Source organism: Paenibacillus sp. Y568 (assembly GCF_059445545.1).
Genome location: NZ_JCAIUM010000020.1, coordinates 1 through 57,671 on the forward strand (window position 1 = coordinate 1; position 57,671 = coordinate 57,671).

The following is a 57,671-nucleotide window of genomic DNA, read 5'->3' on the forward strand; positions in this document are numbered from 1 at the left end:
CGTAAACGTATCCACAGTAAACTTGGTTATTTATCGCCGGTTCGCTTTGCTGCGCTCTTTCAAAAGAAGAAGAATGCATAATAAATTTCTTAACGGAGTGTCTACTTTCTTGACGGTGGTCCAATCTTCCCTTTAAAATGAAATCAGCCCCGATAAAGACCTCCCGGTAACTGAAATTGTGGAAATCTAAACAAAAAGAACTGCAAAGAGCAGTTCTTTTTACATAAGAAATAAACATGGCTTTACGTCCGCCCCCCTACAATGAAAGTTGGGTTTATCCAAAAAAGACTTTCACAGGAAAGGATAAGTTTCACTCCATGGATGCACTACGCCTGATCTACGCCATCCGGACCATCCACGATGTCCAATACGCCAACAGCCAACGTACCCACCGCAGCCACTTTAATTAACCCTTTGGCACCTTCTTTGACTTTCTCATAATCCTCTTCGGATAAACCTTGTACAACTTCTTTACCATTGACATAGGTATATTTCACAGCACCGACTACACCTTTAGCTGTTGTAGAAAGGGCACCACCGATATCTTTCATTCCATTACTTGATTGTTGGTCATTGTTAGTGATGAGCCCTGCCGTTGTGTCATAAACACCACTAGCTAGGTCACCTGCCGTCGTACCTGCAATAATCGAAGCCTTCTCCACACTATCACCGATTTCCTTAACGAAAGGGCTACCGGTAAGCTCGCCAACGACGCGGACACTTCCACCGATCACTTTGCCTGTAACTTCACCTGCGACTTGACCAAGTCCTTTTAAGAAACTCATAAACACAACCCCTTTGTAGGATCTGAATAATTTGATTGTACGCTGAACGGGGTGACCATGACAAGGGATGAATGAATCGAAGTAACACTGGATAATCATCATAGATATTCTCAAGCGTTATTGAATCATGATAGAGTCGCATGTAAGCTAAACGTTGTTCTTGGTAGACACTCAAAGCTAAGTTGATTTCTTAAATAATTGACAATAGACTTGTCATTCTCTATACTGATTTTAATCTAATACACGGTATACGTTGAAGGAATTAGTAGCAGGCTGTCACTGTTCATCAGAAAGCTAGGGGTCGATGTGACCTAGCACAAACAGTCTCGTGAATTACACTCCGGAGTATCTTAGGTAACACTAAGCGGACTAGCCAACGATAATAGGGCTATGAGTGGTATGAATAGTGGCAGCACTGTTTATGCAATTTGGGTGGTAACACGGTTATTATATCGTCCCTATGTCTATTGTAGACATGGGGGCGATTTTTGCATTTTATTGTATGCATATGGATGGACCAAGACTTATAAAGGGGATGGATGATCATGAGTAACATGAATATTATTGATGAATTAGAATGGCGCGGTGCGATTAACCAACAGACAGATGCAGAGGGTTTGCGTGAATTAGTTAGTGAGAAGAAGATTTCCTTGTACTGTGGTGTCGATCCAACCGGAGATAGCATGCATATTGGACATTTAATTCCATTCATGATGTTGAAGAGATTCCAAGCCTTCGGACACATACCTGTTATTCTGATTGGTGGAGCAACAGGAACTATTGGTGATCCAAGTGGACGTTCATCCGAACGCCAATTACAGACATTAGAGCAAGTCCAAGACAATGTGAACGCCCTAACAGCTCAGATGAAGAAGTTATTCGTTACGGATAATGATGCTCAGTTGAAAATGGTCAACAACTACGACTGGACTCATTCCATCAATATTATCGATTTCTTGCGTGACTATGGGAAGAACTTCAGTATCAATGCGATGCTGGCCAAAGATGTGGTATCTAGCCGTCTAGATAGTGGGATTTCTTTTACAGAATTCACTTACCAGATTCTCCAGTCCATGGACTACCACCACTTGTATGCTGAAGAAGGCGTTCAATTACAGATTGGTGGATCGGATCAATGGGGTAACATTACGAGTGGTCTAGATTTGATTCGGAAAAAAGAAGGTTCAGAAGCGAAGGCATTCGGATTAACGATTCCTTTAATGTTGAAGGCAGATGGTACGAAGTTCGGTAAATCTGCAGGCGGAGCAATCTGGCTAGATCCTGCTCAGACATCACCTTATGAGTTCTACCAATTCTGGTTGAATCAAGATGATCGTGATGTCGTGAAATACCTGAAATTCTTCACGTTCTTAACGAAAGAAGAGATTGAAGAATTAGAGAATAAGGTTACAACAGATCCAGGTAAACGTGAAGCGCAAAAGGTACTTGCTGAAGAAATGACGAAATTCGTTCATAGCGAAGAAGCATTAGCGCAAGCGATCAAAATCTCACAAGCCTTATTCAGTGGAGATATTAAATCATTAACAGCCGATGAAATAGAGCAAGGGTTCAAAGAAATGCCTACATTCGAAGCAACCAAAGAAACGAAGAACATCGTGGACTGGCTAGTAGATCTAGGAATCGAACCTTCTAAGCGTCAGGCAAGAGAAGATATTAATAACGGAGCCATTTCGATGAATGGTGAAAAAGTAGAGGATGTTAACACGGAAGTAACTGCAGACCAATCATTTGATGGTCGGTTTATCATCATTCGTAAGGGTAAGAAGAAATATAGCTTGATTCGATTAGTGGATTAGGAAGGGATCGGTTATAACAGACTACAGATGTAGAAAGGTCTTGTTCGCACGAATGCTTCATAACGATTACTATAATTAACCGCCGAGGAATCCATGATATGGGTTCCTCGATTTTTTTGTGTTATGCAGAGAGATTACTAATGGAACGCTAATAAAGGTGCGGGGAAATACATAAATTTTTTTGATTGAATAAAAGGACTAGGGATCAAGTAGTCTCCAGTTTAGAATACATGCTACTATTGAAAAGATAACAATTACAATATTACAATTCATACATAAGGGCAAGGTGAAGATATGTTTATAGAATGCACTAAAAAACTAGCGGATGCTATGAAAATAAAGACAAATGATATTACGCCGATTAAGCGTGAGCCATTCTATGAATGGCATGGTAATCTATTTATGTTCGATCGAAGAAAAGGCGTTATTCTCATGAACAATCAGACGCGATACTGTATTGTGTTATACGGATTAAAGGCTGAACATTTTAAAAAATTTGACCGTATTGTTCTAGATGCTATACATGAAACATTCCTCGCAGAGGGTTTCTCGGAGAAACAAGTAGATACCTATATAGCCAATTGTGGTGAAGTGAGTTATACCAAGACGCATGATCGAAGTATCCTCAGTCAAATCAAAGAATTCCATATTCATATATCTTGGGAAATTGAAGAACACATACCCAGTGAAACTTTGAATTTAGTAGAACTTAATAAATGGACTGGTCGGTTGATGTGTGGATCACTTGGCTATGCAGAACCTATAGATTTATTGAAGAAGGAAATGAGTAAGATCGAGAGATGGAGCTGATCATATGAATCTTTATAGTATTGAGAACGATATTGATAATAAAATATTTGCAAGAGGGTATGACTATTACGAGAATGAATATATAGCATCAGTCCAGCTAACGGAGGACAATGTCTATGAGGCGCAAGTTGAAGGCACGGATCTTTACAATGTTAGAGTTAAACTTGATCATAATGATGACATAATCGCAACTCTGTGTAATTGCCCGTACGATATGGGTGAGTATTGTAAGCATCAGGTAGCTGTGTTTCTTGCTTTGCGTGATCTGAAAGAAAGTATAGACTCTGAAGGTACCATTAAATCTCCCGTGTTCAAACAAGGAAAGATTCCTGATATCAAACAGACATTAACTAACATGACAAAAGATGAGCTTGTGGAATTTCTGCTAGATATTGCATCTGAGTATGAGGAAATTAGGTATCGTATTGCGTTGAATTTCAATTATGAGCAAGATGAAGATGAAATCGCTCAGGCAATTGACCTTATCCGAACCTATATAAGTAATAATTCCGATAGATATGGATTTGTATCCTATAGAGGTATCAGTGCTGCTACTAAGGGAGCAGATATGATTCTGGATAAGGCTCGGGTTGCATGTGTACAGAATAACAACATACACGCTATAGAACTTGCACTTTGCGTCATTCATGAAATGATGGAGCTGCTACAGAGAGCAGATGATTCCGATGGTGTAATTGGAGAAGTCATAGGGGAAAGTCTTGCTTTTATGAGTGAGATTACAGCCAATAAGGAATTAAGTTTAGTGGACAAAGAACATATTTTCGAGAAGTTGATCGCAGAATCAACCCATAGACGATATGGGGATTGGGTGGATTGGAAGCTAGACATTCTTGTAAGATGTTCTGAACTTGCGGATACTCCGGACTTAAGGAATACATTAGAACAACATTTACTATCCATCATAAACAGTGGAGAAGGAGATTCGTGGAGTGTCAATTACTTAACGGAAAAGATAAATCTAATCAGATATCATATGATTCAGGAACATGATGGGCTGATAAAAGCACAGGAATTTATAGAACAGAACCTTCACTATTCGAAGTTTAGAGTAATGGCGATAGAGATAGCATTGGAGAATAAGGAGTATGACTACGTCATTAAACTTACTCTTGATGGAGAACAGAAGGATGCATGCTGGCCGGGTCTTTTAAATCAATGGAAGAAATATCGGTATACAGCATTTCATCTCGCAGGGAAGCTTGAGGAACAACGAGCGTTGGCAATGGATTTCATATTAAATGGCAGTACAGAATACTACAATAAATTGAAGAACACATATAATACACAAGAATGGCTCTCTATCTATCCTCAAATCATTCTTCTATTGGAGAATCAGAAGTGGAATTCTGATGACGTATATACCTACATCCTGATCGAGGAAGGCGAGCGACTCAAACTTCTTGAGTATGTTAAAGGAAGACCCTCATCGGTAGAGACGCTATATAGTCACCTTATTCCTGAATTCAAGGAAGAGGTTTACAGGGTTTACGGGCAATACATTGAGCAAGCTGCTTCATATGCAAGGAACAGGAAGGATTATCAAAGCGTATGTGCGATTATTCGGAGGTTGAAGAAAGTGGGTGGGAAAGAGCAGGCATCTGAGATCGAGCAGAAACTGTTCAACCATTATGCCAATAGACCAGCATTCAGAGATGAATTGTCTAGAGTGTAATCTACTGATTGTTATTGTTTAAAAGACTTGGTTGATGTGAAAACTCGAAGTAGGAGCACTAACCTGGTTAGCCATGCTACAATGGATAAAATATGATTTATAAGAGGAGGTCAAATATTGTGTCAAAACCAGATGAGAAGAAACCTCATACGTATGAAGAATGGCTAACATGGGACGGAACCTGGGAGCTAATTCATGGCAGAGCATATAATATGTCTCCTGCACCAACCTCTTTACATCAATTTATTGTGGGAGAGCTTCATTTTGCCCTACGGACTTTTTTTCAAAATCGGAATTGTTATGTATTTGTTGCTCCTTTTGACGTCTATTTTAGCGAAAATGATGAGTACACTTCACCTGATCATATCACGCAGCCAGATCTCTCGGTTGTTTGCTCCAAAGATCAAATATCCAAAAAGGGCTGTCACGGCGCGCCTTCATTGATCGTAGAGGTATTGTCACCCTCCACCGCACTCAAGGATTTCAATGAGAAATTCAATTTATATCAACATTATGGGGTTCAGGAATATTGGATTGTCGACCCGGGTAATCGAACAGTTCATGTCTATGCACTGCACAATAGTACGTACGCTGTGAGGAAACTATATATGGAGCAGGAAACGATCCAATCCGTTGTGTTTGCAGATCTAGAGGTATCAATGAACAGAATATTTAGTCTCGAAAATAATTCATAATCTACATTCGGATGACGCTAGTCTTGAATCACGATATAGATCAGTCATACAACAAACTCAATGTCTTGTAGGCATTGAGTTTGTTGTATGACTGAAGGGGCACGGTCACAAGGATCAATGAAGATAGATAAATGGAATAAGAGCAATTCAAGTCAAGAATGACTTCTCCTTTTGAATTAGGATAGATCCAAGGAGGTGAGAAGATGAAACAGGCTGAAATCGTCATGGCGGTGCAACAAATGCAGGAATATATTGATGGCCATATATATGAAGAGATTACGCTTAAGCAGCTCTCTAATGTAGCGGGATATTCTTCGTGGTATTCATCCAGAATTTTCAAAGAAATCGTTGGAAGAACTCCTTTTGATTTACTAGTTTTCGCAAACTCGTGACTTTAGTCGTGAGTTAGAAGACTTCGGATAAGGCGTGTTTAAGACACGTTAATTTACCTGACATATGTTATCCTAAAAACTGACTTATACGGCTTAATATCAATAAATAATATGGGTTTGTTTTATGACAACATATGTCTGAGATGAAACATGGGGTATCGAGGATACATTGAGGCACGGCCGGTTGTTGCAGTGAATTAACTCGGGGTGCGTGTGTTCCACTTGTAAGTGAGAACTTGTTATTATAACGACAGTGGAAAATGTGTTAGAGCAGTTAGATAGACATCCATATGAATACTCATGGTTTGAATAACCCGAGGAATCCGTGATAGTTACATGGGGGCTCGGGTTTTTGTGTGTCGTAAGCTTTCAATCGATCTTTCGAGTGTATGAGAATATGAAAGAGTCAATGAAGGATGTGAAAATGTCCCTTCCTGAAGCTATCTTACCTTAGCAGAATAAGGATATCATTTACATTTATAATAACTGGATTATAATTAACTTAACTTATTAGTTAAGTTAACAATATTGTTTATTTAATTCCAATTAAGTAGAGGAGGAGCTGAGTAAGTTGATAAAAAATGAAGCAGCTTATCAAAAAGCAAAGGAAAAATTGAAGGAAGATAAGGATTTTATTGCGAAAGAAAAAATGCGTTTTAAAGAAATGGGTCTAAATGATGAGCAGATTGATATGGCAATTGAACCGTTAATTTCATCTCACGAACAATTAAATGAAGAAGTGGAGTATTATGAAAGAATAAAAAGAGGATCATTTAATCCAATTCACAAGTTTACGGACATAGGAAAAAACCTCATTGCTTATCGAATATATATCAATATGTCTCAATCCGATCTAGCTAGAAAGCTGGAAGTATCCGATGCACAGGTGTCCCGAGATGAGCGTAACGAGTATTATGGAGCCACTGCAGAGAAAATCGAAGCGGTTATGAGCGCAATGGGAATGAAGGCAACGATAAACATTGAGGTTGCTACATGATACCGAGTCAACTGCAACACCTTCTATTAAAAAAACTCATTGTCGTGTAGTCAGGGTCTGTGAAGAAATACTTATATCCATAACTACAAGAAGACTTCTCAGTTCTAAACTTATTGTTTCATTTGTGGTAGATGATTCTGAGTATGGGAGGTAAGAACAAATGAAACTCGTCAAACTTGAGAATGAAGAACTATCTAGCGCTTTATCGCATGGAAAGGCTTATATTCAGGTAGGTAAATGCAAATTTATGCTGGTTGAGATCGAGGAAGTTACCCAGTCTCCTTATTACGATGTCACAGATCATGAAGAAGAGAAGCTTTTACTTGAAGCAATTATTGGCAATAACCCGTCCTTGTCAAAGGAAGAAGTGTTAGAGCAGTTAGCTAGACGTAAGAAACGATGAATATCATTTGGAAACAGACGGCATTACAGTCATTAATCCAGTTGGATATATGGAGAGAAGATAAAGGTTGGTCGTTAATTAGCGATCATTTGGTAGATGTCATTGAGAATTATTTTGTGAGGATTGATGAAAAGAATGATTAGACAGATTAATACATATTGATTACAATAACCGTAACAGATCCCACCTCGCCTCTTTACAATGCGTACCAAGGTGGGCCTTTTTTTTGAAATATGAGAATTTATAAGTACTTCTGCTTATAAATAGTCTTATATTTCAATGCTAAACGTTTCTTCGCCACTAAAGGACGGAGAGGTCGTTTATGCTTGGAAGGAATCAATGGATCTTCAGACTTCTCCGGTTCGTTGTTGCATGTGATCACAGAATTCTGTTGGATGACCATGGTCATCGGTACACCAAGATTGAGACGAGAAAGCTAAGAAAATACCAACCCACTTGTCAATGAATTGGATGAGTAATCCACCGTCTTGATAAGCTCCGTTATCCCCCTTCCAACGTCCAACATTTCCTTGATTCATATGAATATTGTGCATGCCATTTCCGGGTTTGAATCTAAATATTGAATCGCGTGCGCCATCAGGACCCCATCTAGAGCCGTAGACATATAGAGTGGCTTCATCATCAATAGCTTTCTGAATATATTTGGTCATGAGATCATTTAGATCATTATCTGGTCCAGTCATATGATGAGGTAAAGGTTGCATGGCTGAAGAGTCGAGCAATGGGCTACGGATATAATCTAGAGCAATGTCTCGGTTGTTCTTGTTAATGGGCGTGTACCCTAGGTTCAACTCAGGTAAAGATGTGATCGCGGATGCATTGAAATGCTCATCGACTAAATAGAGAACTTCCGATTGGTCAGAGCTAGACATGACGTTCACTGCAATTCTGTAGTGCGTATTATGACCGTCGATCACTTCAATTTGAAAATGGGGATCGTGATCATCACGTTCCTCTTTGTAAGCTACAACTTTACATTTTAATACACCGAATTTTCTAACTGGCATGATTACAGCACCTTCCATATATATTAGGCAAATAGCTGATGAACCTTATTCTGGTGTGCAAAGTGTGTTGGGAGGAGCTTACCAACCAGCGTATGATGATACGTTGAGGTTATAAGCTTAGTATAATCGGTTATTGCATTTCGGAAAATATTAGTATCAACTAAGTTCGCGATAGAGGCGTATATAGGCAATGATTCTCACATAAAAATCACTATGATTAAAGAAATACATTAAATCATCATATATTGACAATTTGACAGAAGGGACTGACTTTGATTTGAATGTGCTATTTGAAAAATTAAAAGAAGTACTGTATGCCGTTCTGCCTATTACGTTCATCGTGTTGATCTTACATTTCACCTTGGCACCCCTGGATTCGATGTTGATCTACCGATTTCTGATCGGTGTAGTGTTTATTGTGGTTGGCTTATCTATCTTCTTATTTGGAGTGGATATTGGCATTACGCCGATAGGGAACTCCATGGGATCCGTGATCGCCAAGACCAACAAAATATGGATCGTAGTCGTTGCCGGTCTAGCACTTGGTTTCTTCATCTCGATTGCAGAACCTGATTTACACGTCCTCGCAGCACAAGTCGATACGGTTACATCAGGAATGATCTCGAAGATAAGTATTGTGGCCATTGTGTCCGTTGGAATCGCGATTATGTTGGCCATAGGTCTTATAAGAATTGTGTATAACATCCCCTTGTATAAAGTATTGATGGTCCTGTATCTGATGATCTTCGCAATTGCGATATTTACATCACCGGAGTTTCTAGCGATATCATTCGATGCGTCGGGTGCAACCACCGGTGCACTCACCGTTCCATTCATTCTGGCTCTTGCCATGGGTGTGTCTGTATTGAAGAAAGATAGTAAAGCATCCGAGAAAGATAGCTTCGGATTAGTTGCTATCGCATCGACAGGAGCCATTCTATCGGTGATGATTATGAGTATTGTGACCAAGACAGATAAAATTACAGGCAGCTTAGAGCATCACACCTCAACCTCCACATCCATCATCGGTCCATTTATCCACGAAATTCCCAAGATCGCAGGAGAAGTATTTATCGCACTACTTCCGATTTTACTCATATTCATGGTGTTTCAGAAATTTTCCTTTAAATTGTCCAGAAGAACCTTTAGAAAAATAGTTACTGGCGTATTCTTCACCTTTATTGGCCTTGTTCTATTCTTATGTGGTGTATATGCCGGGTTCATGGATGTAGGGACCGCACTCGGACATACGTTAGCTTCATTAAACAATAAAGCTTACGTTATTATTATAGGATTCATTCTGGGTCTGGTGACCATATTGGCCGAACCTGCGGTTTATGTATTAACGCATCAGGTAGAGGATGTAACAAGCGGGTATGTCAAAAGAAAAGTGATTCTGTTTACACTCTCTATCGGTGTCGGCTTTGCCGTTGCGTTATCGATGTTACGAATTATTGTTCCTGAAATTCAGCTCTGGCATTATCTCTTGCCTGGATATATCATCTCGCTGACGATGACGTTCTTCGTTCCGAAATTATTTGTTGGTATTGGTTTCGACTCAGGAGGCGTCGCCTCTGGGCCAATGACAGCTACGTTCATATTAGCATTTGCACAAGGTGTGGCTGAATCCATCGATGGAGCTAATGTGTTAGTAGATGGGTTTGGCATGATTGCCATGGTGGCAATGACACCTATTATTGCTTTACAGGTGTTAGGATTTATTTTCAAAATGAAATCTAAAAAAGGAGGACTAGAGAACAGTGGAGGAACTAACTGAAATCGTAGAACTTGAGTTAGTCTGCATTATCGTGAATTTCGGATTGGGAAGCAAAGTATTGCATATAGCTAAACAACATGGGATCTCGGGAGGTAGTGTATTTCTTGGAAAAGGCACGGTACACAATCGAATTCTACAATTCTTAGCATTATCTGATGTGAGAAAAGAGATTGTATGGATGATTTCAGACACACAGACGGGAACTCGCGTCCTCCATGAGCTGGATAAAGAGTTCAAATTCGATAAACCCAATCACGGCATAGCATTTACTACATCGGTCTCTAACGTTATAGGGGCTAGGAAATATAAAAAAGAAATTAGGAATGCAAGAAGAAAGGGAGGGGATCACATGTATCACAACATTACAGTGGTAGTAGATAAAGGTAAAGCAGAGTATGCGATTGAGGCAGCGACCCAAGCAGGGGCTAGGGGTGGGACCATCATCAACGCGAGGGGTTCAGGCATCCATGAGACTAGTAAGTTATTCTCTATGAATATCGAACCGGAGAAAGAGATTGTCATGATCCTATCGGAAGAAGATAAGACCCAAGCGATCGTAGAGGCTATACGAACACAGCTCAAGATCGATGAGCCAGGTAACGGGATTATCTATATTCAAGATGTGAATGAGACATATGGGTTGTATAATTGAAGAAATGAACTAATTCACAAGCCAAGAAATCTGAATACGGATTTTTTGGCTTTTTTCTATTAGCTGTAGAGTGTTGTCATATGGATGTTATAATAAGGAAAAAATATAGAGCGAAGAGGTGCAGCATCTTGCAGAAGAAGAGTGTGTACTACGGTGGTCTTATATTGGTATCGGCTATATGGGGACTTAACTTTGGGTTGTCACGCCTGGCCATGGATGTTTTTGATCCGGTTCTTTTGGCATTTCTAAGGTTCTCGTTGGCTGTTCCATTCTTTTTCATATTGCTTAAAATGAAGGAGAAAAGTGTTGGGTTGCCTCTTGGTGTGTTGATTAAGTTAATGGGTATCGGTTTAGTCGGTATCACGTTGCTTGAGATTATGGTGCTATACTCCATTCAGTATACGACGTTGGCTAATGCCTCCCTGCTCAATGTAGCACCTTGGCCAATATTTGCAGCGTTATTCGCTCCATTTATTACGAAGGAGAAGGTAACCGCTCGACTTCTGACAGGGGGTGCTATTGCTATGGTTGGGGTATATTTCATCATCAGTGGGGGTACAGGGTTTGAATGGTCTTCCAAGCATATGGTGGGAAATCTTATGGCGCTTGGCGTCAGCTTCATCGGAGCACTATTCAATCTGTCATGCATGCCACTTATGAGAACATATTCAGCTTTGCGTATAAGCACTTGGTATATTTTTTTTGGTGCGCTATTCATGTTCCCTCTAACTCTATCATCCTGGGGAAAAGTAGCATGGGCAAACTTAGGCGCTACCGAATATTTGGTGGTCGGTTACAATGTCATCTTCTGTACTGTTATTGCTTTTGTCGTATGGAATGCCTGTATGTACCAAGTAGGAACCGCTCGATCTAACTTTTTCCGCTATGTCGTTTCAGCCGTTGCTGTCCTGATGGGATATATGTTTTTTAAGGAAAGTGTGGGCATATGGCAGATGGTTGGGGCAGTATTCTTGGTTGGTGGTTTGATATGGATTACCTCCGAACGGACTACTAGTGCAATTGTTGTAAAACTCTAGTTAAGTTTGGGGATGCGATGAATCCGTCTATCTTGGTACCTAGAGAATTGTGAGCTTGATTTGGGAAAAGTACATTTAAAATCTAGTTAGTTCGGGAATGATTGAGATAGCAATCCGACGGGTGAAGAAAAAGGTTCATGATAATTCAGTAAGCTTAAGGCGGAGTCGGACGCCCAAGTCACAGAATATCTTCGTTTACATTATCTTGAGTCGTGGATGGGTCTGATACAAATCATAACTTTAATGGCAGAAAAAAGATAACTTGAGGTAAAGAAAGGCGGCCTTCCGTTCATAGATTGAACGAAAAGTCGCCGTTTTAATCTTGCATAAGTTCACTGAGAATAAAACCGAAAGTTTTTTCAGTGGCCTCGATATATACAATTCGTTTATTTTGTATTAATTGTTACTATCTTCTTTATATTATCCCAGCTCACTGTTGCACCAACTGCTTCACTTATAAATCTAAGATTCACATATACCGTACCTTCAGGAGAATTAAACGGAGTTTGTGTTAATGTATACTCTTTGTCATTAACACTTGCCTTAAAACTGTCTAGAGTCATTCTTATCGTTAAATCATCTTTTGTAGCAGTTATATTTTTAGTTTTGGCATTCCAATCCACCTTCATTTCTAAAGATTCAAAAATCTGACGGACAGGGACCATAGTATTTCCATTTGCTACAATCGGTTTGGCATTAAAACTTAGTGGGTGACCATTTAAAAGAACAGAACCATTTACTACAGATTGTGCAGCATTAGCATTTGGTACTGACGAGAATATAACTGAAGCCGTGATCACTGAAATAAGCAAAAGTAATTTATATTTCAAAATATTCTCCTCCAGTCTAAATTTATTTAAATACTATAATAATAACGTTCAGACATAGTTATTTGTTGCATAATTTAGAGATAAACAACATTATTTCAAAAGCTAGGGTTATTTTGCGATACAGGATAACCCTAGTTTTATAACGGATATTTACTTGAATCCACATCAATTGTAACAGTATTATTTGCGTCTCTTGTTATATACGCATGGTCTTGCTCTGGAGTCCCAAAAGCACCTGACTCAAAAATTGAAGTAAGAGGAGTGTCACTTGCTGTGCTGCATGCATTGTCTACACAAGTGGCAGTTCCATCTACTTTAATACGGGCGTGTCCAGCACGAAGGTTAAGTTGTCGAATGGTACGGCACAAGGGCGTGTGTACATCAAGACAGGAACGAGTTGGGCATGGGCAGACAGTGGTATGGTTAATGTGGATTAAACGGGGTTTACAACCATTTCATTGAACCTAGCGGGTATCCCGGACCTTAGTATTGTTCAGGCAATTGGTCTTAAGTTCGAAGGATTCACGGGTACAGGAACTTCTACTGTGTATCTTGACGATGTTCGGACTCCGAAGAATGTAACCTCACCTCAAGCTACCGTCTATGGATTTGAGGATAAGACGTTACAAGAATTTACTATTAATGTTGATGATAATAACAAATATAATACAGCGCTGGCTAAGAATCTCTCCGTGAGCGATATCGTATATTCGGATGGTATGTACTCGATGCAAGCTGACTTCACACTGAATGATGGACAATTTCAGTTGCGTCGGATGACTTCAGCTGATTTATCAAATGCATCGAAGATTACGTTCAAGATCAAAGTCGTGTCTACTGACGGAAGCGACGTTAGCGGTGTAAATGTTGAAGTGTTTACTCAAAGTGGTAGTAATTGGGGATGGAGTGCTTCTCCGGCTTCATACTGTAGATATCAATGGATTCAAGACATTTACACTAGATATCAGTAATATTGCGAATCGTAATTTAACGCAAGCGATTGGCATTGAAGTTACATCAAAGGCTACTACTCCAGTGGGTAACGCTTTAGTATATGTCGATGAAGTCACGATTGAATAGTACAATGAATGGACTCTTATCTTAGATAAAAGTAGAATGGACTGAACATTAGCCCCTCAATGCGAACAATGCAAGAGGGGCTAATGTTAGATAGAGGGTGAAATTCTGCGTCGGTTATCCAAGTCATCAGTGCTTGGTATATTTTATAAAGGTGGTCGGATACAATGTTATCTTCTGTACTGTTATTACCTTTGTCGTATGGAATGCCTGCATGTACCAAGTAGGTACGGCTCGATCTAACTTTTTCCGCTATGTCGTTTCAGCCGTTGCTGTCCTGATGGGGAGGGCTTATGGTCGTTCACGTTCAGAACGGCGAGTAAAGGAGAGCACGATATCCTGGGCATGGTCACCGAAATGGCTGCCGAAGAGATTGAGACCGCGCCTGTTAACCGCATCCTCTCGTATTTCGAAACGGAGCCGAATAGGTTTATTAAAAGCCAGATCGAGCATGTCGAGAGTTGTTGGAGAAGAGGGAACATGGTTAATCTGACTGCCTTTACTTGAGATGCTCCATTCGGTCAGCATACCGTATTCCGTTCCACTCTTCCATCGTTCTGGTGTTAGCTTGCCTTTGCGATCACCGAAGTCGGAAGGACAAGTATAAATGCCGACGAGCTGGTCATTGATGGTTAGGGTAATATCAGTTGCCCAATCCTCACGGAACGAGGGCGCTTCTGAACATAGTTCTGCCGATATACGAATCTCATCCAGTATGACGCCTGGGGGTAGAGGATTGGCGAAATAGTATTCGACATAACCGGATTCTGCGAACCATAGTAGGGATGCATCGATTCGATCCGGCATATAGAATACTCGTGGATCATCCTGGGATCCGATAACACTCCCGTCTTTTCCTGCCATGCCGCAGGACGGTTGTATAGAACAGTTGGAGAACATGCCGATGGGCATATGTATCTCTTCTGTTGGATGTAGTCCTTCTCCTGGTTTCGAAGGAAGGTCAAGTTGGATAGCACGGCAAGTGACCGAGCATATTTTCTCGCGGTTCGCACCCTGTGTGGAGACGATCAGATTTACCTGCTCCAGTGTTTGTACGTTGATAGAAATCGTGGGTTGGGCTACACCAAGGACCTCGGCTAACTGACTGACACTCATCGACCTGTCACCAAGTGCTTCAAGTATACGAACACGGACATCTCCGGATAGTGCCTTAGCTACGTCCAAGATACGCGATGCTGGATAACGAATACTTTCTTGTATTATTTCGCTCATAAATTGTTTTCCTTTTCGTAATGATGGAATGAGCTTATTGTACAATGAAGATTGAGTATTGTAAAACTATAATAAACATTGCGAAAAACATATACTGGTGCTAAAATGGGCTCAACTTCACATTTGAAAGGTTGTGTTCATGTAATGAGTACTTCTGTATTGAATTCTGAAAGTCTGAACATTCCTCGGTCTGAACATCCACATCCGCATTGGCAACGTATGGATTGGATGAACTTGAACGGCCAGTGGTCATTTTGTTTTGACCCCAACGATGAAGGCATTAGAAATCAATGGCATACCAATCATGAAATCGCTTACGACTCCTTGATTACGGTTCCCTTTTCGTGGGCAAGTCCTCTATCTGGAATCGGTAGTGATACTAAAGGGATAGGCTGGTATCGCCGTACTCTGACTTGGCAGCCTTTCGTACAAGGTTCACGACTATTTCTGCGCTTTGGAGCCATAGATTATTCTTGTGATGTGTGGATTAATGGTATGCATGTCGGTTCTCATCAAGGTGGTTACGGCTCATTTGAGTTCGAAGTTACTCAGTCCTGGCAAGTTGATTGCGAGAATACGATTGTCGTAAGAGTAGAGGATTTCGATCACGATGATCAGGCACGTGGCAAGCAGGGATATGGAGAGATTCGCGGGATATGGCAACCGGTTTGGTTGGAATCCCGACCGCAAACGTATGTGAAGGATGCTAAATTTGTAACCTTCATTGACGGACAGGTTGAAGTGACGGCAAGAATCACAGCGCATGAAGCTGGAACAGCAGAATTAACGCTGCAATTTGCAGAGAGTTCTATCCAGCATAGAGTAAATCTAGACCTTGTAGCAGGTGAGAATGAAATTAAGAGCTCTTTAAAAGTGAATGATCCCCAGTTGTGGAGTCCAAACACGCCTTATCTATACGAAGGGGAACTGCAGTTATCAGGAGGTTTTGGCACAGATGCAGTTAGTACTTATTTCGGAATTCGTGAGATCCAAACCGTTCGCTTCGAAGAACGCGGATATCGCTGGATTACATTGAATGGCAAGCCCATTTATTTGAATGGTACCCTTGACCAGTCCTATAACAAGTCAGGTTATTTCACTTACCCGTCGGATGAAGAAATGCGGGATGAAATATATCTCATGAAACGTTTGGGGTTGAATTTTGTTCGTATTCATATCAAGCCTGAGGAGCCACGTAAGTTGTATTGGGCCGATAAGCTAGGTATTCTCGTTATGGAAGATATGCCTTGTTTCTGGGGTAACCCGGATGAAAAAGCGCGTACATCCTATGAAAGAGAAGCACTTGAGATCATTGAGCGGGACTATAATCATCCGTCTATTTTCTCATGGGTTATGTTCAATGAGACTTGGGGACTGAAGACGGATGCTAAAGAAGCGGGCGTGACGGCTGACATACGACAACAGAGCAGTTATCTGCCGGAGACACAGGAGTGGGTCCGAGAGAAATATCACTGGGCTAAGCAGCTTGACCCAACCCGGATTATTGAGGATAACTCGCCGTGCAACTATGATCATGTCGAATCGGATATCAATACATGGCATTTGTACATTAATGGGTATGATCAGCTTCGTTCCCATCTAAATGAGGTTATGGATAAAACATATGTGGGTTCAGACTTTAACTGTATCGGCGGTAACGTACAATCCGATGCACCGCTAATGAACAGCGAGTGCGGCAACGTCTGGGGTATTGATGGTGGAGCAGGCGACAGTGATTTGGCATGGCATTACCGTTATATGATGAATGAATTCCGTCGACATGATAAGCTGTGCGGGTTCGTATTTACTGAATTCCGCGATGTTACGAACGAGTTCAACGGCTATTACCGGCTTGACGGGTCCGATAAAGACTTTGGTTATGATGCGTTTGTACCTGGCATGACCATTGCTGATCTGCATTCACCGGATTTTATCGTTATCGATGCACCACCATGTCAAACAGTAGACGCAGGTATGAAAGTCAATGTTCCTTTGCTACGATCTAGCTTCTGTGATCAACATCATGGAGGGGTGCTTCAGTTAAAGTGGGAACTGTGGTACGACAATATGGGTACCCGAGTTGTTGCTGACCACGGACATATTCCTGTGAAGTGGGACGGCTTCGGAGTAACTCCTCTTCCGTCATTGACCGTTACTATGCCCGGTCAGGACGCAGTGGCAGTGCTCGCCATTTCCCTGATCAATGAAATAGATGATGTTCTTACCCGCAACTTCATTACGTTTGATGTAAGAAGCGATAAAGAGGACGGAGTGTTTGAAGGGGAAGGTGATTATGTAAGTATTCCAGTAGGGGACTTTATAGAGCAAACCTTTAAGCACCAGTGGGGAGCTATTCAGGGTGGAAAAGTCAACGGTGCTGAAGAAGGGCACTTCGTATATGACGTCACTCTACCGGATTCAACGGAGAAGAAGATGATTGGTGAGATCGAAATTATGTTCGAAGCAGGTGCTAAGCGAGTGCTTGCGCGCAATGTTGAAGGAGCAAAGGACAACGAGATGGGGATTAGCGCCATGCATGGTGCTGATGCCAAAGTGGAATATAATCCGAATACGTATTATATGACCGATGATGTGCGTCACCCTTCACGAGTCAACGTTCTAGTTGATGGCAAACGGATTGGTTCATTTGATTTGCCGAACGACCCGGCCGATAGTAGAGGGGTATTGTCATGGCATTATCAGGCGGTTGCGAACAAGTTAGACGAGGCAGGTTCTTATGGTTATTTGTGCAAGGTGAATGTACCGGGTCAGTTAGCTTCCAAGCTGGATCGTAACCGTTCTTTCCGCCTGGAATTGCAAGCGGAGGATGGCGGGATCGCTTTGTATGGCCGTAATGCTGGACGTTACCCGTTTGATTTGCTGATTCGGTATAACTAATCAAATCTTACAGTTATCTATCGTTTTTATTACAGGAATATTGTTTATATTGTATAAGAAAACCGGCATATTAGGTGTCGGTTTTTCTGATTTCACAGGAGAAATGCTTATCTGCTAACGATTATTCGATATATTTAATATTATTGCTTTAATACAGTTTATTGTAGTAAGGTACTTAAGAGATGATGTATGTAAATTTCGTAGGAGGTTCTTATGCTAGAAGTTGGTATACACGAAGCGGATAAGTTGGTTCAGGTCGCTCACGCCCTTTCAACGCGATCCAGAGTCGACATTCTTCGCCTTCTTAATACACGGAGCATGAATATTATCGAAATTGCCGAGGCTTTGCAGCTTCCAGTTTCGACGGTCGCCAATAACGTGAAGGTGCTCGAAGCGGCCAGACTGATTAATACCGAACTACTTCCGGCCGTGCGCGGGGCCATGAAGGTATGCAGCCGGAATTATGACGATATTCTGATTGGGTTAAATTCGATTGTCCGATCAACAAGGGACGGAATGAAGTTGTATGAGGTGGAGATGCCTATTGGTCATTATGGTGATTGTGAGGTTCACCCGACATGCGGGATGGCTACACATGAAGGAATGCTGGTAAGAGAGGATGAACCAGCCAGTTTCTATCATCCGAAACACGTGGCGGCTCAGATCATCTGGTTCCGCAAAGGGTATGTGGAGTATATGCTTCCCTTGGAGATCCCCCAAAATGCAAAGATTCAATCGATTGAACTGTCGATGGAGATGTGCTCGGAGGCGCCCAATTATGACAATGATTGGCCATCGGATATTTCAGTATGGGTGAACGGAACAGAAATCGGAATGTGGACCAGCCCTGGAGACTTTGGAGACCGACGGGGCGTGCTGAATCCGTCATGGTGGCTCGATTGGACGACTCAATACGGATTGCTAAAGACATGGCGCATCGACCAGGAACGAACTACGCTGGATATGCAAAAAGTGTCGGATGTCACATTGAATGATCTGTATTTGAATCAGCGTCCGAGCCTCCGGGTTCGGATCGGAGTCAAGTCGGATGCGATTCACAAAGGCGGCGTGAATCTCTTCGGCAAACAATTCGGAGATTACGATCAGGATATGGTCATGCGTGTATCCTATACCATGGATGAGCAAGAATAAGAGAAACCATCATTTCATACCGAAATGATGGTTTCTCTTATGTTAGGTTAATAACTGGGTCCGTATTTAGGAAAGCTTGTCCTTTTATTATAGTTCGAGATAGGGACTTGCATTGTTTATTACAATATTATTGTAATAAAAGGTTTAATAAATAAAGTGTTACAATATAATAGTTTGAAAGCGTTGACAAATGGTATATTCGGCTTTATATTAGCTAAAAGGTACAATAAATGTGTAATAAAACAATATTGATGTTTTGTACCTTCATCAAAAGTTATAAGGGAGGTCAACATGAAAAAAAGTTTTGGAATCATGCTTACTTTATTACTCTCGTTTTCCGTGATTTTAAGCGCATGTGGTGGCAGCAATAATGGCAACTCGGGAAGTAACAATGGAGCAGCGGCTACAAACGAGGGATCGACCGACCAAGATAATGGAAGCGCTTCAAATGGTGACGGAGAGAAAATTACCCTGTCATTCTGGACGTTATTCTCGGGCGGTGACGGCGACAATATGCAGGCGATGATTGATTCCTTTAACAAGGAACATCCTAACATTCAAGTCAAGAATACGAAGCTGGAGTGGGGAGAGTATTACACGAAGCTCATTACCGCAGTTGGTAACGGCAATGGTCCGGATGTCGGTATCTCGCATATTTCCCGTCTACCTGACCTAATCAACCAAGGGGTTGTGTCCGAACTGGATGATGTAGCTACCGAAGCTAGTGTAGACTGGTCAACCTTTAATCAGAATATTCTTGATGCTTCTATCGTGGATGGAGCCCATTATGCGGTACCAATCGATACACATCCATTCATTATGTACTACAACAAGAAATTGTTGAAGGAAGCGGGACTGCTTGATGACGCAGGCAAGCCTATTATGGAACAGTCGGCCGACGGCTTCATCACCTTCTTGACTACGCTTAAAGAGAAATTACCTCAGAAAGCGACGCCATTTGCCCTGTCGAACACGAATGACGACCCGTTCCGTCTGTGGTGGGCGCTCTACTCCCAATTAGGCGGTAATGACGTGGTTTCCGATGATCTGAACTCGGCGCAGATCGATACAGATAAAGCAGTTCAAGCGGCTCAGTACATTCAGGACTTATATCATAAATATAAAGTGATTAAATTGAACGATCCCGACTTCTATAAGAATTTCCAAAGTGGCACGGCAGCCATTATGATGACAGGTGTTTGGGCAACAGGGACTTGGGAATCCACGAAGGATTTTGAATTCGGCGCGATGCCGATTCCGAAGGTGTTTGACCAAGAAGCTACATGGGGTGACTCACATACGGTAGTTCTTCCGGTAACAAAGAAAGAAGATCCGGCGAAGCGGAAAGCGGCAATTACTTTCGCCAATTGGCTTGCGGACAACGGTCAGGTCTGGGCGAAGGCCGGTCATATTCCTTCCAAGCCTTCCGTATTTGAGAAACAAGAATTTAAAGATCTTCCATATCGTAGTGACTATGTATCTGTAGCTTCTACGGTTAAATTCAGCAAAGCATCTACGAAGAATTGGCAAATACGCGATTTGGCCATGTTTAAATACTTGAACGAAGTGTGGGCGAACAAATTGACTCCGACAGACGGAATTGCCAAAATGACGGACGAAGTACAGAAGATATTGAACGAATAACAGATCAAGGCAATGAATTCGGCAGACTTTGCGGCATTTGTCGTAAAGTCTGTCGGTCATATGGGGAGGTAAAGCGCTTATGAAAATGAAGAAATTGAGAGTGGATGTGCAGGCATTCCTGTTCCTGCTCCCCTTCTTGGTCGTTTATTTCCTGTTTACCATTTGGCCAATGATCAAGGGCGTGGAGATGAGCTTCTATAAATGGACGCTTATTAAGAAGATGAAGTACGTTGGATTAGGTAACTATGAACGGATGTTTCATGATCAAGATTTTTGGGCGTCCATCTGGCACTCTACGATTTTTGTAATGATTACAACACCGTTAATGATCATCTTGGCAATTATTTTGGCACTCATAGCCAATCGTAACTCCAAGCTACAAAGATTTTACCGCAGCGTGTTCTTTATTCCGAGCATCCTTTCCGTGGCGGTTGCCTCCTTTCTAGGTTTGTTTGTATTTCAGCCATATACGGGGCTTATAAATTCTTTGCTTCATTGGGTGAAGCTGCTTCCTGAAAGTTCGGAGATCTTTTGGCTGTCAGAAACGAATCTGGCTTGGATCGCCATCTCGCTATTAACATTATGGTGGACCGTCGGTTTTAACTTTATTTTGTACTTATCGGCAATGCAGGATGTACCGGATGAGGTCTATGAAGCGGCGCGTTTGGATGGAGCGAGCGATTCCCAAGTGTTCTGGAAAATTACGCTCCCACTGCTCAGCCCGATTACCAAAACGATAACCATGCTGCAAATCATTGCCTCTTTTAAAGTGTTTATGCAGATCTATGTCATGACTGGCGGGGGTCCATTGGATGAGACTCGTCCTGTCATACAACTGATTTGGCAAACGGGCTTCCGTAAGAATGACCTTGGATATGCATCCTCCATGTCCTATATGCTATTTGTTATTCTGCTTGTGTTGTCTGGTCTGCAGTACTGGATGAATAACCGGAAGGGGGTTGACTAGAGATGAAATGGTTCTATCGGATTGTTTCAATGTTGATGGCCATATTATTTGTTTTTCCACTGATCTGGATGCTTGTGGTATCGGTGAAAAAGGAAGGCATGAAAATTACGTCCGTAGTGGACTGGTTTACACCACCATATTCCTTCGCTGTCTATCATGAAATCATTACAGGAACGAAATTAATCAGTTGGTCTTGGAACAGTTTTTTTATAGCCGTTTGTGTAACCCTATTGACCCTGATGATCTCTGCAATGGCAGGGTTTGCATTGTCCAAGGTTCCGTTCAGGTACAGGACGTTTATGTTCTTTTTCGTTCTGGCTGGCCTGCTTATTCCAGGGGAAGCGATCCTCATTCCGCTGTACCAGGTAGCCAAAGATTTGGGAATTTTGAATTCTTACATGGGACTGATATTTCCGGCTCTAGCTTCACCCTTCGCCATTATAGTGCTTAAGAGTTTCTTTGACGGAATCCCGAACGATCTGCTAGAAAGTGTTCAGATGGACGGCGGCGGTCTCTGGCGGATATTCGTAAGTATCATGCTTCCGCTTACCCGTCCGGCGCTCGTATCGATCGCTATTCTAACGTTTATTGGCTCTTGGAACAATTTTCTCTGGCCGTTCTTATCAGTTACCGACGACAACCTGTTCACGTTACCGATGGGGATTCCTACATTAATGAACCAGTATACGGAAGATTATGTGAAGCCAATGGTTATTAATGCTATAGCTTCTCTGCCGATCATGCTTCTATTCCTGATCTTTGAGCGTCAGATCATCAAGGGAGTCAGTCTCTCGGGAATTAAAGGATGAGCGGAGGCTTAACGGCTACGCATCAGCGTGAAAGAGCGATTGATATATTCAAGGGTCTGTTAGTACTTGGGATGGTGTATTGCCATTGCTTGCAATTCTTCAGCGACCAGATGATCTTCCCGCAAGGGCAACAGTTTATCGATGTCATTAACTTGATCACGTTCTCTGGTTTTGTGTTCAGCTTCGGTTACGTATGCCAGTTGGCTTACTATAGCAAGCCGTTCTCGCGGGTCTGGCACCGTATGCTGGGAACAGCGGTCAAAACCCTATTAGCCTTTTATATTTCCGGGACGGCATTTCGGTTGTTTATTGATACACGTCCGCTGGAATGGAACACAGTTAGGCCGATCCTGCTACTGAGCGACATGCCGGGTTGGTCTGAGTTCTTGTCATCCTTTACTTATGTGATCGTTCTCGGTTTGTTGTTGTTTGTTCCATTAAAATGGTTGATCGGACGAAAATGGATGGGGTTCTCCATGGCGGGAATCCTGCTGTTGACCACATGTATTCCATATGAATCGATCCATATGGTTGCTTTGAGTCCTTTGCTTGGTACAAGAGATTTTGCTTCATTTCCAGTGGTGCAATATTTCTCTTATTATCTGCTAGGCATGTTGTTTGCCCGCTATCGAATCGCTTGGGACTTACGTGTGTTTGCTGGAGCCGTCATTGCCTCGGGTGCATTTGTCTGGAAGTGGCTCTCGTCGGCGAATGCTTCCCTGCCTGAGCGGTTTCCACCCTCAATTTGGTGGATCATTGGGCCGGCATTATTGTTGTACGGATATTATCTTGTGTCTCTGTTGATGGAGAAATATCCGCTGCCGTTTATCCCGTTGGAGGCGATGGGGCGGAATGTACTTTGGTACCTAGTCATGAGTAACGTACTTATCTTTGCGCTGAAATCAAATCAACCGCTGTTGCTATTGGGGTTGCTGGATACGTTGTGGATGGGACTTGGGTTACTTGGGGTCATCGGATTCAGCATATGGATTATTACCAAGCCAACGCGACGTGCTGCTCATATAAATAAAACTAAGATATAACTATTGGAAAAGAAGGAGTAGAAACAATGGCTGACCAACGAGTACGCAATGAATATCCCCGTCCACAATTTATACGTGAGGCATGGATGAGCTTGAACGGGGAATGGGAATTCGATTATGACGACGAAGGAATGGGGGAGCGGGAAGCGTGGTATGAAGATCATGTGTTCAGCAGTGAAATCAACGTACCGTTCTGTTATCAGAGCCAGTTAAGCGGAATAGGGGATACAGGATTCCATGATATAGTCTGGTACCGGAAAGTATTTTCCTTACCGGACAATTATAAAAAGGGACGGTTGCTCCTTCATTTTGGCGCCGTAGATTATGAAGCGAAAGTATGGGTGAACGGGAAGGTTGTAGTGCAGCACGAAGGTGGACATACGCCGTTCCATGCCGACATTACAGATGTCCTTACTGAAGGTGACAATACCGTCGTAGTAAAGGCAACCGATTACAGCCGGGATGTGACTTTGCCGCGGGGCAAACAGTTCTGGGAAGAGAAATCCGCGGGGATATTCTATACACGCACAACCGGAATTTGGCAGAGTGTATGGCTTGAACCAGTATCGGAAACGCATATCGGGAGAATCCGGTTGACTCCTGATATAGACGCAAATAATATGGCATTGGATGTTTTTCTGTCCGGTTATCGCCCGGGAGTCGTGGTTAGCGTAACAGCTGCCATTACATTTAACGGAGAATTTGTTGTGGAAGATACGTTTTCGCTGCGACATGAGTCAGCCAATCGGCATATTCATCTTGAAGATTTTAACGACCATGGTCTGGGACGCTGGTGGACTCCTGAGAAACCGAATTTATATGATCTGGAATTAACTTTAAGTGTAGACGGTGTGGTTGCGGATACGGTGAAGAGTTATTTCGGCATGCGAAAAATATCCATAGTAGATGGGAAATTACTGCTGAATAACCGCTCCTATTATATGAAAATGGTGCTGGATCAAGGTTATTTCCCAGAGGGCATATTGACTGCCCCAAGTGATGATGACCTGCGTCGGGACGTGGAATTGACGAAGGAAATGGGCTTCAACGGAGCACGCAAGCACCAGAAAATCGAAGACCCGCGCTACTTGTATTGGGCGGATCACCTGGGACTGCTGGTGTGGGGAGAGATGGCGAATGCTTATCAATTCTCAGAGTCCTATGTGGCGCGAATGACCAAGGAATGGATTCAGGCTGTGGAGCGGGATTATAATCATCCGTGTATCGTGACCTGGGTGCCGATCAATGAGAGTTGGGGCGTGCCCAATATTCTGGTTGATAAGCAGCAACAGCAACACGCATTATCGGTCTATCATATGACGAAATCACTAGATCCGACACGTCCTGTCATTTCGAATGATGGATGGGAGTTAGTGAGCACCGATTTGGTGACGGTCCATGATTATGAATGGCGACGCGAAGTGTTGACGGAGCGGTATGCCACCAAGGATGCGGCACTAAGTGCCCAACCGGGCAATCGGTGGATTCTGGTCCCCGGCTTCCCTTATGCAGGTCAACCGATTCTGGCAACGGAGTTTGGAGGTATCTCCTTCAAGAAGAATGAGTGGGAAGGATGGGGATACTCCGGGGCGGTGAATGAGGAAGATTTCGCGGAACGATTGAAGAACATCGTGGAGCCAATGCTGCAATCTCCGGTCATTCAAGGATTCTGCTACACACAATTCAGTGATGTGGAGCAGGAGATTAATGGCTTGTTAACTTATGACCGGAAACCGAAGCTTCCGCTGGATATGATTCGCTCTATAGTGGAAGGGACTTGGATTTAATTAGGAAAACGGCAGATTACGTTATCTAACGGTCTGCCGTTTTTCTATTGAGGGAAAGGAGATCATTGCTATGCGCTTTGGAAAATGGCTGGTGATCGTTATACTGCTGGTAGCAGTGGGGGCTTGCTCACTATCACTTACAGGACGGAATATGCACACTTGGCAAGGTAGATACTCCAAAAAAAAGCAACAAAGACAAGTGGCAGGTTATCTGTCATGCATGCCACTTATGAGAACATATTCAGCTTTGCGTATTAGCACCTGGTATATTTTTTTTGGTGCTCTATTCATGTTTCCTCTAACTCTATCATCCTGGGGAAAAGTAGCATGGGCAAAATTAGGCGCTACCGAATATTTAGTGGTCGGATACAATGTCATCTTCTGTACTGTTATTGCTTTTGTCGTATGGAATGCCTGTATGTACCAAGTAGGAACGGCTCGATCTAACTTTTTCCGCTATGTCGTCTCAGTCGTTGCTGTCCTGATGGGATATATGTTCTTTAAGGAAAGTGTGGGCTTATGGCAGATCATTGGGGCAGTATTTCTGGTTGGTGGTTTGATATGGATTACTTCTGAGCGGACTGAGAGTGCTATTGCTGTAAAACTCTAGTTAAGCTTGGGGATGAGAGCAAACCCACTATCTTGATATGGGGATCGTGATCATCACGATCCTCTTTGTGAGCAATAACTTTACATTGTAATACACCGTTCCTTTTATCTTACATATCTTCGAATGTAGAATCTCCACGCATTATAAACTGTGGCTTAAGCAGATATTCCAATGGATAAATATCATCTCTTGCAGAGAGTAATCCTTTAAACAAAGCAATTGGATATTTATCGTCACTATGGAAGTAATGCATTCCAAGTTGATTGGGATCTTCAAGCTGAACAATAACATAAGCATCTTCTTGATCAGTCAACTTATAAATCACATGATCTGTATTTAATACATTGTCCATATGATCGAATGTAATGAGATGAAACGACTTTTCTTTCCACTCTGTTTGGATCACCTTAATTGCCTGGTTTCTAATAAGGTCAATAAACTTCTCGGGGGGTAGATTTAATTCAATGCCTGTTAGATATCCATGGGTATCTATATCAAGTCCATACTCAGTATCGTAACCTTCTCTATCATTTTTTAATGTAACTGGAGCAAGGTGCATACGATCAAGGAATGTAGCCACAGTGTTGTCTGTAATATAAGGGATAGTTATGTTCTGGGGACTGATATGTGCAGCAATCTCGTTTGTTGAATTAGTATCTTCTTGATCGCCTGTAGGAGGTGTTAAATAGATATAACCCATATCTGCAGTAGAATCATAATAACAAGTGATTTTCATAATTGTTCACTCCTTCGGACTTTATGATGATTAGACGCGTTGGTAATGGAAAAGGTTACTTGTTATTGATAGAAGAGCGTAACGAGACTAAGTATTATTCTCTAGGAAAACAGTAGTTAATGTCTATAAAGGTTATCCCTCCCCTTTGTCGAATCCTCACTAAGAGACATATCACCCCACTCCACACAAAAGAGGTTACTTCATGAAACAAGGACTCTATGAGCAAATCATTAATAATATAACGTCGCAGCAGTTAGCTGCTCTTGACCCAGAATTATACGAGATTGGTAGAGAATCGCTAGATGCGGAAGAAGCGCGGAAGATGTTGTCCAACTATTTGGCTATGGTGACCCGTAGGGCGCTTAAAGTGGTGCGGGAACAAATCAGCGATGAAGATGCGGTATTCGCACAGATTCGGACTTGCAATGAGATTATCGACACATTAAAGAACACGCTAGGGCAGGAAGAGTACAACGAGCTCCAGTTAGATGAACAGGGTGAAGTACTCACCTATGTATATTCGAAGTTAAATCATATCCGTGGGATCAAGGACGAGAAGGTGCTGAGACCTGTTACTCCTTTATCTCAAAGTTCTCTTTTTACCGGGTCTCACTCTGAGCCTAATATGCTACATGAACTGAAGCGTGAAATCGTAACGGCGGATCGGATCGATCTGCTAGTGTCTTTTATCAAATGGAGCGGTCTACGTTGCCTAATGGAACAGTTAGAGCAGTTTACCGCAAATGGTGGACAGCTACGCGTAATTACAACGACTTATATGGAAGCAACAGATATGAAAGCCGTGATTGAGCTCAGTAAGCTCCCCAATACCGAGATCCAAATCTCCTATGATAGTGATCGGACGCGGCTGCATGCGAAAGCATATGTTTTCCGAAGAGATACGGGGTTCACTACAGCCTATGTCGGCTCATCTAACCTGTCCAATCCGGCGCTAACCAGTGGGTTAGAGTGGAATTTGAAAGTAACTGAGAAGGATTCGTACGATGTACTTAAGAAGATCGAAGCGACCTTCGAGAGCTATTGGAATGATCGGGAGTTTAAGAGCTTTTCGTATGAAGATGTGGAGCAGGTTCAACAACTGAAAGAAGCATTAGGGAAGAAGAAGGAACAGCAGACCTTACAATTTCATTTCGACATTACGCCCTATGATTATCAGAAAGAAGTACTAGAGAAGCTTGAAGCGCAAAGAACCTTATTCGGTAGAACCAGAAATCTGTTGGTGGCGGCTACCGGAGTAGGGAAGACGGTTATTTCTGCATTTGACTATAAAAGGTTTCTAACCAAGAACCCAAGAGCTAGACTCCTATTCGTGGCGCACCGCGAAGAGATTCTGAAACAGAGCCGAGACACATTCCGTTATATTCTAAAAGACTTGAACTTCGGCGATCTGCATGTAGGCCAGCATCAAGCGGAGGCTGTGGATCATTTGTTCATTAGTGTTCAGAGTTTTAACTCTATGAAGCTAACAGAGAAAACCACGAGCGATTTCTATGACTTCATCATTGTCGATGAATTTCACCATGCCGCTGCGCCTTCCTACCAGAAGCTATTATCCTACTATAACCCGCAGATCCTACTGGGATTGACGGCAACACCGGAACGGATGGATGGCAAAGACATTCTAGCTTACTTCGATCATACAATAGCTGCTGAAATCCGACTGACCGATGCGATCGATCGTAAATTGCTCTGTCCTTTTCAGTATTTCGGCATAACCGATCATGTGGATCTGTCCCAAGTGAAATGGTCTAGAAAGGGATATGACCTTGCAGAGCTAGAGCAGGTATACACGAATAATAAAATACGTACAACGCAGATCCTGAATAGTATGAAGAAATACGTTACGGATATGGAGGATGTGAAGGGGCTTGGATTCTGTGTGAGTGTAGAACATGCCCTGTATATGGCCAAGGTCTTTGAAGAGGCGGGAATTCCAGCGGTAGCGTTGCATGGGAATTCTAGTGATCAGGAACGAAGCACAGTTAAAAGTAGACTCATTAGCGGTGAGATCTCCATGATCTTTGTCGTGGATCTTTACAACGAAGGCGTGGATATTCCAGCCGTCAATACGATTCTGTTCCTGCGTCCAACGGAGAGTTTAACCGTATTCTTGCAGCAGTTAGGTCGAGGACTACGATTAGCAGAGGGCAAAGAGTGCCTTACGGTGCTAGATTTTATCGGACAAGCGCATAAGGAATACAACTTCCAAGATAAGTTCAGAGCATTAATGGGCAAGACGAAGCACTCGATTCAGCATTATGTTGAGAATGGATTCTCTTCGCTGCCTAGAGGAACCTTCATTCAACTAGAGAAGCAAGCCAAGGATTATATATTACGCAACCTGAAGCAAACCAAGAACAATCGGAATAATCTCATTAGCAAAATAAAGTATTTTCAAGAGGACACAGGACTTGAAGTGACCTTGGCTAACTTCGTCCGTTATCATGGCATGTCTTTGTTCGACTTCTATGGCGGTCGCAGTGGCAACCGATTCTTCAGAGGATTAATGGTAGAAGCAGAGATACTAGAACCATTCCAATGGGATCATCCCGAACACGTGAAGCGCATTCCAGCACTGCTGAACTTGAATTCTCGCAGATGGCTGAAGTTCTTAATTAACTATTTGGAAAATAGTATGCTGCCTCATGACGATGAAGAGAACCGGATGTTAGTCATGTTCTACTATACATTTTATCGGGCAGAGCCTGTAAAGCAGGGATTCAAAGATATAGAAGAAGGCATTCAGGCAGTCCTGGCTTGTCCTCAATTTAAGGATGAGATTGTGGATATCCTAAAATATAACGAGGAACATCTTGATTTTGTGGATAAGAAACACGAGTTCCCCTTCACTTGTCCACTAGATATCCACTGTATGTACAGTATGGATCAAATATTAGCTGCATTTGGCTATTGGAATGGGGATAAAGCACCTACCTTCCGCGAAGGCGTGAAATATTTCGAGAGTGAGCAGACCGATATCTTCTTCATTACACTGAATAAGTCCGATAAAGATTTCTCACCATCTACACTCTATGAAGACTATGCCATTAATGAAAGGTTGTTCCATTGGCAGACACAAAGTAGTGTATCCGAAGACACCAAGACCGCGCAGCGTTATATCCATCATCGGAGAACGGGTAACCGTATTGCGTTGTTTGTTCGAGAATACAAAGAGAGTGAAAAGTTCACCTCTCCGTTTGTATTCTTAGGAGAAGCGGATTATGTGAGCCATGAGGGGAATAAGCCGATGAGTATTGTGTGGAGATTGAGGGAGGAGTTGCCGCCGCAGATGGTGGGGGTGGCTAATAAGTGTATTGGGTAGAATTAATATATATTCAAAAAAATGCATATTATATTTTGTTGAAATATAGTAATCTGGTTGAGCTAAGCATTTAGTATAGGTATTGAACAAAATCGATTACTAAGGGTATAATAATGTTTATTTTTACAAATTTATATTATGATCATCTATATTAAAAATGTTCCTGGATTGTACTATCCAGGAACATTTTGTGTGATATAATATTATAAAAGCGAATATATATTCCCATTATCGAGTAGTAGTCTTAGGAGGTTTACTGTAATTATGAAATACGGACAACATGAAACATTCCATTTGCGATTAAATTGGCTACGAAAAGGAATAAAGATGATTAAAGCTAATCCTAGATTTTTCTTTGAGAAAGAGGCTGCTGAAACGATAGGACTAGGTAAAAACATGGTTCAATCTTTACGATTTTGGATCACTGCTACCGAAATTGCAAAGGAGATAAAGGGCGATGACAGTAAGAGTATTCATCAATTAACTCCTTTAGGTGAAGTGATAGATACCTTTGATCCTTATCTTGATTTTATGGATTCACTATCACTATTACATTACTCGCTAATAGACAAAGGGAAAAAGGATAGACTGTTTGTTTGGTATGGATTTTATAATACATTCTCTCGATCTTCATTTACGAAAGAGGAAGCTCTTAATGAACTTGTTCTTTGGGCGGCCCGTGAAGGTGAAGTAACATCGGAGAAATCTTTAAAGAGAGACCTTGATTGTATGATTAGGCTATATGTTAAAGATAATAAACTAAAGGATCCAGAGGATGTAACACAAAGTCCATTAGAGAAACTCAATATATTATCTATCTCAGAGGAAAGTTCGAGTATATACATAAAACACAATTTAATTTATAAAAATGTAGGAATCACCGCATTGATGTATTCTTTATTAAAGTATGGAGAAAAGAATGAAACTGATAATGTCGCTATAGAAGAAATAGAAAGTAAACCTAATTTGTGGGGTAAGGTATTCCAACTACAACGTTCAGAGATAATTGATGCTTTAGAAGAATTATCAGAACACTCTAAATATCCTATTGTATTCCAAAGAACTAATCGGTTAAATACAATAGTATTACCTAAAGTTTCGTCAATTGATTATCTTCGTGATGATTACAGTAGTAAGATTGGAGAACTAACTCATGTCTAATAGAAGATCCAAATTTCAATCTAGTATTAATATCAGACTTGATCTTGAAGAAGAGGATTTTATAAATAGATTTTTGCCTACTGCTTCTCACATAGCTCTATTTAAGGGGATTTTAAATGGAATATTAGGTGGTGCAAAGTCACACATTATTTCAGGACCATATGGCTCGGGGAAATCACTAATAAGTACTATAATTACGGGTATAATAACCAAAAAATATAGTGATGATCTGTTGATGAAATTAACAGAAAAATTTAAAGTGGTTGATGATGAAATTGGAAATTCAATAAATAGTGTTATAAATAATGAAATGGAATATATACCAGTAATATTAGAAGGAAATATCCATAACTTTCGTAAATCCCTTATTTCAGCTATTTATAAATCATTGGAAATTGATGGTGTTGAAATTATTTCACCTAGTGTAATTATTGAAATAATTAATATGGTGAAAAAGTGGGAAACTGAATTCCCTGCTACATATTCTTTATTTATTCAGCAATTAAGTAATAGAAATCTTGAATTATCATATTGGATTAAACAAATAGAAAAATGTGATGAAGATGAAATATTATGGTTTTCAATTGTTTATCCGACATTAACGTCAGGGTCCCACTTCGTCCCAAGTTTCTCAGGTGAGTTAGTACCGCAAGTGAACTACATTCTTAGTGAGTTAAAGAAGGTTAATAAAGGTCTGTTTATTGTTCATGATGAATTTGGTAGATTCCTACAATCTATTAATCCTAGTGAAGTACATGAGGCTATGCAAGATCTTCAAGATATTGCTGAATTGGCAGATCATAATTCATTTCACAATTTAAGCATATTATTAATTACTCACAAAAATATGAGACAATATGCACAACGATTCCATGAAGATTTACAAAGGGAATTTCAACGAATTGAGAAACGATATGCTCTTTACAATGTAAAAAGTGATCAAGCTACATTTGTACGTATTTCAAATGTAGCTACTAAGTACATGCGTGAGCAGTGGGATCCAGAGAAGCACAGAATTAACTTGTGGGACGGTTTAACAAGATATCCGCTTTTTCCGGAACTATCGCAGCATGAAAAAAATGCACTTATTATTGAAGGCTGCTATCCGTTACACCCAATTACCTTATTTTGTATGCCAAAGTTAGCGAATATTGTCGCTCAGAATGAACGCACATTATTCACTTTTTTGGAAAGTAACGAAAGCGGTGGTTTGAAATATCACTATGAAAAAAATACCGATTGGTATACAACGGATGGATTATTTGATTACTTTGAGCCTGCGTTTGAAGAGTTTGAACAAGATTCAAATATCAAAGAAAGTTATCTCTTATATAAAAGATTGAAGAAACGCTTAGTTCCTTCTAAATATCTTGAAGACCAATTAAAAATATTGAAATTATTGACGTTATGGGATATCGCCAATCTAAATATTTACGTTATTCCGAATTTAGATTTTATCTCATATGCCTTGGTTTTAACTTTAAAGGAAACACAAAATAGATTAGATGAATTATTTAAATTAAAAATACTTCGTTACATGAATGATGAAAATCGTTTTATATTATACGAAGGCAGTGTCGTAGATGTTAATAAGGAGATAGAAAGTAGACTTCGAACATCTTTAATTTCTGTTAAACAGAAGCTCGAAATGGGAAATAGGTTGCTTGAAACAAAATATTATTTACCTAAAGGTTATAATGATGAAAAAAGTATAACAAGGTTCGCAGAAATAACTGTTGCACATTTATCAGATATTTCTGGAGAAGAAATCCAAATTAGACATAGCGAAGAGGCTGATTTAAATATTATATTTATTGTCACGGATATCGTAGAAGAGGTCGAAGCGATTACAAAGAAAGTTAATGAGCTAACATCCTCTTTTAACAATGTGATTTTTGTGACTCCTAAAGGTCCGTCAAAAGGTATCTTTTGGAATCTCGAAAAACTGCTTATTATTGAAAGTCTAGAGAAAGATAAGGCCTTTTTGATTCAGGATCGATTTCTAATTGATGAATTGACATATCTAAAGAGATCGCTGATTCATAATATAAGAACAGAATTAAATCCATACGTAAAATTTACTAGTGATTGTGAATGGATATACGACGGAAATACTCTTAATATTTCTGATGAACGTTCATTGAGTAATGAACTCTCGATTATTATGCGTGATATGTATCCCTTCACACCTGAAGTGCGTAATGAATCATTTAATAGAAGAACTATTGCTAAGATACAAGAAAAAAGTGCATACAAGATTATTGATAAAGTAATTGAATGCATTAAGACTAATAATGAAGAGATTGAAATTAGTGGCTTTGGTCCCGACTATTTGATCTATGCAACTGTTCTTAAAAATAACAGGATTCACCCGTTGAAACCAGAAGAGTTACAAGATGAATCTTTAATTCAATTGCGTGAGGGGCTTCACATTGTTTTAAACCAAGAGCAGGGTCCTTTAACAGACTTACTTGATGTATTGAGAAATAGGCCATTTGCTGTGAGACAGCCTTTAATCCCACTGCTTTTACCTGCCTTAATTGGACGCAAATGGAAATACCTGCTTTTCTATAATAATGATATTTTTATAAAATCAATAAACGGCGAACTATTGTGGAAAATGGTATCCGATCCAAGTAATTACACTTTTGCCTACCAATCGTTAGAAGGCAAATATAACGAACTGATTCCATTAGTTGATAAGTGTTTCTCTTCATATATTCATGATGAAGATAGAGGATTACAAACTTCTGTTTATGTGACTAACATTCTAGTTCGTTGGTTTCAGTCACTACCTAGATTGTCTCGTATATCCACTAAACAATCATTATTATCTAATCAATTACGTGAAATTATAAGAATATGTGAAGTGCGACCATTAGATGCAATGGAAAGGTTACTAGAATTTACGAATAGTGGACAGGAATTCACAAAAATCGAACGTGCGAAAGTTGAAAGTGAGCAATATATCCTTACGAAGCATAACAAAATTATAGAAAAAGCGATCTTTACTGCACTTAATATTAAGAGTTATAATGATTTATTAACTTGGGCTGAAGGGCATTCGAAGATAACTAGAAAAACATCTAAGTTAATATCTACAATAATAAGTTCGGACTCAGTGAACTATATAGATGTTATTTCTCAAGCATTAGTTGGAGTGAGAAGAGCGGATTGGTCAGATGCAACGGACGAAGTATTTGAAGCAGAATTATTAAATGAATTAAACAATATTAAGAATCAAGATGGGAAAGAGGACTTCATTGAGGTTAATTTTGGTGAAGACTCAATTGTTTTATCAAAAGTTCAATTATCAACGAAGTCCCGCATTATCTATGATGATATAAAAAGAAAACTCAAATATACAGGAAGAAATGTTGCTAAAGAGGAGTTATTGGTAATTCTTTGGAAATTAATGGAAGATGTTTCGAATGTAGATATTGTTGAAGCTAATCATGAAAATTAATCTAGAAGGTGGATACCAATATGAACAGGAAACCAGTACATGTAGCAATGTTCAGTGGTGGTGCTGCAAGTGCATATGTAACTTATCAAATGGTGCAAACACACGGGAAAGAAAATAGTATTTTGTTTTTTACAAATACATTGTGGGAAGATGAAGATAATTATCGATTTATGTACGAAGTAGCTGAGTATATCGGAATTGAAATAACAGAAAGAGTTGATGGTAGAACTCCTGAGGAAGTTTTTGAGGATACAAGATTTTTAGGGAACTCAAGACTTGCTAAATGTTCTTCAGAGTTAAAAGTCAGACAGACAGTTATATTTATTGAGGAATTAAGGGCTCAAGGACTAGAACCTATATTATATTTTGGTATTGGAGCACATGAAAAACAACGTGCTGAGAATCTAAAAGATTTTTACGGACACCAATCCTTAGAACCTGTAGAAGCGAGATTCCCAATGTTTGAAGGTAATATTAAGGATGTCGATGCTAAGAGAGTCATTATTGAGGAATGGGGAATTAAGTTACCAAGGATGTATGATTTGGGATTCTCACACGCTAATTGTGGGGGGCGCTGTGTACGAGGTGGATTTAAGCATTATGCAGATCTTTATAGAATTTGGCCGCATAAATATCAAGAGCAAGAAGAGATGGAAGAGCGAATGAGAGAGATGTTAGGCGATGTAAGTATATTGAAATCAAAGGATACTGGAAAAGCTTATACCCTTCGTGAATACCGGATGTATCTGGAAATCATTAATAAGGGAATTGATGAAGTAGCTTCAGCTAGTTTAATACCTGAAGAAGATGATATGGTGCCATGTGTATGTGTATACTCATAATTCCGGATATTTAATAGTGTTTAAATGAATTACTGAAATTTAGAGATAATATATTTAGATTTAATCAGTGAAATATGAATGACCCTTTACTTCAAAATAGTATAGTTACTTTGATAATATCCCCTCTTAAGAAGACAGTGAAAAGTAAGACTTTTACTGTTAACTTGGAGGGGATTTTTCATGGATAGAATTTCATTAAGCTCATTGTATATAGAGAATAGCATGGAACATGGAATTATAGGAGAGGGAAAGCGATAGAATCTTAAATATTTGTATTATCAATACTTCTTTTTACCGGAAGTTCTCATGAATTTGATTTTGATTTCTAGGTGACAAAATAAATAAGTTTATAGATAACAAATGAATTAATTCCCATACTTTGGTATGATGGAAATAGTTCTAGTATTTTACATACAGATATAGAGGTATAAGAATTTGATTGTCGAATAATACTTTAGACTCATTTATAATATAAGGTGGTAGTTCAAAATGACTATTGTTAAGTCTCGCTGGATTAGTTTTCTTCGTCAATATGGCCCAATCCCTAGTAATGACAATATGTACGATGAAGCTATAAGTAGGACGTTGAACCGAAAAAATATCGAACCGCTAGTAATAGATTCTGTTTATTTGAATGAGTTAGTAGAAAATTATCAGGGAACTAATCCTAAATCAATTATTTTAACAGGTACTGCTGGGGATGGAAAGACATATAATTGCAGGGAAATTTGGTTGTCTCTTAATGGTTCACTACAGGATTGGCAAAATGACGACAAGATTAAAGAAATTGTATTACCAAGCTTTAAGAAACTGTATATAGTCAAAGACTTAAGTGAGCTCAAAGATGAAGAGCGAGGAATACTTAATAGTTTTGCGAACTCGGTAATGAATCCTAATGATAACAATGTCTTTTTAATAGCAGCTAATGATGGTCAATTAATAGAGGCATGGAAAAATATTGATTCTGATATTCAATCAGAATCTGTAAGACTATGTGTAGAAGAATTACTTGTTAATGAGATTAGAGAAAAGGATGGATTTAATCTCAAGCTATATAATTTAAGTCAAATCAGCGCCGCAAGACTCTTTCCACAAATTGTGAATGTGGTATTGCAGCACCCTGATTGGAAAGAGTGTAATAACTGTTCTCTAAGAGAAAATGTACAAATAGATAAAAATTGTCCTATTTGGGAGAATCGTAAAAGACTTGAAGGGAAATTAGATCAACAATTGATTCGTTCTAGAGTTACTGACTTATTGGAGTTATGTGAGTTAAATGGGGTTCACTTACCAATAAGACAGTTACTTCTTCTTATCTCTAATATGATATTAGGGCACCCGGAGGCTAGAGACAGACTCATGTCATGTTCGGATGCAGAAAAAATAGTTCAAGATAATAAAACATTTCATGCTAGTATATACCGTAATATTCTTGGCGAAAATCTCTCAGAAAGACGACGAGAGTCTACAGACGTGTTCTCTACATTAAGTAGGTTCGGCATTGGATATGAGACAAGTAACACAATGGATAATATTTTAATTTTCGGTGAAGATGATCCGGATCTTAATGTGTACTATAAAGAGCTAGTTCTAAGTGATACATATTATGGCGCAGATCAAACATTTCGTGCGAATCAAAAAGATTATTTAGAAGGTGTAATGACCGATAGTGGGGATTCCTTTTTAGGATCGCTTCGATCTCAACGTCAGAGACTTTTTTTTGTGATACCTCGTGAGAAAGAGGAAGAACTTAAGCTATGGCAACTTACGACTTTTCAATATGCAGGTGAGTTTTTATCCGAAGTATACAAGGTAGCACAAAATAATAGGGTAGCAACTCACATAACGTATCGGATCGCACAAGGGTTAAATCGAATATTTACGGGTTTGCTTGCAAAAAACAATGATGAGTTAATATTAGCTACCTCGGGAAGTCACTCGCAGGCGAAAGTAAGTAGAATTTATGAAGAGAGTATTTCTGTTCCTAAAAAGCGTGGCGAAAGCATGCAACTTAAAATAAATGATATAGGTAAACTTGTGATTGAGGTTAAACTTTCATCTTCAGTTGAGGCGGAGGAGTTACCTCTTCAATTAGTTAGATATGAATTTTTGTCTCGTGTCGCAGAAGGAGCATTACCTGGCAGTTTTTCGCGAGAGTGTTATGAAGATATCTTAGGGTTTAAAAGTAGGCTTCTTAAGAAGTTAGAACTTCGTCGTAGAATAGATGAAGAAGAAACAGACAATGACAATGAGTTGTCATTCAGAATTATTCTTTTAAATTATGATGGAATAATTAACGATAGAACTGTGGAGGTAAACTACAATGCATGAAAGACTTCCGCGTCTCGATAAAGTTGATGCTGATATGTGGGTGGATGAAGCAATTTGGGGGCATCGTTTATATGATGAGCAAACACCGTGGCTTTGTTTTATGGAGTTTTTAAATGTTCTTCAATCTGAACATGAGGCGGGAAGAGGGTTTATCGAGTCAGAGGTAAATAAATTAGCCTATTCACCAAAATCTAGATTATATTTACGCAATATACTATTCAACAACCCTCAATTATCCTTAATAGCTAGTAGAAATAAGCATGATGAGAAAGAATCTTGGATACAATGGTTTGATGTCATGAATAAGGGACAAGCCGGAATTGATAATGCTGACTTTACATACCTTGAGAAGCGATTTTCAAAGTTTGAAGATTTCGTAGAAGTAGTTCAGTTTCTTCGTGAAACCACCATTGAGGGTGAAAATAATAAAAGATGGAGTTCCCAATTCATATTTCCATATGGTCCCGATTGTTTGTATGAGGATCTAAATGTTAAGGAAGGAAGCCCTACAAATGACCGTAGATTCTTTGGTAGGACTGGAGAATTATTATATTTAATGTTAACAAGAAGTGGGAAGGGAGATCAAATACTTTCATTACTTAATAAAAGTGTGTTGAATCGAGCAAATAAGTTTAATAAGTTAGTTGCAGCATTAGAACCTAGAGAAATTATAACCTCAACTGTTGTTAGATCTGGAGCATATTTACCATATCTTGAATTACCGGAATACGAATCAATTGCTGAAGATTGGTTGGGCTTATTAAAAAGTAACATCCCAAATTATGATGCAATTCCACATCTTGTGAACATTACGGGATTACATTTAATCATATATAGTTTAAATCGTGCTAAATCGGTATTAGGCGATGAGGAAAAGTTAACATTTGTTCTTGAAATCGTCTCACCAAAGAAAACAGTTATACGTGATTTATCTTCTGATTCCTTTACAGAACATAACAATTTATCTCGTCGAGCAATAGAGATGTATATCAGAAAAGTGGTTGAAACAGATTCGTGGAAACAGATAACCGATATCACTGAAGCAAAGGACATTTTGAAGAATGAATATGCTTGGCCAAAGGATAATAAACAAAGTGAAGTAGATGCTAAATCACCAGATGAATTAATAAATAAATTTGTTACAGCTGCTATTAGTAGACATAAACAACATGTTGATAAATTTCATGGTGTTTGGGGTAAAGAAATCGGACTATCTTCAAGAAGAGGAGCCAGAAGGTTAAGATATGCTCCACAAGATATGTTGATTAAATCTTTAGTTCTTTGTGTGGTACCTAAGAGAATGGAATTTCAGGATTTTTTAGAAAGCTTATATGAAAAATATGGTTTTATAATAGGTGATAAACAGGCTCAAAGGCTAACAGATGCTGGAAGGGCTGATATGGAAGCATTTTCGGATAATGCAAGGCGACTCGAACAGCGTCTAGCGAGCATGGGATTATTACGCAGGTTATCTGATGCCTGTGCGTATGTAGAAAATCCCTTTGCAATACAGGAGGATGTAATCTAATGAATCAACTTGAACTTATAGGACAGGTAGCAACAGAATATCTCCGCCGACAATTACAGACTGGCCATTCAGAGGATGGAGTGGCACGATTTCTATTAGATCGTCTTACAAGTGATCAAGTTTCATCTATCTGTAAAACGATTAGTATGGATAGCCTATTATCTTCATTATTATCCATCAAGGTTCCTAGAAAGCTAATTGAAGGTAGCGGGTTACCTGAGGACATGGTTACGGACGAGAAGACAACTTATTGGAGAAATGCCTCTTGTGATAAGCCAGCTATTCTTTTAGCGAATACAAATGATGATCAAGGTCAGTCATTAAGGGATATTGCAAGAATTGGAGCGGGTGATTTAAAGGGTCAGCCTGAAATTTGGGTTCTATTAGCTAGTAAGGACTTACCCTTAACCGATGATCAAAAAAAATATTGGCAACAATCCTTAAAGGGGTTACAAGAAGCCAGTGAATGCAGTCTTGAGGAATTTAGTCAGTTCGTAGTTATGGTTCGTGAATCAATTTCGGAGAAAAGTATTCCTGTGGTTCGGGCACTTGGCTGGGCATTACCTGCTCTTCGCATACCACGTGATTCATATTACTTTGATTCAATTCCAGATAATGCATTAGGACATGCAAGTCGCTGGAGGAAAATGTTTTTGGATGCATATAGTAAAAGAGCCTGTTATTTATATAAACAGCATCCCAATAGACAATTAATAGAGAATAGTGAAATTCAGTCATCGTTTGATAAAGTAAGAAGTCAAATTGATCCATCTGTTCAACCTATTATGGAGTCGTTTATAGAATCAAATACAAACTGGTCTATTGCAGCAGGAAATCTGTCGGAATTGGAATGGGAAAAGGATAAAGTAAATCTTTTATTTCTCGAGTTGAAACCCTTGAAAATAAACTTGGCTGAAAAAACTCGGCGATTATACGATGATGAATTTCCCGGTACCCTTACTGATGAAGAAATAATTTACTTAAATAATTTAGATGAATTTTATAAAAAAAGAAAAGTAAAAGAAGCTACAGATGAAGACAAGGAATTCTATGATAAGCATAGACAAAACCTAGAAATAGATAAGTCTTTAAAAGCTGAGTGGGATCGTTATGTTTATGGGAAGGCGATTGAGTGTAGCGATTTTTTAGTAGGTTTACTTGAAGCTACTGAGAGACTTTTTGCACAGTGCTATAGTGTTACTGGTATGAAATCCTTAAAGATACGTACACAAAAGACTAATAGTAAAAAGTTATGGATGGATCTAAATGAGGATGTTGCCTTATCCTTCTGCAGTGCGTATAGAGGGTTGGAAAAGTTAACAAACAATTGGCAAGTCAATTGGGAAACCCATCATTTATTTAAATATGATCAGCTTGTTGCAGAACGTAAACAAAAAGAAAATAAGAAGAATACATCTACTGCTAAATCTGCTATTCAAATTGCATTTTATATTGAGTTAACATACCATGACTTGCAAGAAACAAAACAAAAAAATGATGTTAAACTCATTTGGCAAGGCGACCCATCTGGAATTGGACTTGAATTACATGATGATTTAAAAAGACTTGCGGAATATCCTTTTGCTTATTCAACTGTATATAGAAGTCCAGTTAGTAAGAAAGGGAAGCTTCAAGGTCTTTCTTTGAGTGATGTGGGTACGTTACAGGCTGTTTTCGGCCAAAATAGAGGTTCGTTAGTTGGTATTTATGCTAAAACCACTGATCTTCAAAAGGTTTTTTTGAGTAATCTTAAAAAAGCATTAGAAGATGGGCGGCTCTCCCAATCAAATTACGATTCTGTTAATAGAGCCTGGACAAATTTCTCTGAAAAATACAAGTTGGCTATAAGAGAATGGTTGCAAGAGGGAATTAATGTGGATTCAATCATTGAGCAATGTGACTTATATGATAAGTTTCTTCGTGCTACACAGGAGCATGTTCTAGGGGATATGAATCGAATTCATATTCTTCAACCTATTATGAGCATTGGTAATGTGAAAGTTGAAGGGGATAGGAATAAGCCAATGACTATTATTTCTCCTTGGCATCCAATGCGTATGGTTGCAAAATCCGTTAAGGCACGACAAGTTATAGGGTTAATAAACTATGTGTTAACCACAGATCAGGTAGACTTTGGTGATCAACGTTTGTTCTTCATGGATTTGAAAGATGAAATATTAACTCCATACTATCCAGAAGTAGCTTTAGGATATAAAGGACTAGAGCCTGTGTTACTTGCTGTTACAGATACCAAAAATGACTATACTTTAATGGAGTCACCGATACGTGATGACATCGAAATGCAGACAAATGAAGATCCTAAGGAAGCCTGTGATAAGCTCTTAAAACTTGTTGAACGTTATTTAGATCTTCAACCACATGAAAAGACCAATCTAAGTTTAGTCCTGTATAACTGTGATTCAACCAGATTACCAGAAACGATTGTAAATTCACTAGCTACCATGCATGAGACCGAAGAGGAAGTACGATGTCAAGTTATTCTGCGACATCGCGATACTAATAAGTTGAATGAATTGTATATGAAAATGGTTGAAAGTACGGATAATGATGCAGATTCTTTTATTGCAAGTGAAGTAACTCGTGATTTCATGGCGAGACTTCGTGTAGGAGTTATGGCACATGAGGCATCCGTATCTGATCCCAAAGAGGGCAAACTTGCTGATATTGTATTTCTTCAAGATGTTATTTCAAGACAAGCAAGCCTTGAGTGGGATCAGGTACAGATTAGACAAATGCCTGAACTTCTAGATCATTATCCACCACGGTGGGCAAAGAGACGCTCAACAGCCAAGGATGAATTGAAATCAACTGTATATCTTGTGTGTCCAAGCCAACCATCAGTCGGTTGGTCTTACCTTACAACGGTTTATTCAATAGTAAAAGGAATGGACGTACCTGCAGGAACGTATTTCTTACCAGCTAGGCAAATATCATTTCAAAATGAAAAAGTGAAGGCAATATTTGACGAAGCTCATAAGCTTGGAGAATGGGTTGTCAATTATGATGAATTGTTAGAACGCAGACAATTAAAGAATTTAGGCGTAAAAGTAATAAAGTATCAACATAATAAATCCCATGGATCTAATATAGTAGTATCTTCGAAATCCAAGTTAAATTTGCTTAACGTATTAGTAAAAAGACGATTGAATGCATTGAATTTAGGATTAAGTGATATAGAGTTGGTTCAATTAACGGAGCGCTTTATTGAAGAAGCGAATACAATCTCTGGAGACATTGTTCTACGAGCTGCTAAACGTGGAGTATTTGCTGGTGAGCTAATTGGAGTTGTATTGAGTAAAGCGATTCTCCAGTCCGAAATTCAAACAGAACAGCCTACTTGCTGGTTCCTCTTGGACGACTATGCAACTTGGCTTGGCCAAAAAGAGGAACAGATTGCTGATATATTAGCCTTAAGTCCAAAAATGGTTGAAAATAGACCTCATCTTCAGGTTTTTATATCTGAAGCAAAGTATGTTGATGCGAAAGGTGCTTCTGAAGCGAAAAAAAACTCTTCAAAACAGTTACGTGATACTATTTCAAGAATGGATAATGCTATATTTGGTAATCCTGGAAGACTCGATAGAGATCTATGGCTCTCGAGATTAAGTGACATGCTAAATGATGGAATAGAGTTACCTCCTGGATCATTATTTTCGGTAGAAGAGTTACGAGAGGGTATACGTAATGGGTCAATTCCAATAGAGATTAAAGGTTATTCTCATGTATTTTTATCTACTTTACCGGATACTTCTATGGAAAGTGAAAGATTCCCGATTGCTAATGCTAAAAAATGCTATCAAGAGATGTTTACTAGAGACTTCGTAAGAGATTTAGTGTTGGCTTATCATAAAGGGGAGTCTATCATCTCGATTCGAGAGAAATTAGATGATAGCAAGCCGTGGATTATTTCTGAATCTAATTCACCTGCTCCTAGAGTCAATTTTGTCACTGCAAATAATAATAGCAGTCCCGCATTTGTTGATGATGCTACTAACATTGTACGATTAGAAGTAAGTTCTTCTTCTAATAATGTTAGGGCTGAAGAGAGAAATGATGAGGGAAGAGATACTCCTGTTACAGCTGAGGAATGTAGTTCGGATGATACAACAATTTCAGTAACAGCTGTAAGCAACAAAGAAGAAAATGAGAGTTTAGTTTCTTGGGCTAATTCTTCATTATCAAGTTGGATAGAGCAAAATGCTCAATCTATAGAGGAAAATATAGAGGACCAAACTTGGGTGAAGGAAACAGTTAATAAGTTGAGAATGGCTCTAATAAGTTATAACTTACAAGCCAAGGTAATTAGCCATCGTTTGACACCAAATGCAATCGTAATACGACTAAAGGGATCTGATCAATTAAAGGTTGATGATATCGAGAGAAGAAGATCCATTCTTCTTACAACACATGCCCTTAATGTTATCAATATTATGGCACAACCAGGAGAAATAGTTGTCTCATTGGCTCGTCCATATAGGCAAGGTATCTCATTAGCAGATGTTTGGAAAACGAGAAGAGTACAAAATGATACCTCTGGTTTAAATATGAGTTTCGTTATTGGAATTAAAGAGATTGACGGTGAAATACTTTATTTAAATTTGGGTGGTGAGTTTGAAGGTGGAGCGCAACATGCGCCGCATACACTCATAGCTGGAGCAACTGGTAGTGGTAAATCAGTCTTACTACAGAATCTAATATTAGATATATGTGCGACCAATAGTAAGGATTTGGCCCATATTTATTTAATCGATCCAAAGTATGGTGTTGATTATATGCATCTTGCCGATTTGCCACATCTTGTTGAGGGAATTATTGATGATCAGAATAAAGCTTCGAAGATATTAGAAGATCTTGTAGTTGAGATGAATAATAGGTATCAGAAGTTTAAAGAGGTCAAAGTTAATAACCTGAAAGATTTTAATGTAAAAGCTGCTGATGAAGAAAAATTACCTCTTATTTTTTTGATTCATGATGAGTTTGCCGAATGGATGCTTGTAGATGAATATAAGAGTGCTGTGTCATCTATAGTACAAAGGTTAGGGGTGAAAGCACGTGCTGCAGGAATACATTTGATTTTTGCTGCTCAACGTCCAGATGCTAATGTGTTGCCTGTACAACTAAGGGATAATTTGGGAAATCGTCTTATCCTTCGTGTTGAAAGTGTGGGAACATCTGAGATTTCTTTAGGAGAAAAGGGTGCGGAAAAGCTTCTAGGGAAGGGGCATTTAGCCGCAAGGCTTCAAGGGGAGAGTGGCCTTATATACTGTCAGGTTCCATTTGTATCTGATTCAGAATTAGAGCGAATTGCAGATTTGATTAAATGAACTATAGTATTTCTCTATGAATTAAAGATTAGTGCTCAGATAATAAATCTTGGTACTAATCTTTTCCCTTATGCGTATGATTATTATTCTTTACTAAAACGGTTTGTGTGAAGTATCTTTGGACTTCGGACTTGTAGATCGGGAAATAGGAATCGTTGGTCCTGCTTTACCACCAGCGATTTGTTGCTTGACATTCTCTTATGAATTTAGGCTACACAGAAGTATTGACAAGTGATTATTTCATAGAAGAGGGCAGTCGTAACTGGATCTTAGTATTGAAATAGGATAGATCACTGGTTAAGAATAACCTGGTATATCCAATACTTAGGCTTGTTCCAAAAATAGGATTATATAGTTGAGTGCACACATTTCAAGACCAACAAGAAATCAGAGCCTGCGATGAATTGAGGGCCCTGAGGTATACATATTTAATTTTACCAGAAAATATATTCGAAGATAAATAGAGGTGACGAATTGGAGCTCAATAATTTATCTATAAAGAAAGAATATCGTTCTTTTAGCAATGATATTGTAAACACATTTTATATTCCTTTATTACAGAAGGCAGTATTATATCAAAGGGCTGTTGGTTTTTTTTCTTCATCTTCGCTGATAGAAATATCATATGGAATTTCAGAGTTACTAAAAAACGGTGGTAAAATTCAACTAATAGCTTCTCCACGTCTTCAAAAGGAAGACATTGATGCAATTGAAAAGGGATATGAAGAAAGAGACACTATAATTGAGAAAGTAATTATGAAATCGTTTATTGAACCTAACGGTAGTTGTCAAGATAGTTGTCGCGATTCTATAGAACTTATGTAGTTATTAGGTTTGTTTTTTATTAGTTTCGTTTTCCACTGTTTTCTCGGGGTTGAGCCATACCTGTTCCTTCAGATCCCAATCACGTATTTCTCTGGACCAACGACTAGGATGCTTCGCTTTTGCTGCTTCGTAGACCTGTTTTCTTTTTGCGAAAATCTCTTCAGATTGACCTTGATGTCTTTGATTCGGAGTCAAGAATTTCAGTCCGCTATGGCGATGCGTGGTGTTATACCAATCGACAAATCGTAATGTCCATTCGCGTGCTTCATCTCTGGTCTGAAAACCTTTAACAGGGAAATCCGGTCGATACTTGCACGTTCTAAAAATAGACTCAGCGTACGGGTTATCATTGCTCACTCGAGGTCTGCTTCTAGAAGGTGTAATTCCAAGACTGTATAGGGTTTCAAGCAAGGTTGAACCTTTCATTATTTTGCAATTATCTGAATGCAAAATGAGGGGGCTATTTCGAACAACGCATTGTTCACTCAGCACGGCTCTCCGCATGAGTTGACTTGCATATTCAGAAGATTCTTCATCCCAAATCTCCCAACCTACAATTTTACGGCTAAATAAATCGAGAATAAGATAGAGATAAAAGAATATCCCTTTCACTGGACCTGGTAGCCACGTAATATCCCACATCCATACTTGATTAGGTTTTGTGGCACAGTGACTGGTAAGAGGTTTCGAGCTAGACTTCTGGCTACGTCCGCGATGATGTTGTTGCTTGTGTTGATGCATAACACGATAAAAGGTAGATTCTGAGGCCAGATAGACGCCTTGATCTGCGAGTCTAGGAACAATCTGACTGGGTGGTAAACTCTTGAATTCCGATTGGTTAATGACTTCAAGGATCTGTTGTACTTCAGGTTCACTAAGTTTATGAGAAGGAGATCGCTTTACAACATGCGGGCGTTGATCTTCGAGAGGAGACTGGTCACTACGCCAGCGTTGTAAGGTTCGCTGGGTAATAGCAAGCTCACGACATGCCAGTCTTTCCCTTGCTCCAGCTTGTACAGCTTCCCCAATGAGTGTAATGGCGACTTGACGATCTGAGGCAGGAATTAGTCTTCCTCGGGGTCCCCCCAGATTGCTCGGGCCTTTTTTCGCAACACCAGTAGGGCTGCCGTTTCAGCTAATGCGGCATCTTTTCGTTTTAACTCACGGGTTAGTGTCTTCATCTCACGTTCTTTGTTACGTAGTTCTTTTTGTAGTTTTGTAGCTTGTTCTGCAACGCCTCCGTTGGCTTGCATGCAAGCATCACGCCAAGCTTCCACTTGCTCTACAAAGAGACCTTTTGCTCTACAGTACTCAGACAACTCAATTTCACTTAACGTGGCTGTCTCTACGACAATGGAAAACTTATCTCGCGTACTCCATTTCTCGGTTTCTTTTTCACCACCGGGCACAGCAACACCATTCGCTCGTGCTTCCTTTTGCCACTTATACAATGTGGCCTCTGCCAACCCACTATCTCTCGAAATCTGACTTACAGATTCATTATTAGGGGGCATCATCCGTAGCATAATCTGTTGTTTAAGTTCGTTACTATATCTAGCCATTGTCGATCCACCCCATTCTCTCTTTTTAACTACTGTACATTCTATTGAGAGGTACGACAACTATTGTGACACAGGGGGTCTGACTGGTATTCTACTGGCGAGTTAGATATGGATATATTAAATAGGTTGGCTGGTTTATGTTTCGAGAATCATACTACTACCTCTATCCAGGATCTGTTCTATGATATATTGTGGGCATTTTCGAGGGAATACTACTTATGTACTGAATCGGAGGAATATTTAAAGTATGGGTTACTATTGAATGAATATTCGGACGATATTTTGTATTATGACGACGATTTTTCAATAACCAAATATAAAGAGAAATTAATAGAAGAAATAGAGCAATACCGTGAATATTATAAAAAAATGTATGGTAGTGATTATATTGTCGATGCGGTGCAAATAGAAATGTATTTTGAGAAAGGTGAAGGGATAAATTCTGAGGAGTCACTTGATCTATTTATATTTGAAAGTGAGCTTGAGGACGTTGATCGCAAAGATGAGTATGAAGAAAATGATTATAATTATGATTTTGAATATCAAGGAAATGGTGAAACCGAAGACATTGACGAATCGTATTTTTCAGATCCAATTAAATTGCTGGGAATTCTTGAAGGTGAATAGGATAAAAAGTAATAGTCTATGGTATAAGTGAAATTATTTAGCGGTTATACGGATTTGGTAAGAAAGTATCATTTCCAACTGTATTTCAGACCTCTAAACCCTAATTTACTTCGAGGGAAAATGAAAGGATTGAAACGGATCCCTCGTGTGCAAGCCTCGTCAAAAACTCTCTCAGTCATATATAACCACTGCACTCAGGGAAACATCTTCTATATGCTGACATACATAGTCATTATATGCACTTGCCAACTCGATCGATTGTATGCACTTGATAATACTGGGTGTTATTTCCTTATGCTCCAGCCATTTTCATGTTGTCTTCGGAGAGTTTCCTAATGCTTTGGCAAGAGGTGATTTTCAACCATTGATAAGTGATATTTTACCAGTTACTGTTTACACGTAAAAATTTTTTATGCATATTGAGCATTGTGCAGATGAAGTTTTTTTCTCTTTAATAAACTCTTCAAGCTGCTATCTTGTCTGAAATAAATCCAATGATTTCTCTCTAACCTCTTAATTATTATTGTTTTCCTAAATGCAATTATTGGAGCTATTCTCTAATTTTAAAGGATTCAAGTATTTCTCTATCAAATAAACAAGAAAAAAAACTAAACAGGTGACCCCGATGACATTACCCATAGAACTAACTAATTTATTTACTAATAAAGAAAAATCTTATAAAATGGTTTTCTTTTTATCTATGCTAAATGAAATGTCCGAATACCAGGGTCTAAGAGAAACTTCTCTAAAAAGTTTAAAAGTTAAATTTTTGGAAAGTTTTAAGGAAAGGGAATATAAGGGTTTGGAAGTGGACAAACCGCCTATAGCAATTGCATCTAAATGGAATCAGATCGAAGTTAATCAAATCCAATCTATTATTATCACTCCAATTAAGGCGCTACAAAATGTACTAGAATACAACAAAGAACAACAAACCATAGGCTTCAACTTAAATATATACAATCAACTGAACGATGAAGTAATTAAAGAACTATATAGCTATGCAGAGCAAGAGCTAGAGAACTATTACAATCAGACGGATAGTTCCTTTTCGCTGCATGATGCATTACATTCAGTGATGTCTAGTTACCTTGGGGCTAAGCAGGAGTCTTTTGGAGGTCATCCATTGGGGAACTTGCTTAGGCAGACCATTCCTAATGGGCTTAAGGAATTATTCTTTATTGGCGACAACCTGAAGGTGCAAGGGTCTGTGGGACAAGGGAATTGGGCGAATATCCCTTGGATCGCTATTATGGATAAAAGAATTACAGAAACGACACAGCATGGTGAATATATTGTCTATCTTTTTGCTGAGGATATGAGTTCTGTATATCTGACATTAGCCCAAGGCGTAACGGTTCCTAAGAATGATATGGGCAAAGTCCAAGCCTATCAATACCTTCGTAATAAAGTAACTGACATTCGCAATCTTATCTCACTAGATGGAATGATTCAGGATGATCAGATCTATTTAACAGCTGGTGGTATCGGGCAAGATTATCAAGTATCAACGGTAGCGTATTATCGGTATGAGGTAGATCAGTTACCTGACGATGAGCAGCTCGTCGCTGATCTGAATAATGTGGTTGGATACTATAATCAGTATGTAGATATCGCATTATACAAGGATGAAGATTTGATTGAAGTCATTAAGCCCGAGGAAGTGGAAGCTGTGGATATCTTGACGACGCGAGAGCGCTTAGATAGTATCAAACAATTTATTAATCGCAAAGGCTTTTATTACCCCGATTATCTAATTGAGAACTTCTATCTATCTTTGAAGACCAAGCCGTTCGTTATTCTAGCAGGTGTTTCGGGTACAGGGAAAACAAAACTAGTTAAGCTATTTGCGGAAGCGCTTGGGGCAACGAATACGAATGGTCAGTTCAATCTGATTCCCGTGAGACCGGATTGGAGCGATCCATCGGATCTTCTTGGATATAAGGATCTATCGGGTTCTTTTCGACCAGGGCAACTGACTGAGGTTCTTGTTGACGCAATGAAACCGACACATCGGGATAAGCCTTATTTTATTTGTTTAGATGAGATGAATCTAGCGAGGGTTGAACATTATTTCAGTGATCTATTAAGTATATTGGAGACACAGGAATGGCGGGGAGATCGGATCGTTACATCGACATTGATTCATGCTAAATCTCTCTCATCAGAAGATGATCAGATGCGATATGGAAATATTTATTTACCAGACAATGTGTATATCATAGGTACGGTGAATATGGACGAGACCACGCATCCTTTTAGCAAAAAGGTACTGGATCGGGCTAACACGCTTGAGTTCAATCACATTAACCTTGGATAGTATCCTGATTTGGGCTTAGTGTCTAAGATTACTGATTCCGTACAGCCTACACCCAATTCATTCTTACGTAGTGATTATCTACAGTTGATTGATGTATATGAAGAGAATAGTGAATTGGTTAAGAGGAATACGGATCAGTTAGTGAAGATCAATGGTATTTTAGAGAATATTCATTCTCATGTGGGTTTCCGTATTCGGGATGCAGTCTGTTTCTATATGATTTACAACGAACGTTCGGAATTATTAAGCGAGGATATAGCATTCGATATGCAACTTCTTCAGAAGATACTACCTAGAATTCAAGGAAGCAGTATGTCTGTGAAACGGGCACTGCTTAGTTTGATGGAGATCGCGTTAGGTACTAGCCTGAAAATATCAGAATTAGCAGACGATGCTACGAGTTTATATAATCCTAGTATTTTAGAAAATGCTAAATATCCGCAAACTGCACGAAAACTGGCATTCATGATCAGGAGGTTAGAAGAAGATGGGTTCACCTCTTTCTGGCTCTCTTAATCAAAGTGTAGAACTTCTGTGTGTAGAGACGAATCTATTTAACTTATATATTCAAGGTAAGCCATTCCATCCAACAGTGGAAACATTACAGCTTCATCGAAATGAGCATGCCGAGTGGCTTGATGCTCATTTTGGCGTGGAATCTATTCGATCTTCGGTTCAGGTGGAGAGCATCTCAATCTTCTCGCCAGAAGAAGGAACGTTGATTCCATGGCAGAGAGGTGATAAGAGTTACCCTATATTTTTCGAGACACAGTCTTATGAACTAGTTGTGGAGAAGAAGCAGGATGTGGCGATGACATTTCATCATGATAATATGCATCTCCGGAAAGCGATTAAGCCGTTGGGGAAGATGATACTGTCAGGTATTTTGAATTTTCAAAATGAAGTGGGTTATACAGAGTTAGAGATCCATGTGAGTGGAGAGGCAGCATTTCGGTTACAGCTTGAGATCTTCCCTTCCAAAATGGATTACAAGCAAGATTATCAGATGATACTGAAGGATGTTAATGAGCAAATATATAATCTTTCATTTGATTTTCTACGTAAAACTTATAATCTTACAGGACTGAAGGAGACCAATCATCAGAGCTTAACTGAATTCTTCACGATTCTTCAACATGTCTTCAGTCAACTGGTGCAAGCGGTGGAACGAATTAAGAACTCGCCCCATTCTAAGCTGCAGGTGGAGAACCGATTAATGGAAGCGGCACGTGTGAAGAAGGTAGGAAGAGAGAATGTGACCTATTTAAGTAAACATCCTCATCTTCTCGCATCTGATCCTAAGAACGGTGCAATTCGACTAGGAAATGATAGATATACACCAAGTCATCTTCTAGAGAACAGACGATATGTTAGCTATGATACGGCAGAGAATCGGTTTGTCAGATGGGTATTGAGTCGGATTCAAGTGAAACTGAAAGATCTGAAGATGCGATTAACGAGTAAAGAACAAATGACAGACCCACTGCTCACTAACAAAATCAATATGATGCAAAGTCAGCTCCAAAGACTGCTCCAGCAAGACTTCCTTAATGTTGGAGAAATGAAACAGATGTCCGTATCGTTAGTATTGCAAATGGCTCCAGGATATCGCGAGGTGCATCGATATTACTTAATGCTTCTGAAAGGCTTGTCTATTCAAAGTGATCTGTTCCATCTTTCCATGAAGGATCTGGCTCAGCTATATGAATATTGGTGTTTCTTGAAGATTCACGATTTGTTAGGTTGTAAATATGAGCTTCTCAAGCAAGATATTATAAAGGTCGATCGCGATGGACTCTTCGTTAAATTAAGTAAATCACAATCTGCTAGAATGAAGTATCGTAATCCCAAGAATGGCGAGATTTTCACGCTGTATTACAACACCCTTCCACAGGGAGATGGGAACGAGACGCTACCACAACGCCCTGATAATGTTCTAACTCTGAAGAAGAATGATTCTAACGTGGAGTACAAGTATATTTTTGATGCTAAATATCGTCTTAATCCAGCTTATGAGGGAACTAGCTATCATCGAGATTATAAGACACCGGGACCCGAACTGGATGACATCAATACGATGCACAGATATAGGGATGCGATTGTATATAAAGGTGGCAAACAAGGCGAAGTTGAGCGTAGTATGTTCGGCGCATATGTATTGTTTCCGTATCATAACGAAGAAGAGTTTCAGGAACATAAATTACACAAAAGTATCAAGATGATGAATATTGGTGCATTTCCATTGCTGCCGAACTCTACTAAATTACTGGAGAAGTTCTTAGACGAGATTATTATGGATAGTCCTGAGAAAGCCTATGAACGTTCAACTCGACCACGAGGTACCAAAGACTATTACAGTAATAAGTTAACGGGGAAGAATGTGTTGGTAGGTTCCTTAAGGACTATTGCTCAGCTAGAAGTGGCTAAAGAGAAGGGATTCTATCACGTTCCACTTGAGAATATTTCGGATCATCAGATTTTGACTCAGGTTGAATACGTGGCACTATGTCAATCTCGTAAGAAATTTGGTCCAGATGGGGAAACTGGAATCCATTGGTATGGTAAGGTTATGGACTGGAAAGTAGTACGCCGTAAGGAAATTTCAGAGATTCCACCGCGCCCAGGATCAGAAGAAAGGTTATATGTGAAGTTCACGGTTGAACAGTGGCAGAAGAAAGATAAGCCTATCGCATTAGGTGGACAAGGGATCTATACCTTGCTCTTTTCCTCAAAATATATGTTTGATCGAGCCGAAGAAATTGCCGAGCTCAAGCTAGAAGATGAAGCGCATTTAATAGAATGGCGGGAGAAACGCCGACTAGGGAAAGTGAAAGTTACAGTCGATAATAAAGATATAGATTTAGCTAATAGAGTGCTGGGTGTAGAGCTACGTTCACAATGATGATGTGAATGAATATCCAGTTGCGATATTAAAAAGACACTGATGAATACAATCTCAGTGTCTTTCGCCATATAGATTTCTTGATAGCACTAACGTGTGCCGAGGTTCACTTATTATTAAAAATCTCTCTCAACACATTCTTAGCCATAGCAATCTGCTGAGGATCTTTCTGGTTGAGCATAACCATTATTTCCTGTATATCTGCTTGTGATTCTGTATTACTCTCTAGATTAATATAGGTGAAGAGCTGAGATACATCTACATTTAACGCCTCTGCAATTTTCGCGAGATTTAATAATGCTACGTTCTGTTCTCCTCGTTCAATCTGACCGATGTATGAGAAGTGAAAGCCACCCTTTTCTCCAAGAGACTCTTGTGTTAATCCTTTTTCTTTTCGTAGATCACGAATACGAGTACCTACCCGAAGAAGTATTTCTTTATCCATTGTATTGTCCACACCTCTCTACTAAAAAGTGTAGGTAAAATAACACTCGCTATACACCGGCATATAGATATCAAAAATAATAGTTATAACTATTATTTGTGGTATAATGATCCTAATATCATTAACTATAAGAAGGTGATTCATTGATGTTCACATTGAACAGTATTTCCAACAGTTCAGAAAACAAATCACGCTTATTAGACAGAATTCAAGGTTATTATGTCTTATCGCAATCACATATGGATTTAGCTGCAGTACTTTTGAAAGGGAATTTGACCAGTACTTGTGTGATCATAGGACAGATGTCAGTAAAGGCTATGCTTAAGGCAGTTTACTTGAAGGAAGACGATCGGGGCGTATTCACGGATATGAATCAGATTTCATTCGAGGAACTACTATCTTTTGCACGAGATCATGACCTTATTGATTGGGATACAGAGCAATTATTAAGCCAAGTATTCTTTCTTTCGAGTCTAGAGAATATATCATTGGTCATGAACCTTGATAAGGATCATGTGATGATGATCATGAGGAGAGTAGAGGAATCATTAAAAGTACTATCTGAGAGAATAGGAGTCTTTAATGAGGGGAAATATTACTTCTAACGAGTCTATAAGCAAGGCTGCGATTTTGGGCTTTATTAACCCAGAGGATTACAGCGACGGTAAGTTTGCACCAAATACAGTTATGACACGATTTGAGATGGCACAATGGTTTCTAACGGATTGGTGAAAAGTGACCCAAGTTTCGCTATAGCCTTGAAAGAAGTTGAAGGTACTATTTTACCATTCACAGAGTATTATAGAAACGTATTTAGCAACGAACAAGTTAACGATTTGAGTCTGATGTTAGGTACAGGAGTGATCAGTGGCTACACGGATGGTAGCTTTGGTGGGAACAGGAATGTAACACGTGTTGCTGATAGAACACATGACTTACGTTATGTAGTTTACTCAGATTTTGCACTTACTACTAAGGAAGATGCTCCTGAGACTATGGCTATACTTAATTCCACTACATCCAGAGTAAGTAATATTTCTCCTATGCCGAGCACTTATGGTAACAAGTATGGTTATTCGGTATTAGATTATAAGGATGCCTTTAATCATTACAAAGCTGGACAAATGGTATGTGCTGGGCCTATGGTACTGGCTTAGGTAAATTACAAGGTGATTCTGATACTACTACTGCAATTGATGGTTCGGACGTTCATATCGGAATACCAGTTAAGTAATAGAAACAAATCTATAAGCAGCATAAGTAGATAGCACAACTTAGAAGGACACTTATTTCTTGCGAATAACCATACCATATACGAAAGGGATATTTTCATGCCTACATACAACAAATTAGTACGAGATCGTATTCCATTCATCATTACATCTCAAGGGAAGGAATGCAGAACTCACATTCTGAATCCAGAGAATACATAGTGGAATTGAAAGTAAAGCTTCATGAAGAATCAGAAGAATACTTCAAAGCGGATAATGATCAAGAAGCTCTAGAGGAGTTGGCGGATATGCTAGAAGTGATTCGAGCCTTGGCAGAGGCACATGGATCAAATTGGGCGGAGCTTGATAACATTCGCGCGGATTAGGTGGAGGCAAGAGGCGGGTTCTAGGAGCGCGTGTATTTAATCGATGTTGATGAAGTTTAATAAAATGCCTACCATAAGGACGCGAGTATTAATCCCTATATATGTTTGGGCGTATAATGAAGGGTAACAGAAGAATCAGGAGGTACCTTTTGTGAGTATTTTAGAATCATTAATGGAAGAGATTATTATTGAAAACCATGAGGCATTGAAGGGGTTAGCCGAGTGAAGAATATAACTATTGAAAATAAGCGGATAGGTGTAGGACAATAATAACTATATAGTGGCTTTATGTATGTATTTTCTCAGGTTACGTAAAGGAAAACGATAGGTTATGTAAGAAGTAGCGAAGTTGACGGAATTGTCCTGAAGAAGCGGTAGCGTTCGCCTACAAGCTTTCCGTAGGAAAGCTACTTCGAAAGCATATGCTTTTCCATCTGATTTCAACCGCGAACGGAAGGACAATCCGTCATCGTAGCGGCATCCTACGAGCACTCTAAGTTCTATTTTTCCATGTCACGAACAACTTTAATCTGAAATGATTGTAGTTAGATGTAAACAGTGTTATTCTACAACTTCAGAACATCTAATAATTTTGTTAGAAAGAAAGGTAACACTATGATAACAGTTGATAACTTATCCTTCTCATTTCCGCAAAAAGAACTATATAGAAACATTACATTTACGCTTGAAGAGGCACAACATTGTGCTTTTATAGGAACAAGTGGCAGTGGGAAAAGTACACTGATCGATATATTGATGGATCCCGAAAGGTATCTGTATGAAGGCAAGCTAGAGATGGACCCAACGTGCAGTATCGGGTATGTAAGTCAGTTCTCACCACTAGACAGAAGTAAAGACACAACCGTGTTCGAATATATCGGTGAAGAATTTATTAAGCTACAGAATGAAATCAATGTGATATTAACGGAGATGGAGACATCTACGGATATTGAAGCGTTATTAGAGAAATATCAACTCGCTTTAGACGCATTTGATGCCATGGATGGGAATGATTATGAGAGCAACATTCATAAGCAACTAAACTTAGCCAACCTCATGAAGCTAAGAGATATTAGGGTATCGGACCTAAGTGGCGGGGAATTCAAGCTGATTCAAGTCATCAAGGAAATGCTGAATAGTCCAGACTTAATGATTATGGATGAACCCGATGTATTCTTAGATTTCGAGAACCTCAATGCGCTGAAGAATCTGATTAATGCGCACAAAGGGATGCTGCTCGTTGTTACGCACAACAGATATCTATTGAATCATTGTTTCAACAAAATATTACACCTTGAGAACATGGAGCTCCAAGAGTTTGACGGGCGATATATTGAGTATAACTTCTCATTACTTGAGACGAAGATTGAGTTACAAGAACTCACCATCGCTGAGGCTGAAGAAATTGAGCGAAATGAGATCATCATCGATAATCTTAGAGCTATCGCAGAATATAATTCAGAAGCATCTAGAGGAAGAGCGCTCAAAGCTAGAGTTAAATTTCAAGAAAGATTGGAAGCTCGTAGACTTAAAGCGCCATTCGTAGATATTAAGCAACCGAATATTAGCTTAGATATGGATCATGAACTGGAAGAAGACACTACGGTTATACATGTCAATAATTATGGTGTTGCCTTTGATGAGTTGCTGTTAGAAAATGTGAACTTTGAGATCAAATCTACGGATAAAGTAGCCCTGATCGGTGCAAATGGTACTGGGAAAACAACTTTACTCCGAGATATCTTTAAAAATAATCATGAATCCATTGAAATAAATGCTGATGCTAAAGTGGCTTATTTATCTCAGCTTCAAGGCGAAGTCCTAAAGGATTCTAATACCATCCTAGAAGAATTCATCGATGCTGGGTTCGAAACGTATGATGAGGCTAGATCATATCTTTCGCACTATGGCTTTGAAGGTGAAATCGTCAATCAGAAGATTGAATCTTTATCTGGTGGAGAAAAAAATATACTTCAATTGGCTAAAGTTTCTGCTAGTAAAGCCAATGTATTACTTCTGGATGAACCGACAAGTCATTTAGACACCTATACCCAAATCGCACTAGAGAAAGCCATTCAAGAGTATAAAGGTGCAATTCTCATGATTTCGCATGATTTCTATTCTGTGGTCAATGGGATGGATTATGTGTTAATCATTGACGGTAAGACGATTAGAAAAATGACGATAAAAAAATTCAAAAAGATGATTTATGCGAATCATTTTGACAGAGACTATTTAGAGATGGAACAAAACAAAAAAGCGGTTGAAACGAAAATAGAATTGGCTTTAAAAGATAATAATTTCGAACTTGCAAAAGTGTTGGTTGATGAGCTAGAAGAGCTGATTAAGTTGCTTTAAATCATAACCCTACTATGGACCGCTGTGTCGAGGGAATATATCAAGAAGAGGACATAGAAGAATGGATTATTGAACATCAAGTGTAGTAATGCTTGATGTTTTTTTGTGTAATGATGAGTTGGAGTTCAAGAAGGCCATCTCATTCAG

General features: G+C 39.5%; 44 protein-coding genes, 3 pseudogenes and 1 other annotated feature. Of the genes and pseudogenes, 39 read left to right on the forward strand and 8 right to left on the reverse strand.

The window, feature by feature from the left end; all coding sequences use genetic code 11:
• A partial coding sequence (locus AC1D7X_RS21775) for a hypothetical protein (protein WP_495476111.1) occupies window positions 1-238 on the reverse strand: 238 nt, incomplete at its 3' end.
• 88 nt (window positions 239-326) lie between these two features.
• Window positions 327-785 carry a hypothetical protein gene (locus AC1D7X_RS21780; protein WP_495476112.1) on the reverse strand — a complete coding sequence of 153 codons (459 nt, stop codon included), beginning with the start codon at window positions 783-785 and terminating at the stop codon, window positions 327-329.
• A 244-nt stretch (window positions 786-1,029) separates the two neighbouring features.
• Window positions 1,030-1,248, forward strand: a binding site (T-box leader).
• A gap of 91 nt (window positions 1,249-1,339) precedes the next feature.
• On the opposite strand from AC1D7X_RS21780, the gene tyrS reads away from it, so the two are divergent.
• From tyrS to AC1D7X_RS21820, 8 genes are all read left to right on the forward strand, one after another.
• Complete coding sequence (gene tyrS, locus AC1D7X_RS21785) at window positions 1,340-2,602, forward strand: tyrosine--tRNA ligase (protein WP_495458061.1); 1,263 nt, start codon at window positions 1,340-1,342, stop codon at window positions 2,600-2,602.
• A 294-nt stretch (window positions 2,603-2,896) separates the two neighbouring features.
• Window positions 2,897-3,412: a DUF6933 domain-containing protein gene (locus AC1D7X_RS21790; protein WP_495457971.1), complete on the forward strand. Its 516-nt coding sequence runs from the start codon at window positions 2,897-2,899 to the stop codon at window positions 3,410-3,412.
• A 4-nt stretch (window positions 3,413-3,416) separates the two neighbouring features.
• On the forward strand, window positions 3,417-5,105 hold the full coding sequence (locus AC1D7X_RS21795; RefSeq protein WP_495476113.1) for an SWIM zinc finger family protein: 1,689 nt from the start codon (window positions 3,417-3,419) through the stop codon (window positions 5,103-5,105).
• 119 nt (window positions 5,106-5,224) lie between these two features.
• Window positions 5,225-5,800: a Uma2 family endonuclease gene (locus AC1D7X_RS21800; RefSeq protein ID WP_495476114.1), complete on the forward strand. Its 576-nt coding sequence runs from the start codon at window positions 5,225-5,227 to the stop codon at window positions 5,798-5,800.
• 203 nt (window positions 5,801-6,003) lie between these two features.
• A complete protein-coding gene (locus AC1D7X_RS21805; RefSeq protein WP_495476115.1) occupies window positions 6,004-6,192 on the forward strand; it encodes a hypothetical protein in 189 nt (62 codons plus the stop codon).
• 571 nt (window positions 6,193-6,763) lie between these two features.
• Window positions 6,764-7,189, forward strand: coding sequence for a helix-turn-helix domain-containing protein (locus AC1D7X_RS21810; protein WP_495476116.1), 426 nt, complete (start codon window positions 6,764-6,766; stop codon window positions 7,187-7,189).
• 160 nt (window positions 7,190-7,349) lie between these two features.
• Entirely contained in the window at window positions 7,350-7,592 is a 243-nt protein-coding gene (locus AC1D7X_RS21815; RefSeq protein ID WP_495457976.1) for a hypothetical protein, read from the forward strand.
• Window positions 7,589-7,735, forward strand: a complete 147-nt coding sequence (locus tag AC1D7X_RS21820; RefSeq protein ID WP_495457977.1) for a hypothetical protein — start codon at window positions 7,589-7,591, stop codon at window positions 7,733-7,735. The genes AC1D7X_RS21815 and AC1D7X_RS21820 overlap by 4 nt, the downstream gene beginning before the upstream one ends.
• A gap of 204 nt (window positions 7,736-7,939) precedes the next feature.
• On the opposite strand, the gene AC1D7X_RS21825 is transcribed toward AC1D7X_RS21820, so the two are convergent.
• Entirely contained in the window at window positions 7,940-8,620 is a 681-nt protein-coding gene (locus tag AC1D7X_RS21825) for a DUF2278 family protein (RefSeq protein ID WP_495476117.1), read from the reverse strand.
• A gap of 283 nt (window positions 8,621-8,903) precedes the next feature.
• Between AC1D7X_RS21825 and AC1D7X_RS21830 the strand changes: the two genes are divergently transcribed.
• The 3 genes from AC1D7X_RS21830 (at window position 8,904) to AC1D7X_RS21840 (ending at window position 12,086) form a co-directional block, all read left to right on the forward strand.
• Window positions 8,904-10,397, forward strand: a complete 1,494-nt coding sequence (locus AC1D7X_RS21830) for a DUF1538 domain-containing protein (RefSeq protein ID WP_495476153.1) — start codon at window positions 8,904-8,906, stop codon at window positions 10,395-10,397.
• A complete protein-coding gene (locus AC1D7X_RS21835) occupies window positions 10,381-11,049 on the forward strand; it encodes a P-II family nitrogen regulator (RefSeq protein ID WP_495476118.1) in 669 nt (222 codons plus the stop codon). The genes AC1D7X_RS21830 and AC1D7X_RS21835 overlap by 17 nt, the downstream gene beginning before the upstream one ends.
• A gap of 128 nt (window positions 11,050-11,177) precedes the next feature.
• Entirely contained in the window at window positions 11,178-12,086 is a 909-nt protein-coding gene (locus AC1D7X_RS21840; protein WP_495476119.1) for a DMT family transporter, read from the forward strand.
• Between the two features lie 386 nt (window positions 12,087-12,472).
• Here AC1D7X_RS21840 and AC1D7X_RS21845 read toward each other — a convergent pair whose 3' ends face one another.
• Entirely contained in the window at window positions 12,473-12,916 is a 444-nt protein-coding gene (locus tag AC1D7X_RS21845; protein ID WP_495476120.1) for a copper amine oxidase N-terminal domain-containing protein, read from the reverse strand.
• Window positions 12,917-13,242: 326 nt separating this feature from the next.
• Here AC1D7X_RS21845 and AC1D7X_RS21850 point away from each other — a divergent pair.
• From AC1D7X_RS21850 to AC1D7X_RS21860, 3 genes and pseudogenes are all read left to right on the forward strand, one after another.
• Window positions 13,243-13,464 (forward strand): annotated as a pseudogene (locus tag AC1D7X_RS21850) (glycosyl hydrolase); the annotation flags it as partial.
• Window positions 13,462-13,887: a hypothetical protein gene (locus AC1D7X_RS21855; protein WP_495476154.1), complete on the forward strand. Its 426-nt coding sequence runs from the start codon at window positions 13,462-13,464 to the stop codon at window positions 13,885-13,887. The pseudogene AC1D7X_RS21850 and the gene AC1D7X_RS21855, both read left to right, overlap by 3 nt.
• On the forward strand, window positions 13,823-13,996 hold the full coding sequence (locus AC1D7X_RS21860) for a hypothetical protein (protein ID WP_495476121.1): 174 nt from the start codon (window positions 13,823-13,825) through the stop codon (window positions 13,994-13,996). The genes AC1D7X_RS21855 and AC1D7X_RS21860 overlap by 65 nt, the downstream gene beginning before the upstream one ends.
• A 288-nt stretch (window positions 13,997-14,284) precedes the next feature.
• Here AC1D7X_RS21860 and AC1D7X_RS21865 read toward each other — a convergent pair whose 3' ends face one another.
• Entirely contained in the window at window positions 14,285-15,226 is a 942-nt protein-coding gene (locus AC1D7X_RS21865; protein WP_495476122.1) for an ArsR/SmtB family transcription factor, read from the reverse strand.
• Between the two features lie 144 nt (window positions 15,227-15,370).
• Here AC1D7X_RS21865 and AC1D7X_RS21870 point away from each other — a divergent pair, with 144 nt between their 5' ends.
• The 8 genes from AC1D7X_RS21870 (at window position 15,371) to AC1D7X_RS21905 (ending at window position 26,136) form a co-directional block, all read left to right on the forward strand.
• The gene (locus tag AC1D7X_RS21870; RefSeq protein ID WP_495476123.1) at window positions 15,371-18,124 is read left to right on the forward strand and encodes a glycoside hydrolase family 2 protein; all 2,754 of its coding nucleotides are present in this window, start codon (window positions 15,371-15,373) and stop codon (window positions 18,122-18,124) included.
• Window positions 18,125-18,337: 213 nt separating this feature from the next.
• Entirely contained in the window at window positions 18,338-19,276 is a 939-nt protein-coding gene (locus tag AC1D7X_RS21875) for an ArsR/SmtB family transcription factor (protein ID WP_495476124.1), read from the forward strand.
• 291 nt (window positions 19,277-19,567) lie between these two features.
• Entirely contained in the window at window positions 19,568-20,920 is a 1,353-nt protein-coding gene (locus AC1D7X_RS21880) for an ABC transporter substrate-binding protein (RefSeq protein ID WP_495476125.1), read from the forward strand.
• 79 nt (window positions 20,921-20,999) lie between these two features.
• Complete coding sequence (locus AC1D7X_RS21885) at window positions 21,000-21,887, forward strand: carbohydrate ABC transporter permease (protein ID WP_495476126.1); 888 nt, start codon at window positions 21,000-21,002, stop codon at window positions 21,885-21,887.
• A 2-nt stretch (window positions 21,888-21,889) separates the two neighbouring features.
• Window positions 21,890-22,696 carry a carbohydrate ABC transporter permease gene (locus AC1D7X_RS21890; RefSeq protein WP_495476127.1) on the forward strand — a complete coding sequence of 269 codons (807 nt, stop codon included), beginning with the start codon at window positions 21,890-21,892 and terminating at the stop codon, window positions 22,694-22,696.
• Window positions 22,693-23,739, forward strand: coding sequence for a hypothetical protein (locus AC1D7X_RS21895; protein ID WP_495476128.1), 1,047 nt, complete (start codon window positions 22,693-22,695; stop codon window positions 23,737-23,739). The genes AC1D7X_RS21890 and AC1D7X_RS21895 overlap by 4 nt, the downstream gene beginning before the upstream one ends.
• A 26-nt stretch (window positions 23,740-23,765) precedes the next feature.
• Entirely contained in the window at window positions 23,766-25,526 is a 1,761-nt protein-coding gene (locus AC1D7X_RS21900; RefSeq protein ID WP_495476129.1) for a glycoside hydrolase family 2 protein, read from the forward strand.
• Between the two features lie 70 nt (window positions 25,527-25,596).
• A complete protein-coding gene (locus AC1D7X_RS21905) occupies window positions 25,597-26,136 on the forward strand; it encodes a DMT family transporter (protein ID WP_495476130.1) in 540 nt (179 codons plus the stop codon).
• Between the two features lie 109 nt (window positions 26,137-26,245).
• Here the strand turns inward: AC1D7X_RS21905 and AC1D7X_RS21910 are convergent, their stop codons facing one another.
• The gene (locus AC1D7X_RS21910) at window positions 26,246-26,872 is read right to left on the reverse strand and encodes a hypothetical protein (protein WP_495476131.1); all 627 of its coding nucleotides are present in this window, start codon (window positions 26,870-26,872) and stop codon (window positions 26,246-26,248) included.
• A gap of 202 nt (window positions 26,873-27,074) precedes the next feature.
• Between AC1D7X_RS21910 and AC1D7X_RS21915 the strand changes: the two genes are divergently transcribed.
• The 8 genes from AC1D7X_RS21915 (at window position 27,075) to AC1D7X_RS21950 (ending at window position 45,713) form a co-directional block, all read left to right on the forward strand.
• Window positions 27,075-30,215 (forward strand): DUF3427 domain-containing protein, encoded by a 3,141-nt coding sequence (locus AC1D7X_RS21915; protein WP_495476132.1) that lies wholly within the window; start codon window positions 27,075-27,077, stop codon window positions 30,213-30,215.
• Window positions 30,216-30,479: 264 nt separating this feature from the next.
• Window positions 30,480-31,376, forward strand: coding sequence for a DUF4007 family protein (locus AC1D7X_RS21920; RefSeq protein WP_495476133.1), 897 nt, complete (start codon window positions 30,480-30,482; stop codon window positions 31,374-31,376).
• On the forward strand, window positions 31,369-34,842 hold the full coding sequence (locus AC1D7X_RS21925) for a hypothetical protein (RefSeq protein WP_495476134.1): 3,474 nt from the start codon (window positions 31,369-31,371) through the stop codon (window positions 34,840-34,842). The genes AC1D7X_RS21920 and AC1D7X_RS21925 overlap by 8 nt, the downstream gene beginning before the upstream one ends.
• A 20-nt stretch (window positions 34,843-34,862) precedes the next feature.
• A complete protein-coding gene (locus tag AC1D7X_RS21930) occupies window positions 34,863-35,684 on the forward strand; it encodes a hypothetical protein (RefSeq protein ID WP_495476135.1) in 822 nt (273 codons plus the stop codon).
• 489 nt (window positions 35,685-36,173) lie between these two features.
• Entirely contained in the window at window positions 36,174-38,015 is a 1,842-nt protein-coding gene (locus AC1D7X_RS21935) for a hypothetical protein (RefSeq protein WP_495476136.1), read from the forward strand.
• The gene (locus AC1D7X_RS21940; protein WP_495476137.1) at window positions 38,008-39,543 is read left to right on the forward strand and encodes a methylation-associated defense system protein MAD7 family protein; all 1,536 of its coding nucleotides are present in this window, start codon (window positions 38,008-38,010) and stop codon (window positions 39,541-39,543) included. Before AC1D7X_RS21935 ends, AC1D7X_RS21940 begins: the two co-directional genes overlap by 8 nt.
• A 224-nt stretch (window positions 39,544-39,767) precedes the next feature.
• Window positions 39,768-44,888, forward strand: a complete 5,121-nt coding sequence (locus AC1D7X_RS21945) for an FtsK/SpoIIIE domain-containing protein (RefSeq protein ID WP_495476138.1) — start codon at window positions 39,768-39,770, stop codon at window positions 44,886-44,888.
• 474 nt (window positions 44,889-45,362) lie between these two features.
• Window positions 45,363-45,713, forward strand: a complete 351-nt coding sequence (locus AC1D7X_RS21950; protein ID WP_495476139.1) for a phospholipase D-like domain-containing protein — start codon at window positions 45,363-45,365, stop codon at window positions 45,711-45,713.
• Window positions 45,714-45,716: 3 nt separating this feature from the next.
• Here AC1D7X_RS21950 and AC1D7X_RS21955 read toward each other — a convergent pair.
• A pseudogene (locus AC1D7X_RS21955) lies at window positions 45,717-47,275 on the reverse strand (IS3 family transposase).
• Between the two features lie 258 nt (window positions 47,276-47,533).
• Here AC1D7X_RS21955 and AC1D7X_RS21960 point away from each other — a divergent pair.
• The 4 genes from AC1D7X_RS21960 (at window position 47,534) to AC1D7X_RS21975 (ending at window position 53,124) form a co-directional block, all read left to right on the forward strand.
• On the forward strand, window positions 47,534-47,902 hold the full coding sequence (locus AC1D7X_RS21960; RefSeq protein WP_495476140.1) for a hypothetical protein: 369 nt from the start codon (window positions 47,534-47,536) through the stop codon (window positions 47,900-47,902).
• 808 nt (window positions 47,903-48,710) lie between these two features.
• Window positions 48,711-50,222: an MrcB family domain-containing protein gene (locus tag AC1D7X_RS21965; RefSeq protein WP_495476155.1), complete on the forward strand. Its 1,512-nt coding sequence runs from the start codon at window positions 48,711-48,713 to the stop codon at window positions 50,220-50,222.
• 18 nt (window positions 50,223-50,240) lie between these two features.
• On the forward strand, window positions 50,241-50,738 hold the full coding sequence (locus AC1D7X_RS21970) for a DUF8727 domain-containing protein (protein WP_495476156.1): 498 nt from the start codon (window positions 50,241-50,243) through the stop codon (window positions 50,736-50,738).
• Window positions 50,710-53,124, forward strand: a complete 2,415-nt coding sequence (locus tag AC1D7X_RS21975) for a DUF2357 domain-containing protein (RefSeq protein WP_495476141.1) — start codon at window positions 50,710-50,712, stop codon at window positions 53,122-53,124. The genes AC1D7X_RS21970 and AC1D7X_RS21975 overlap by 29 nt, the downstream gene beginning before the upstream one ends.
• A 106-nt stretch (window positions 53,125-53,230) precedes the next feature.
• Here the strand turns inward: AC1D7X_RS21975 and AC1D7X_RS21980 are convergent, their stop codons facing one another.
• Complete coding sequence (locus AC1D7X_RS21980) at window positions 53,231-53,569, reverse strand: helix-turn-helix domain-containing protein (protein ID WP_495476142.1); 339 nt, start codon at window positions 53,567-53,569, stop codon at window positions 53,231-53,233.
• Window positions 53,570-53,715: 146 nt separating this feature from the next.
• On the opposite strand from AC1D7X_RS21980, the gene AC1D7X_RS21985 reads away from it, so the two are divergent.
• The 5 genes and pseudogenes from AC1D7X_RS21985 to AC1D7X_RS22005 all read left to right on the forward strand — a co-directional run bounded on the left by AC1D7X_RS21985 (window position 53,716) and on the right by AC1D7X_RS22005 (window position 57,524).
• Window positions 53,716-54,174 carry a hypothetical protein gene (locus tag AC1D7X_RS21985; RefSeq protein WP_495476143.1) on the forward strand — a complete coding sequence of 153 codons (459 nt, stop codon included), beginning with the start codon at window positions 53,716-53,718 and terminating at the stop codon, window positions 54,172-54,174.
• Window positions 54,152-54,301: an S-layer homology domain-containing protein gene (locus AC1D7X_RS21990; RefSeq protein ID WP_495476144.1), complete on the forward strand. Its 150-nt coding sequence runs from the start codon at window positions 54,152-54,154 to the stop codon at window positions 54,299-54,301. Before AC1D7X_RS21985 ends, AC1D7X_RS21990 begins: the two co-directional genes overlap by 23 nt.
• A complete protein-coding gene (locus AC1D7X_RS21995; RefSeq protein WP_495476145.1) occupies window positions 54,280-54,726 on the forward strand; it encodes an S-layer homology domain-containing protein in 447 nt (148 codons plus the stop codon). The genes AC1D7X_RS21990 and AC1D7X_RS21995 overlap by 22 nt, the downstream gene beginning before the upstream one ends.
• A gap of 174 nt (window positions 54,727-54,900) precedes the next feature.
• Window positions 54,901-55,166 (forward strand): annotated as a pseudogene (locus AC1D7X_RS22000) (nucleoside triphosphate pyrophosphohydrolase).
• 615 nt (window positions 55,167-55,781) lie between these two features.
• Entirely contained in the window at window positions 55,782-57,524 is a 1,743-nt protein-coding gene (locus tag AC1D7X_RS22005) for an ABC-F family ATP-binding cassette domain-containing protein (RefSeq protein ID WP_495476146.1), read from the forward strand.
• Window positions 57,525-57,671: the final 147 nt, after the last annotated feature.

Bases quoted from the DNA above. Each gene is read 5' to 3' on its own strand.
- AC1D7X_RS21780 (WP_495476112.1), bottom strand. From the start codon at position 785: ATGAGTTTCTTAAAAGGACTTGGTCAAGTCGCAGGTGAAGTTACAGGC.
- tyrS (WP_495458061.1), top strand. From the start codon at position 1,340: ATGAATATTATTGATGAATTAGAATGGCGCGGTGCGATTAACCAACAG.
- AC1D7X_RS21790 (WP_495457971.1), top strand. From the start codon at position 2,897: ATGTTTATAGAATGCACTAAAAAACTAGCGGATGCTATGAAAATAAAG.
- AC1D7X_RS21795 (WP_495476113.1), top strand. From the start codon at position 3,417: ATGAATCTTTATAGTATTGAGAACGATATTGATAATAAAATATTTGCA.
- AC1D7X_RS21805 (WP_495476115.1), top strand. From the start codon at position 6,004: ATGAAACAGGCTGAAATCGTCATGGCGGTGCAACAAATGCAGGAATAT.
- AC1D7X_RS21815 (WP_495457976.1), top strand. From the start codon at position 7,350: ATGAAACTCGTCAAACTTGAGAATGAAGAACTATCTAGCGCTTTATCG.
- AC1D7X_RS21820 (WP_495457977.1), top strand. From the start codon at position 7,589: ATGAATATCATTTGGAAACAGACGGCATTACAGTCATTAATCCAGTTG.
- AC1D7X_RS21825 (WP_495476117.1), bottom strand. From the start codon at position 8,620: ATGCCAGTTAGAAAATTCGGTGTATTAAAATGTAAAGTTGTAGCTTAC.
- AC1D7X_RS21865 (WP_495476122.1), bottom strand. From the start codon at position 15,226: ATGAGCGAAATAATACAAGAAAGTATTCGTTATCCAGCATCGCGTATC.
- AC1D7X_RS21870 (WP_495476123.1), top strand. From the start codon at position 15,371: ATGAGTACTTCTGTATTGAATTCTGAAAGTCTGAACATTCCTCGGTCT.
- AC1D7X_RS21875 (WP_495476124.1), top strand. From the start codon at position 18,338: ATGCTAGAAGTTGGTATACACGAAGCGGATAAGTTGGTTCAGGTCGCT.
- AC1D7X_RS21880 (WP_495476125.1), top strand. From the start codon at position 19,568: ATGAAAAAAAGTTTTGGAATCATGCTTACTTTATTACTCTCGTTTTCC.
- AC1D7X_RS21885 (WP_495476126.1), top strand. From the start codon at position 21,000: ATGAAAATGAAGAAATTGAGAGTGGATGTGCAGGCATTCCTGTTCCTG.
- AC1D7X_RS21890 (WP_495476127.1), top strand. From the start codon at position 21,890: ATGAAATGGTTCTATCGGATTGTTTCAATGTTGATGGCCATATTATTT.
- AC1D7X_RS21895 (WP_495476128.1), top strand. From the start codon at position 22,693: ATGAGCGGAGGCTTAACGGCTACGCATCAGCGTGAAAGAGCGATTGAT.
- AC1D7X_RS21900 (WP_495476129.1), top strand. From the start codon at position 23,766: ATGGCTGACCAACGAGTACGCAATGAATATCCCCGTCCACAATTTATA.
- AC1D7X_RS21905 (WP_495476130.1), top strand. From the start codon at position 25,597: ATGCGCTTTGGAAAATGGCTGGTGATCGTTATACTGCTGGTAGCAGTG.
- AC1D7X_RS21910 (WP_495476131.1), bottom strand. From the start codon at position 26,872: ATGAAAATCACTTGTTATTATGATTCTACTGCAGATATGGGTTATATC.
- AC1D7X_RS21915 (WP_495476132.1), top strand. From the start codon at position 27,075: ATGAAACAAGGACTCTATGAGCAAATCATTAATAATATAACGTCGCAG.
- AC1D7X_RS21920 (WP_495476133.1), top strand. From the start codon at position 30,480: ATGAAATACGGACAACATGAAACATTCCATTTGCGATTAAATTGGCTA.
- AC1D7X_RS21925 (WP_495476134.1), top strand. From the start codon at position 31,369: ATGTCTAATAGAAGATCCAAATTTCAATCTAGTATTAATATCAGACTT.
- AC1D7X_RS21930 (WP_495476135.1), top strand. From the start codon at position 34,863: ATGAACAGGAAACCAGTACATGTAGCAATGTTCAGTGGTGGTGCTGCA.
- AC1D7X_RS21935 (WP_495476136.1), top strand. From the start codon at position 36,174: ATGACTATTGTTAAGTCTCGCTGGATTAGTTTTCTTCGTCAATATGGC.
- AC1D7X_RS21940 (WP_495476137.1), top strand. From the start codon at position 38,008: ATGCATGAAAGACTTCCGCGTCTCGATAAAGTTGATGCTGATATGTGG.
- AC1D7X_RS21945 (WP_495476138.1), top strand. From the start codon at position 39,768: ATGGTTACGGACGAGAAGACAACTTATTGGAGAAATGCCTCTTGTGAT.
- AC1D7X_RS21975 (WP_495476141.1), top strand. From the start codon at position 50,710: ATGGGTTCACCTCTTTCTGGCTCTCTTAATCAAAGTGTAGAACTTCTG.
- AC1D7X_RS21980 (WP_495476142.1), bottom strand. From the start codon at position 53,569: ATGGATAAAGAAATACTTCTTCGGGTAGGTACTCGTATTCGTGATCTA.
- AC1D7X_RS21985 (WP_495476143.1), top strand. From the start codon at position 53,716: ATGTTCACATTGAACAGTATTTCCAACAGTTCAGAAAACAAATCACGC.
- AC1D7X_RS21990 (WP_495476144.1), top strand. From the start codon at position 54,152: ATGAGGGGAAATATTACTTCTAACGAGTCTATAAGCAAGGCTGCGATT.
- AC1D7X_RS21995 (WP_495476145.1), top strand. From the start codon at position 54,280: ATGGTTTCTAACGGATTGGTGAAAAGTGACCCAAGTTTCGCTATAGCC.
- AC1D7X_RS22005 (WP_495476146.1), top strand. From the start codon at position 55,782: ATGATAACAGTTGATAACTTATCCTTCTCATTTCCGCAAAAAGAACTA.